Annotated in this window: 47 protein-coding genes and 1 pseudogene (1 of these 48 running past the window's edge); 29 read left to right on the forward strand and 19 right to left on the reverse strand. The window is 72.0% G+C overall.

Going from position 1 to position 57,671, the window contains the following annotated elements; genetic code table 11:
- Positions 1-330 (reverse strand): annotated as a pseudogene (locus ACFWVC_RS06175) (hypothetical protein); the annotation flags it as partial.
- Between the two features lie 496 nt (positions 331-826).
- Between ACFWVC_RS06175 and ACFWVC_RS06180 the strand changes: the two are divergent.
- Positions 827-4,216 carry a S8 family serine peptidase gene (locus ACFWVC_RS06180; protein WP_384278767.1) on the forward strand — a complete coding sequence of 1,130 codons (3,390 nt, stop codon included), beginning with the start codon at positions 827-829 and terminating at the stop codon, positions 4,214-4,216.
- A gap of 57 nt (positions 4,217-4,273) precedes the next feature.
- Here the strand turns inward: ACFWVC_RS06180 and ACFWVC_RS06185 are convergent, their stop codons facing one another.
- Positions 4,274-5,272, reverse strand: a complete 999-nt coding sequence (locus ACFWVC_RS06185; RefSeq protein WP_384278773.1) for a helix-turn-helix domain-containing protein — start codon at positions 5,270-5,272, stop codon at positions 4,274-4,276.
- Between the two features lie 176 nt (positions 5,273-5,448).
- On the opposite strand from ACFWVC_RS06185, the gene ACFWVC_RS06190 reads away from it, so the two are divergent.
- From ACFWVC_RS06190 to ACFWVC_RS06220, 7 genes are all read left to right on the forward strand, one after another.
- Entirely contained in the window at positions 5,449-7,488 is a 2,040-nt protein-coding gene (locus ACFWVC_RS06190) for a thioredoxin domain-containing protein (protein ID WP_384278778.1), read from the forward strand.
- A 1,446-nt stretch (positions 7,489-8,934) separates the two neighbouring features.
- Complete coding sequence (locus tag ACFWVC_RS06195; RefSeq protein ID WP_384278782.1) at positions 8,935-9,831, forward strand: hypothetical protein; 897 nt, start codon at positions 8,935-8,937, stop codon at positions 9,829-9,831.
- A gap of 188 nt (positions 9,832-10,019) precedes the next feature.
- Positions 10,020-11,267, forward strand: a complete 1,248-nt coding sequence (locus ACFWVC_RS06200) for a glycosyltransferase (protein WP_384278788.1) — start codon at positions 10,020-10,022, stop codon at positions 11,265-11,267.
- Positions 11,264-13,066 carry a right-handed parallel beta-helix repeat-containing protein gene (locus tag ACFWVC_RS06205; protein WP_384278794.1) on the forward strand — a complete coding sequence of 601 codons (1,803 nt, stop codon included), beginning with the start codon at positions 11,264-11,266 and terminating at the stop codon, positions 13,064-13,066. Before ACFWVC_RS06200 ends, ACFWVC_RS06205 begins: the two co-directional genes overlap by 4 nt.
- Positions 13,067-13,169: 103 nt before the next feature.
- Entirely contained in the window at positions 13,170-15,227 is a 2,058-nt protein-coding gene (locus ACFWVC_RS06210; protein WP_384278800.1) for a right-handed parallel beta-helix repeat-containing protein, read from the forward strand.
- Between the two features lie 105 nt (positions 15,228-15,332).
- Positions 15,333-16,199: a polysaccharide lyase gene (locus ACFWVC_RS06215; protein ID WP_384278807.1), complete on the forward strand. Its 867-nt coding sequence runs from the start codon at positions 15,333-15,335 to the stop codon at positions 16,197-16,199.
- A 55-nt stretch (positions 16,200-16,254) separates the two neighbouring features.
- Positions 16,255-17,025, forward strand: a complete 771-nt coding sequence (locus ACFWVC_RS06220; protein ID WP_384278812.1) for an NDP-sugar synthase — start codon at positions 16,255-16,257, stop codon at positions 17,023-17,025.
- Between the two features lie 25 nt (positions 17,026-17,050).
- On the opposite strand, the gene ACFWVC_RS06225 is transcribed toward ACFWVC_RS06220, so the two are convergent.
- The 3 genes from ACFWVC_RS06225 to ACFWVC_RS06235 all read right to left on the reverse strand — a co-directional run bounded on the left by ACFWVC_RS06225 (position 17,051) and on the right by ACFWVC_RS06235 (position 20,060).
- Positions 17,051-17,701, reverse strand: coding sequence for a TetR family transcriptional regulator (locus ACFWVC_RS06225; RefSeq protein WP_384278819.1), 651 nt, complete (start codon positions 17,699-17,701; stop codon positions 17,051-17,053).
- Positions 17,688-19,226 carry an MFS transporter gene (locus ACFWVC_RS06230; protein WP_384278824.1) on the reverse strand — a complete coding sequence of 513 codons (1,539 nt, stop codon included), beginning with the start codon at positions 19,224-19,226 and terminating at the stop codon, positions 17,688-17,690. Before ACFWVC_RS06230 ends, ACFWVC_RS06225 begins: the two co-directional genes overlap by 14 nt.
- 132 nt (positions 19,227-19,358) lie before the next feature.
- The gene (locus ACFWVC_RS06235) at positions 19,359-20,060 is read right to left on the reverse strand and encodes a hemolysin III family protein (protein WP_384278830.1); all 702 of its coding nucleotides are present in this window, start codon (positions 20,058-20,060) and stop codon (positions 19,359-19,361) included.
- A gap of 255 nt (positions 20,061-20,315) precedes the next feature.
- Here ACFWVC_RS06235 and ACFWVC_RS06240 point away from each other — a divergent pair, with 255 nt between their 5' ends.
- Positions 20,316-22,166, forward strand: a complete 1,851-nt coding sequence (locus tag ACFWVC_RS06240) for a phosphoenolpyruvate carboxykinase (GTP) (RefSeq protein WP_384278835.1) — start codon at positions 20,316-20,318, stop codon at positions 22,164-22,166.
- Between the two features lie 200 nt (positions 22,167-22,366).
- On the opposite strand, the gene ACFWVC_RS06245 is transcribed toward ACFWVC_RS06240, so the two are convergent.
- From ACFWVC_RS06245 to ACFWVC_RS06260, 4 genes are all read right to left on the reverse strand, one after another.
- Positions 22,367-22,756, reverse strand: a complete 390-nt coding sequence (locus ACFWVC_RS06245) for a hypothetical protein (RefSeq protein ID WP_384278840.1) — start codon at positions 22,754-22,756, stop codon at positions 22,367-22,369.
- An 82-nt stretch (positions 22,757-22,838) separates the two neighbouring features.
- Positions 22,839-24,050, reverse strand: coding sequence for a pyridoxal phosphate-dependent aminotransferase (locus tag ACFWVC_RS06250; protein WP_384278845.1), 1,212 nt, complete (start codon positions 24,048-24,050; stop codon positions 22,839-22,841).
- Positions 24,051-24,122: 72 nt separating this feature from the next.
- Positions 24,123-25,688: an amidohydrolase family protein gene (locus ACFWVC_RS06255; RefSeq protein ID WP_384278849.1), complete on the reverse strand. Its 1,566-nt coding sequence runs from the start codon at positions 25,686-25,688 to the stop codon at positions 24,123-24,125.
- 870 nt (positions 25,689-26,558) lie between these two features.
- Positions 26,559-27,797, reverse strand: a complete 1,239-nt coding sequence (locus ACFWVC_RS06260; protein ID WP_384278855.1) for an alanine racemase — start codon at positions 27,795-27,797, stop codon at positions 26,559-26,561.
- 116 nt (positions 27,798-27,913) lie between these two features.
- On the opposite strand from ACFWVC_RS06260, the gene ACFWVC_RS06265 reads away from it, so the two are divergent.
- The 3 genes from ACFWVC_RS06265 to ACFWVC_RS06275 are packed head-to-tail and all read left to right on the forward strand — an operon-like array spanning position 27,914 to position 29,975.
- Positions 27,914-28,819, forward strand: a complete 906-nt coding sequence (locus ACFWVC_RS06265; RefSeq protein WP_384279567.1) for a sugar kinase — start codon at positions 27,914-27,916, stop codon at positions 28,817-28,819.
- Positions 28,816-29,574, forward strand: a complete 759-nt coding sequence (locus ACFWVC_RS06270; protein ID WP_384278862.1) for an IclR family transcriptional regulator — start codon at positions 28,816-28,818, stop codon at positions 29,572-29,574. Before ACFWVC_RS06265 ends, ACFWVC_RS06270 begins: the two co-directional genes overlap by 4 nt.
- Positions 29,571-29,975 (forward strand): RidA family protein, encoded by a 405-nt coding sequence (locus ACFWVC_RS06275; protein ID WP_384278866.1) that lies wholly within the window; start codon positions 29,571-29,573, stop codon positions 29,973-29,975. Before ACFWVC_RS06270 ends, ACFWVC_RS06275 begins: the two co-directional genes overlap by 4 nt.
- Positions 29,976-30,051: 76 nt before the next feature.
- On the opposite strand, the gene ACFWVC_RS06280 is transcribed toward ACFWVC_RS06275, so the two are convergent.
- Positions 30,052-31,548, reverse strand: a complete 1,497-nt coding sequence (locus ACFWVC_RS06280) for a chitinase (protein ID WP_384278872.1) — start codon at positions 31,546-31,548, stop codon at positions 30,052-30,054.
- A gap of 285 nt (positions 31,549-31,833) precedes the next feature.
- Here ACFWVC_RS06280 and ACFWVC_RS06285 point away from each other — a divergent pair, with 285 nt between their 5' ends.
- The 11 genes from ACFWVC_RS06285 (at position 31,834) to ACFWVC_RS06335 (ending at position 40,893) form a co-directional block, all read left to right on the forward strand.
- Complete coding sequence (locus ACFWVC_RS06285; protein WP_384278877.1) at positions 31,834-32,742, forward strand: hypothetical protein; 909 nt, start codon at positions 31,834-31,836, stop codon at positions 32,740-32,742.
- A 12-nt stretch (positions 32,743-32,754) separates the two neighbouring features.
- Positions 32,755-33,468, forward strand: coding sequence for a Flp pilus assembly protein CpaB (gene cpaB / locus ACFWVC_RS06290; protein WP_384278884.1), 714 nt, complete (start codon positions 32,755-32,757; stop codon positions 33,466-33,468).
- Positions 33,465-35,030, forward strand: coding sequence for a CpaE family protein (locus ACFWVC_RS06295; RefSeq protein WP_384278888.1), 1,566 nt, complete (start codon positions 33,465-33,467; stop codon positions 35,028-35,030). The genes cpaB and ACFWVC_RS06295 overlap by 4 nt, the downstream gene beginning before the upstream one ends.
- Positions 35,027-35,419: a TadE/TadG family type IV pilus assembly protein gene (locus ACFWVC_RS06300; protein WP_384278893.1), complete on the forward strand. Its 393-nt coding sequence runs from the start codon at positions 35,027-35,029 to the stop codon at positions 35,417-35,419. The genes ACFWVC_RS06295 and ACFWVC_RS06300 overlap by 4 nt, the downstream gene beginning before the upstream one ends.
- Positions 35,416-36,753: a CpaF family protein gene (locus ACFWVC_RS06305; protein WP_384278899.1), complete on the forward strand. Its 1,338-nt coding sequence runs from the start codon at positions 35,416-35,418 to the stop codon at positions 36,751-36,753. The genes ACFWVC_RS06300 and ACFWVC_RS06305 overlap by 4 nt, the downstream gene beginning before the upstream one ends.
- Positions 36,754-36,764: 11 nt before the next feature.
- The gene (locus ACFWVC_RS06310; protein ID WP_384279571.1) at positions 36,765-37,688 is read left to right on the forward strand and encodes a type II secretion system F family protein; all 924 of its coding nucleotides are present in this window, start codon (positions 36,765-36,767) and stop codon (positions 37,686-37,688) included.
- Between the two features lie 19 nt (positions 37,689-37,707).
- A complete protein-coding gene (locus ACFWVC_RS06315; protein ID WP_384279574.1) occupies positions 37,708-38,592 on the forward strand; it encodes a DUF5936 domain-containing protein in 885 nt (294 codons plus the stop codon).
- A 266-nt stretch (positions 38,593-38,858) separates the two neighbouring features.
- Complete coding sequence (locus ACFWVC_RS06320; RefSeq protein ID WP_384278904.1) at positions 38,859-39,062, forward strand: hypothetical protein; 204 nt, start codon at positions 38,859-38,861, stop codon at positions 39,060-39,062.
- Positions 39,062-39,649, forward strand: a complete 588-nt coding sequence (locus ACFWVC_RS06325; RefSeq protein ID WP_384279579.1) for a pilus assembly protein TadG-related protein — start codon at positions 39,062-39,064, stop codon at positions 39,647-39,649. Before ACFWVC_RS06320 ends, ACFWVC_RS06325 begins: the two co-directional genes overlap by 1 nt.
- A gap of 50 nt (positions 39,650-39,699) precedes the next feature.
- On the forward strand, positions 39,700-40,257 hold the full coding sequence (locus ACFWVC_RS06330; protein ID WP_384278909.1) for a hypothetical protein: 558 nt from the start codon (positions 39,700-39,702) through the stop codon (positions 40,255-40,257).
- A 3-nt stretch (positions 40,258-40,260) separates the two neighbouring features.
- Entirely contained in the window at positions 40,261-40,893 is a 633-nt protein-coding gene (locus ACFWVC_RS06335; RefSeq protein WP_384278916.1) for an OmpA family protein, read from the forward strand.
- Positions 40,894-41,295: 402 nt separating this feature from the next.
- On the opposite strand, the gene ACFWVC_RS06340 is transcribed toward ACFWVC_RS06335, so the two are convergent.
- Entirely contained in the window at positions 41,296-41,670 is a 375-nt protein-coding gene (locus tag ACFWVC_RS06340; protein ID WP_384279582.1) for a DUF192 domain-containing protein, read from the reverse strand.
- A gap of 45 nt (positions 41,671-41,715) precedes the next feature.
- Between ACFWVC_RS06340 and ACFWVC_RS06345 the strand changes: the two genes are divergently transcribed.
- Entirely contained in the window at positions 41,716-42,426 is a 711-nt protein-coding gene (locus tag ACFWVC_RS06345; RefSeq protein ID WP_384278922.1) for a prepilin peptidase, read from the forward strand.
- Between the two features lie 24 nt (positions 42,427-42,450).
- Here the strand turns inward: ACFWVC_RS06345 and mgrA are convergent, their stop codons facing one another.
- Positions 42,451-43,491 carry an L-glyceraldehyde 3-phosphate reductase gene (gene mgrA / locus ACFWVC_RS06350; RefSeq protein WP_384278927.1) on the reverse strand — a complete coding sequence of 347 codons (1,041 nt, stop codon included), beginning with the start codon at positions 43,489-43,491 and terminating at the stop codon, positions 42,451-42,453.
- A 111-nt stretch (positions 43,492-43,602) separates the two neighbouring features.
- Here mgrA and ACFWVC_RS06355 point away from each other — a divergent pair, with 111 nt between their 5' ends.
- The 4 genes from ACFWVC_RS06355 (at position 43,603) to ACFWVC_RS06370 (ending at position 48,961) form a co-directional block, all read left to right on the forward strand.
- Positions 43,603-44,376, forward strand: coding sequence for an isoprenyl transferase (locus ACFWVC_RS06355; RefSeq protein WP_384278930.1), 774 nt, complete (start codon positions 43,603-43,605; stop codon positions 44,374-44,376).
- A gap of 659 nt (positions 44,377-45,035) precedes the next feature.
- The gene (locus ACFWVC_RS06360) at positions 45,036-46,355 is read left to right on the forward strand and encodes a PhoH family protein (RefSeq protein ID WP_319658749.1); all 1,320 of its coding nucleotides are present in this window, start codon (positions 45,036-45,038) and stop codon (positions 46,353-46,355) included.
- 430 nt (positions 46,356-46,785) lie between these two features.
- On the forward strand, positions 46,786-47,457 hold the full coding sequence (locus tag ACFWVC_RS06365; RefSeq protein ID WP_384278937.1) for a lytic transglycosylase domain-containing protein: 672 nt from the start codon (positions 46,786-46,788) through the stop codon (positions 47,455-47,457).
- Between the two features lie 136 nt (positions 47,458-47,593).
- Complete coding sequence (locus ACFWVC_RS06370) at positions 47,594-48,961, forward strand: AI-2E family transporter (protein WP_384278941.1); 1,368 nt, start codon at positions 47,594-47,596, stop codon at positions 48,959-48,961.
- A gap of 66 nt (positions 48,962-49,027) precedes the next feature.
- Here the strand turns inward: ACFWVC_RS06370 and ACFWVC_RS06375 are convergent, their stop codons facing one another.
- Positions 49,028-49,576 carry a carboxymuconolactone decarboxylase family protein gene (locus ACFWVC_RS06375; protein WP_384278947.1) on the reverse strand — a complete coding sequence of 183 codons (549 nt, stop codon included), beginning with the start codon at positions 49,574-49,576 and terminating at the stop codon, positions 49,028-49,030.
- Between the two features lie 2 nt (positions 49,577-49,578).
- Positions 49,579-50,133, reverse strand: a complete 555-nt coding sequence (locus ACFWVC_RS06380; RefSeq protein WP_384278949.1) for a peroxiredoxin — start codon at positions 50,131-50,133, stop codon at positions 49,579-49,581.
- A gap of 377 nt (positions 50,134-50,510) precedes the next feature.
- On the opposite strand from ACFWVC_RS06380, the gene ACFWVC_RS06385 reads away from it, so the two are divergent.
- Positions 50,511-51,413 carry a LysR substrate-binding domain-containing protein gene (locus ACFWVC_RS06385; RefSeq protein ID WP_384278953.1) on the forward strand — a complete coding sequence of 301 codons (903 nt, stop codon included), beginning with the start codon at positions 50,511-50,513 and terminating at the stop codon, positions 51,411-51,413.
- Positions 51,414-51,433: 20 nt separating this feature from the next.
- Here ACFWVC_RS06385 and ACFWVC_RS06390 read toward each other — a convergent pair whose 3' ends face one another.
- From ACFWVC_RS06390 to ACFWVC_RS06410, 5 genes are all read right to left on the reverse strand, one after another.
- Entirely contained in the window at positions 51,434-53,848 is a 2,415-nt protein-coding gene (locus tag ACFWVC_RS06390; protein ID WP_384278958.1) for an ABC transporter permease, read from the reverse strand.
- Entirely contained in the window at positions 53,845-54,531 is a 687-nt protein-coding gene (locus tag ACFWVC_RS06395; protein ID WP_384278963.1) for an ABC transporter ATP-binding protein, read from the reverse strand. The genes ACFWVC_RS06390 and ACFWVC_RS06395 overlap by 4 nt, the downstream gene beginning before the upstream one ends.
- Positions 54,528-55,052 (reverse strand): PadR family transcriptional regulator, encoded by a 525-nt coding sequence (locus tag ACFWVC_RS06400; protein ID WP_384278969.1) that lies wholly within the window; start codon positions 55,050-55,052, stop codon positions 54,528-54,530. Before ACFWVC_RS06400 ends, ACFWVC_RS06395 begins: the two co-directional genes overlap by 4 nt.
- A gap of 168 nt (positions 55,053-55,220) precedes the next feature.
- A complete protein-coding gene (locus ACFWVC_RS06405; protein ID WP_384278973.1) occupies positions 55,221-56,669 on the reverse strand; it encodes a catalase in 1,449 nt (482 codons plus the stop codon).
- Between the two features lie 162 nt (positions 56,670-56,831).
- Positions 56,832-57,671, reverse strand: the 3' end of a protein-coding gene (locus ACFWVC_RS06410; protein WP_384279586.1) for a SpoIIE family protein phosphatase. 1,155 nt of this gene lie beyond the right edge of the window; only the last 840 of its 1,995 coding nucleotides appear in the window; its start codon lies beyond the right edge, outside the window — the gene reads right to left on this strand; the stop codon is at positions 56,832-56,834.

Consider the following 57,671-nt stretch of genomic DNA (forward strand, 5'->3'; position numbering starts at 1 on the left):
CACCAGGCACTGGCCGCTCGCTGCGAACGACGCCTCGCCCGCGGAGGGCAGTACGCGCCGACTGCGGCCGCCGTCGGCGGTGGACAGGGCCCGGTATCGGCCGTCGACCGGGTCGCCGACCGCGAGGTCGTGCGCGGTGGCGGGCCGGACGGTGCCCCGGGCGCCGCCCCGGTCGGGGGAGTGCAGGACGCGCGCCGCGGAGGGCACGCGCCGACTGCGGCCGCCGTCCGCGGTGGACAGGGCCCGGTGCCGGCCGTCGACCGGGTCGCCGACCGCGAGGCCCCGCCCGTCGCCGGCCGCACATCGCGTGGGCCCGGGCTCACCAGGCACTGGCCGCTCGCTGCGAACGACGCCTCGCCCGCGGAGGGCAGTACGCGCCGACTGCGGCCGCCGTCGGCGGTGGACAGGGCCCGGTACCGGCCGTCGACCGGGTCGCCGACCGCGAGGCCGTGCGCGGTGGCGGGCCGCACGATGCTCCAAAAGCCGCCCCGGTCGGGAGAGTGCAGGACGCGCGCCACGGAGGGCTCGCCGCGAACGACGCCTCGCCCGCGGAGGGCACGCGCCGACTGAGGCCGCCGTCGGCGGTGGACAGGGCCCGGTATCGGCCGTCGACCGGGTCGCCGACCGCGAGGTCGTGCCCGGTGGCGGGCCGCACGATGCCCCAAACGCCGCCCGGGCGCGCGGCGGCCACCGGGCGGGCTGCCGTGACTTCGTCCCCGCTTGGGCCGCTTCGTGCCCCTCGTGCCGTGGCGCAAAGGTGACTTGGCGCCTGCTGGACAGCCAAGGGGTACTGACCCCCGCCATCAGCGACGACATGCTTCCCGCCATGAGACACATGAACAGCAGGTGGCGGCCGAGGGTCAGGAGCCCGCGGCCGCAGTACGTGGCGGCCGCGGCTCTCGCGGCGCTGCTGGCAGGCCTGACCGCGACACCCGGTGCGGCACAGGACACCGGCCAGGACACCGGCCGCGGCGCCGCGCAGGCCGGCTCCGGTGCGCAGGGCGGCGCGGCCGGCGTCACCCGGCACCAGGTCACCCTGATCACCGGTGACCGGGTCACGCTGGAGACGGACCCCTCGGGCAGGCAGAGCGTCACGGCCGAGCCCGCGAAGGGGCGCGAGCACATCACGTTCGTCAAGCGCCGGAACGGCCGGGACTGGATCGTCATACCCGCCGACGCCCTCCCGCTGCTGGCCACCGACCGCCTCGACGCGGCGCTGTTCAACGTCTCGGCCCTGGTCAAGGGGAAGTACGACGAGCGGTCGAGCCTGCCGCTGATCGTCCAGTACGCGGGCGACGCGGGCACCGCCGAGCGCCGGCTCACCACGGCCGGGGCCGTCGGCGCCCGGACCGTCGCCGGAACCCCCTTCGCGACGCTGACCGAACACCGGCAGGACGCCGCGGAGTTCTGGAAGGGCATAGCCCCCGGCCGGGCGGGCGCCACGTCCTTCGGCGCGGGTGTGCGCCGGGTCTGGCTCGACGGGCATTCCAAGGTCCAGGCCGAGAGCACGGTGACCCGCATCGGCGCCCCGCACGCCTGGGAGAAGGGCTTGACCGGCACCGGCGTCAAGGTCGCGGTGCTGGACACCGGTTACGACCCGAACCACCCGGACCTCAAGGGCCTCGTCACCGAGTCGGCGAACTTCACCGGCGAGCCGAACACCGACGACCTGATGGGGCACGGCACCCACGTCACCTCGACCATCGCCGGTTCCGGCGCGCTCTCCGACGGCCGGTACAAGGGCGTGGCACCCGGTGTGCGGATCCTCTCCGGCAAGGTGTGCACCGGGGACGGCAACTGCGACAACTCCGCCATCATCGAGGGCCTGGCCTGGGCGGCCCAGCACGGCGCCAAGGTGATCAACCTCAGCCTGGGCGACACGGACACGCCGGAGACCGACGCCGTCGAGGCGATGGTCGACACCGTCAGCCGTGACTACGGCGTCCTGGTGGTGGCCGCGGCCGGCAACAACGGCTCCGGCAGCAAGGTCTCCTCGCCCGCCTCCGCGGACCGCGCGCTGGCCGTCGGCGCCGCCGAGGCCGACGACGACCGCGCCGTCTTCAGCTCGGTCGGCCCGCGGACCGGCGACTCCGGCCTCAAGCCGGACATCATCGCCCCCGGCGTCGGCGTCGTCGCCGCCAGAGCGGGCGGCACCACCGCCGACGACGGCTACATCGCGATGGACGGCACGTCCATGGCCACGCCGCACGTGGTCGGCGCCGCCGCCGTCCTGTTCCAGCAGCACCCGGACTGGACCGCCGAGCAGGTCAAGCGCCAGCTGATGCAGTCGGCGACCGGTGCCATGGAGCACGGCGCCTACTACCAGGGCTCCGGGCGGGTCGACGTGGCCCGTGCGGTCGACCAGGAGGTCACCGCCGACGTCGCCGGAGTGGACTTCGGACTGGTCCGCTGGACCGACGGCCGGCGGCCGCCGGTGAGCCGGAAGATCACCTACCGCAACCCGGGCGCCGCCCCGGTCACCCTCCGGCTGGCGCAGAACGCGGGCAGCGGCCTGCTGGACAAGCCCGCCCCCGCCGGCCTGTTCCGGCTGAGCGCCGACACGGTCACCGTGCCCGCGCACGGAACGGCGGACGTCACCCTCACCGTGACCCCGGAGGCGACCACGGCCTACGCCGCCTACAGCGGCGTGGTGAGCGCGGCCACCGCGGACGGGCTGGTCTCGGTGCGCGTCCCGTTCGGCATGGACCTGGAGCAGCCGTCCTACGACCTGCGCATCGACATGAGGAGCCGTACGGGCGCGGCCCCCGACACCGCCTACCTGCTCGTCCAGTCGGCCGACCACAAGTCCTACGAGGTGGAGGCGCTCGGCAAGAGCAGCACCGTGGTGCGGCTGCCGAAGGACACCTACTCGGTGAGCGGCTTCTTCTTCGACGCGTCGTTCACCGAGGGCGTCATCGTGGGCGTGCCGAAGGTCGTGATGACCGCCGACCGGCAGGTCGCCATCGACGCGCGGAAGGCCAAGCCCGTGACCGTCTCGGCGCCGAGCCGCTCGGCGCGCATCCTCTCGGCGGAGATCGGCACCATCAGCCTGGGCGACGAACTGCTCTCCGTGACCATGTACAACGCGATCGGCGAGGACCACATCGAGGGCGTGTACGCGACCCCGACGGCGCGCGACAAGGACGCGAAGTTCACCTACCTCGTCAGCACCGTCTGGGGTGACCCCACCGGCGCGGACGGCAATCCCTCCTCGGTCTACTACCTCTCCCGGCCGGTGCACGGCGGCATCCCGGCCGATCCGGGGTACCGCCCCCGGACGTCGGAACTGGCCAAGGTGGACACCACCTTCGCCGCCACCACCCCGGGAACCACCGCTGCCCGCCTCGTCTGGATGTACGTCGACAACGTCCGCTTCAGCGCGCCCTCGATGACGGGGCTGCCGGTTCCGACCCGGCGGGTCGACTACTTCTCGGCGGCCGACGGCCTGCGCTGGCAGACGGCCTTCGACCAGAACAACTTCTTCGACCCGGACACCCGCGGACAGAGCTACCTCGGCGACCTGCACAGCTACAAGGCCGGCGCCAAGGTCGAGGAGCGCTGGAACGGCGGGATCCAGGCCGTGGGCCTCGCAGCCTCGATGGCCGCCTTCCGCGAGGGCGACACCATGTACCGCCCCTTCCAGTCGGCCGCGAACGGAAACCTCGACCTGGTGGCCGACACGACGGCCGGCCTGCCCACGGCGGAGCTGCGGCGCAACGGCGAACTCGTCTCCGAGGACTGGAGCATGAGCGACGTACCCGCCGACACGACCCCCGCCGACTACCGCCTGACGGTCGAGCACGACCGCGATCTCGCCCCCAGCTCGGTCTCCACCCACGTGTCGGCCGAATGGCGCTTCCGGTCGCAGACCACCGCGACCCGTCAGGCGCTGCCGCTGTACGCGGTGCGCATGGCGCCCGAACTGGACGAGTGGAACCGTGCCAGGGCCGGTCGTGAGCTCCGCATCCCGGTCCTGATCCAGCGGACGCCCGGCGCCGTCGAGTCGCCCGTCCGCACCTTCACCGTCGAGGCCTCCTACGACGAGGGCAGGACCTGGAACCCGGTGAAGGTCAAGGGCTCCGGCATGGAGCGCACCGTGACCGTGGACAGCCCGCACCGTTCCGAGGGCGGCTCGGTGAGCCTGCGCACCTATGTGCGCGACGCCGCGGGCAACTCCTTCAAGCAGACCGTGATCAAGGCCTACCTCCTGAAGTGACGGGAGCGCGGCACCACGGGGCCCGCCGGATCCGTCCGGCGGGCCCCGTGCGCCGTCTCAGAGCCAGTTCCGGCGTGCCGCGTGCCAGCCCAGCTGCATGCGGGTCGCGACGCCCGCGAGGCTCATCAGCCCCTGGACGCGGCGCTGGACGGTGCGCTTGCTCACGCGGAGCTGCCCGGCGATCGCCTCGTCGGTCAGGCCGGCGACCATCAGGGACAGCAGGTGCCGGTCCTCCGGAACCAGTGACGCGGCATCCTCGGGGCCGGCGCCGCCGATCCGCCCCTCCTCGGTCACCCGGAGCGGGGCGCCGACCTCCCAGTAGCGCTCGAAGAGGTCGATCAGCCCCTCCAGCAGACTGCTCTCCCGCACCAGCGCCGCCTTGAGCTCCCTGGGGCTGCCGGGCGCACCCGGGGAGGCCAGCGGCAGGACGGCCACCGACCGGTCGGAGACCGCCATCCGCAAGGGCAGCCGCGGCACGGCGCGGGCGGCCTCGCCGGCGCGCACCCCTTCGACGACGTTGTCGACCGAGCCGGGGTCGTCGAAGTACGCCTGCTCGTACAGGACCCGGTAGAGCACGCCCCGGTCGTGCGCGGCGAACTGCTCCTGATTGCTCTCCGGGGGCATGGCCACGTAACCGGCCTTGCAGAACCACAACATCTCGCGGCGGCTGCCGTCCTGGAGCTGCCGCAGCCGCTGCCGCAGGGCGGCCGCGCCGCTGATGATCTCGATCGCCTCGCCCCCGACGCGGGCCCGGGCGCCGCGCTGGTACGTCTGCACCATCTCGAGCACGGCCGCCCGGGTCTGTTCCAGGGCCTCCGACTGGCGCTGGAGCCGCGGCACGAGGGCGACCTCCGGCGGGATGGCCGCGAACCAGCCGGGACTGTCCTCCACCGGGTACGCCAGTCCCTTGGCCTCCAGCGCGAGCAGCAGCCGGCGGGCCGCCGCGGTGTCCAGTTCGCAGCTGCCGGAGATCTCCTCGGCGGACGCCGACTCGGTGACGAGCAGCAGGCGGTACACCTCGCCCTCGGCGACCGTGAGGCCCACGGTGTCCAGCATGTCGCTCCTCCCTTCACCGCCCGGCGTGATCGCCGGTGGCCGCGTCGGAGAACGCGTTCGGTCCGGCGGCCGATTCCATCAGACATCAGCCCGCGGACAACGACTGCTACCGGGGCCGACCGCGTGGCGGTACGGGAGGGGCGCGGCGACGGCACGCGATGTGTGAGGCTGGGACCATGGTCAATCGACTGAGCGGTTCCACGTCGCCGTATCTGCTCCAGCACGCCGACAACCCCGTGCACTGGTGGCCGTGGGGCGAGGAGGCGTTCGCGCGGGCGCGGGAGCGCGGGGTGCCGGTGCTGCTCAGCGTGGGGTACAGCAGCTGCCACTGGTGCCATGTCATGGCGGCGGAGTCCTTCGAGGACGAGGCGACCGCCGCGTACCTCAACGAGCACTTCGTGTCGGTGAAGGTCGACCGCGAGGAGCGGCCCGACGTCGACGCCGTCTACATGGAGGCCGTGCAGGCGGCGACCGGGCAGGGCGGCTGGCCGATGACGGTGTTCCTGACCCCGGAGCGCGAGCCGTTCTACTTCGGCACCTACTTCCCGCCCGCGCCGCGGCACGGCATGCCCTCGTTCCGGCAGGTGCTGCAGGGGGTCGAGGCCGCCTGGCGCGAGCGTCGCGACGAGGTCGGGGAGGTCGCGGCGAGCATCGTCAAGGACCTGGGAGGCCGCTCGATGGACCTCGGCGGAACCGGTGTCCCGGGGGAGCAGGAACTCGCCGCGGCGCTGCTCGGGCTGACCCGGGACTACGACGCCTCGCACGGCGGGTTCGGCGGCGCGCCCAAGTTCCCGCCGTCGATGGCCCTGGAGTTCCTGCTGCGGCACCACGCGCGCACCGGCTCCGAGGGCGCGCTGCAGATGGCGGCGGACACCTGCGAGGCGATGGCCCGCGGCGGCATCTACGACCAGCTCGGGGGCGGCTTCGCGCGCTACTCCGTGGACCGGGGGTGGGTGGTGCCGCACTTCGAGAAGATGCTCTACGACAACGCCCTGCTGTGCCGGGTCTACGCCCACCTGTGGCGCGCCACCGGTTCCGACGCGGCCCGCCGGGTCGCCCTGGAGACCGCCGGCTTCCTCGTCCGTGAACTGCGCACCCACGAGGGCGGCTTCGCCTCCGCGCTCGACGCCGACAGCGACAAGCCGGGCGGCGGCCACGGCGAGGGGGCGTTCTACGTCTGGACGCCGGCGGAACTGGAGGACGTCCTCGGCCCGGCGGACGCGGCGCTGGCCGCCGCGCACTTCGGGGTGACGCAGGAGGGCACCTTCGAAGAGGGCGCGTCCGTGCTCCAACTCCCCGCCGACGCGGGGCCGGCCGACGCGGAGCGCATCGCCTCCGTGCGGGAACGGCTCTTCACGGCGCGCGAGGCCCGCCCGCGCCCCGGCCGGGACGACAAGGTCGTCGCCGCGTGGAACGGGCTGGCGATCGCCGCGCTGGCCGAGACGGGCGCGTACTTCGGCCGGCCGGACCTCGTCGCGGCCGCCGTGGAGGCCGCGGACCTGCTGGTGCGGGTCCACATGGACGAGCACGGCCGGCTGGCCCGGACCTCGCGGGACGGCGTCGTGGGCGTCAACGCCGGTGTGCTGGAGGACTACGCGGACGTCGCGGAGGGCTTCCTGGCGCTCACGGCGGTGACCGGCGAGGGTGTGTGGCTGGACTTCGCGGGGCTGCTGCTCGACTCCGTGCTGGGGCACTTCACCGGGGAGGCGGGGGCGCTCTACGACACCGCGGACGACGCGGAGGCGCTGATCCGACGGCCCCAGGACCCGACCGACAACGCGGCCCCCTCGGGCTGGACGGCCGCCGCCGGGGCCCTGCTGTCGTACGCCGCGTACACCGGCTCGACGCGGCACCGCGAGGCCGCCGAGCAGGCGCTCGGGGTCGTGGGCGCCCTCGCCGCCCGGGTGCCGCGGTTCATCGGCTGGGGGCTGGCGGTCGCCGAGGCGGCACTCGACGGCCCCCGCGAGGTCGCCGTGGTCGGCCCGGCAGGCGACGCCGGGACGGCGGCGCTGCACCGGGTCGCGCTGCTGGGCACCGCCCCGGGCGCGGTGGTCGCGGTGGGCGCGCCCGGCTCCGACGAGTACGCCCTGCTGGCCGACCGCCCGCTGCTCGGCGACCTCGGCGACCGTCCGGCCGCCTACGTCTGCCGGCACTTCGTCTGCGCGGCCCCGACCGCCGACCCCGAAACCCTGGGGGAGCAGCTCGGCGCTCGCTGAACCAGGGCCGCGCCCCGGCGGGGTTCATTCCGGTGCGCCCTGATCGACAAGTGCGGTCGGAGGGACCGCTGGTGACGATGCGCCAGAGCGGTTTGCCATGAAATGGCCCGTTTTGGGACGGCCTTACGGGAGGCCGAACGGAAAGTGTCCGGTTCCGGACATGACCGGTACTGCCGGGTGATCATGGGCCGTGAGACGGTCTCGGTGACCCCGGGAGCGCTGCGCACCGCTCACTGTCGGTGACGCGCTGTGGCGTTCGGCTCGCCCGCCCCGGCCGGCCCGCCGGGAATTGGGCGCGGGCTTTCGTCCGCCGAACTGGTGCCCGGTGTACCGAACGGAGTGCCGTGTCCCGGATCTGGTGGACTGTCTGATTCCCGTTGGTATTTGATGCCGTGTCATGGTGCGTGGACGTCCGTATTCGGAACGATGTCCGCCGCCCCTGCCGCGTCGTGGCGGCGCGCCGCATCGCGGGAGCGTGGCGCAGGTGGAACGGTGTCGGGTCCGGCCCCCGGCGGTGCGGTGCGGGGTGCGGCACCGAGTCGGTGCATGCCGCACAGAATTGTGAAGGCACCCCAGATGTGATGTGCGCATCCTGTAAAGGGCCTGTAATCACGCGAAATTAGGGGCCTTTCAAATTCCGGATACCGGCCCGCCGTATTCCGGTGGGCGCCCTCGATTCCGGGGGAGTGCCGAATGGGCCGGGGCCGTGATCTTGATTCGCTTACGCAGGCGTACTTCTGGCGGCTCGTCAGCCGGCGGGCGGCGCCCGGCGCGTCATCTGGACAACATGTGCCCGTAACAAACTCTTTTACACACGAGCTCCCACCGCCCCTGTATAACTTTCTTACTCCGACTCGGAGGGGGGGTGAGTGCAGCATGGCACTCACGATTCAGGGGTGCGGGGCCGCTTGGGGTGCGGCACCGCGTCGTCGGGAATGCACGGCGCCGAAGGCGGCGAACCGCTGCCGGCTCCGGAAGCGCGGCCGCACCGGCCGCCATCAGTGGCCCCCGCCGGGCCGGGGGGCGATGCCGGCCCAGTGAGCCGGCCGGGCTCGCCCGGTGACCCCGTGGGTCCCGACGTCGCCGTTCGGTGCGGATCGGTGGAAAACCGCAGGTAGGCGTGGTGGCCATGGTGTGCCACCGGGCGTCCCGGTGGTGTTCCCGGCTGCCCGTGCGGGGACGGCTCGACCTGCCGTGGCCTACCGGATCCAATCGGGCCCATCCGGCCGTCGGCTCACACGACGTCGGTCAGTCTCCCGCGCAGCGGCCGGCGCAGCGTCCGGGCGGCTCCCGCCTCGTCGTGCCCTGCCCGCCGTGACCGGCGGGCGCGGGGCCGCCGGATCTCCCTATTCATCCCGGCCGTCCGTTCACCCGTGCTTCACATGAATTCCACGCTGATGTCGGCGCCATACGTATCCCGTCAAGGTCCCATCAGGAGGCAGTCCCATGGCCAGAATATTCATCGTTGGTTCCGGTGTCGTCGGCACCGCCACCGGCAAGGGTTTTATCCATGCCGGCCACGAGGTGACATTCATCGATGTCCTGCCCCAGCGCATAGACCAGCTGCGCTCGGAAGGGCTCGACGCACGCGACACCCTCGATCTGCGCGCCGAACCGGGCGCATTCATCTTCCTCACCCTCCCGACGCCCAACGTCGGGCACCGCTACGACCTGTCCGCGTTCGAGGCGGGTTCCACCTCGGTGGGCGAGGCGCTGGCGGACGCCGCGGAGAAGCACATCGTGGTGGTCCGCTCCACCGTGCCGCCGGGCACCGCCGAGGGTCTCGTCCAGCCGCTGCTGGAGAAGCACTCGGGCGGCCGCCTGGGCGAGGACTTCATGCTCGCCAGCAACCCGGAGTTCCTGCGGGCGGCGTCCGCCGTCGAGGACTTCCGCTACCCGTGGATGACGGTGGTCGCCTCGCGCAGCGCGCGGACCAGGGAGCGGCTGGCCGAACTGCTGCTGCCGTTCGGCGGGGAGATGCGCTTCTTCGCCGACCCGGCGGAGGCCGAGTTCGTCAAGTGCGCGCACAACATCTACAACGCGACGAAGATCAGCTTCTGGAACGAGATGTGGCTGGTCAGCCAGACGCTCGGCCTGGACCTCGATCCCATCGCCCAGACCGTGGCCCGCTCCGCCGAGGGCTCCTACAACCCGCTGTACGGCATTCGCGGCGGCGCCCCCTACGGCGGGGTGTGCCTGCCCAAGGACACGCAGGGCTTCCTCGGCCTCGCGGACACGATCGGCCTGGACATGCCGCTGCTGCGCGCCGTCGTCGCCGTCAACGACACCCTCGCCGAGAAGGTCGACCAGGAGGCGGACGCCCTCACGGCCGAGGTCGCGTAGTCCGGCCGGCCACGCCCCACGGCGTGGCCCGCGCCCCGGCAGGCGCCCGGCCCCGGAAGCCGCCGGGGCCCGGGCGTCCCGGTCCCTGCCCGACCCCCGGGGACCGTGGACACTCCCCTCCCGGGCCCCGGCCCCGCCCGCGTCACCACACAGCCCGCTGTCGCACCGCACACCACGAGAACAGGGCCATGAGCGGACTCTTCGACACCACCGTCCTCGACTTCCGGTACTACCTCGTCTACCTCCCGCTGGGCATCCTGGGCCTGGTGCGCTGGACGTTCTGGCTGGTCCGCCGGGCGCCGGCGTCTCTCTACCGGCCCGTGGCCGACGACTTCAGGCTGCCCATGAGCATCGTGGTCCCCGTGTACCAGGAGGACCCCGAGATCTTCGCGCTCGCGATCGAGTCCTGGCTGGCGAACGACGTCGAGGAGGTGGTCCTGGTCATCGACGTCACCGACCAGGCCTGCCAGGACATCGCCGCCCGGTACCCGGTCACCGTCGTCATCACCGACGTCCCGGGCAAACGGGACGCGCTGGTGCGCGGGTGGGAGGCGTGCAGCACCGAACTCGTGGCGCTCGTCGACTCCGACACCATCTGGGCCGACGACGTGGCCGCCGAGGCGTGCAGGCCCTTCGCCGACCCGAAGGTGGGCGGAGTGGGCACCCGGCAGAACGTCTACAACCCCAAGGGCTTCCTCCAGCGCGTGAACGACATGTTCCTGGACTACCGGTACTTCGACGAGAACGCCGCCCAGTCCCGGATGGGCCGGGCGGTCTCCTGCCTCTCCGGCCGCACCGCGGTCTACCGGCGGGAACTGCTGCTGGAGATATCCGAAGACTTCATGGCCGAGACGTTCATGGGCGTGCCCTGCATGTCGGGGGACGACAAGCGGCTGACCACGCTCATCCTGGAGCGCGGCCACCTGGCCTTCATGCAGCGCTCCGCACGGGTGTGGTCCACCTTCCCGGGGACGGTACGGATCTTCCTCAAGCAGCGGCTGCGCTGGGCCCGCAACACCTGGCGCTCCGACCTGCGGGCGCTGTCGCGGCGTTGGGTCTGGCGGCACCCCTTCCTGGCCTTCACCATGATCGACAAGGGGGTCAGCAGCTTCACGCTGCTCTTCTCCCCGATCTTCATGACGCTCGCGATCGTCCGTGAGGACTGGTTCTTCGTCGCCTGCCTGGCCGGCTGGTGGTGGATCAGCCGGTCCATGAAGATCCTGCCGCACCTGGTCCGCAAGCCGTCGTCGTTCTTCCTGGTGCCGGGCTTCGTGGTGGTCTCGTTCGTCATGGCCGTGGTCAAGCTGTGCGCTCTGGCCACGATCCGCAAGCAGCGCTGGCTCACCCGCCAGGTCTCGGTGGAGAACGGCGTCGTGGTCCGTACGGCCTCGGTTCCCGCGCAGGCCCAGCCCGCCCAGTCGGAGGTGGTCGCGTGAGCCCCGCGCTGCGCACCCTTGCCATCACCGTGGCCGCGGCACTGTCCACCGCAGTGCTGTCCGCCGCGATACCGTCCGTCGCTGTCGCCGCCGGCGACCCGGACACCGCGGCCTGGGAGCGGACCGGCCGCCCCGAGCGGCTGATGGTGATCCGGCCGGGCACCGTCGCCCTGGTCAGCCGGGGCACCGTGGTCCGCCGGCTGTACCCGCAGGCGGGCGCCCTTCCCCTGAGCTGGCTCGTGGCCAACGCGGGGCACGACTGGGTCGCCCGTTCCTCCGGGGGCGGGACCGCCGCGGTGCAGATGAAGACCGCCGTGCTGCTCACTCCCGGCACCACCCTGCGGATCGGGCCGGACACCGCGAAGGTGCTCTTCACGGCGGGGCGTACGGCCGCCTCGGGGACATGGATCCGCGGCAGCCGGGCCGGCCTCGAAGTGCGGGACGCCACCCTCGGGTCGGTCGGCGAGGACGGCAACGAGCCCGCCGCCGGGGACGCCGCCGGCCGCCCCTACATCCTCATGGGCGCGGGCGGACGGCTGGACCTCGACCACAGCACGGTCACCGGGTTCGGTCTCCCCGGCACCGGACCGGGCCTGAGCAGATTCTCCGGCGTCACCTGGGGCAAGGGCAGCACCGGCTCCGCCGTCGGCTCCTCCTTCGTGGGCAATCGCACCGGCCTGCGGCTGGCCGGGTCCACCGGCGTCAAGCTCTCCGATGTGACGGTCAAGGGCTCCCTTGAGGACGGCGTGGTGCTGAACAAGGACGCCGGCACCGTCATCGAGGGCCTGGCCTCGCAGGACAACGGCCGCAACGGCCTGACCGCCGGAGGCACCGACGACCGCGCCCTGACCGGCGTCGGCACGTCGGGCAACCGGGGCAGCGGCATCAAGGCCACGGCCCAAAGCGGCCTGCGGCTGACCGGCGTCACCTCGCAGGGCGACCAGGGCGGCGGCATCCGGCTGGTGTCCTGCGCCGCGTGCACTGTCGACACCGCCACCGTGCACGGCGCGCCGGTCGCCCTGGCCGTCTCCGGGGCGGGCAGTCAAGTGGCCGTCGTCGACCCCCGGTTCAGCTCGGGGACCACCGGCATCACCCTCGCGGCGGGCATCGGCGGCGCCACCGTCTCGGGCGGCACGGTCCAGGGCTTCGAGCGCGGCATCGCCGTCTCCGGCTCCGCCGTGAGCGTGCGGCAGACCGCCGTCAGCGACTCCCTCACCGGCGTCTCGGTCTACGGGCAGGCCCACGAGGTGTCGCTGCGCGGCGTCACCGTGCGCGGCGGACGGGTCGGGGTCACCGCCTCCGACACCACCTCCGCCGTGACGCTCACCGATGTGCGGGTCAGCGGCACCACCAGGAAGGGCCTGTCCTCCGCGTCGCCGGGACTGCGGGTGACCGGCGGCTCCGTCTCCGGTGCGACCACCGCCGTCGACCTGGGCGCCTCGGCCCGGCTGGACACCCTGACGATCAGCGGCGCCCGCCGCGGCCTGCACCTCGCGGCCGGCGTGCACGCGACCGGCACCGCACTGGACGTACTCGCCGAACGCAAGGGGATCGAGGTCGGCCGCGGTGCCCGCATGGACCTCACCGACTCCCGGGTCCGCGCCCCCATCGCGCTCTTCGGGCCCGGCGACGTCCACCGCATCGGCCACACCCGGGTCACCCTGCCGCCCTTCCCCTGGCTCGGATTCGCCGCCCTGCTGGCCCTGACCCTGGCAGCCGGACTGCAGACCGTCCACCAGGTCAGGCACCGCAGGACCCCGACCCCGCAAGTCGCCTCCCACGTACGCAACACCGCCTGATCCGCCGGCCCGCCGGACGGCCGCCCCGCGCTGCCGACGCGTCCCACCACCCGCCACCACCCGCCGCCGCTCCTATCCCGGCGGTGACCACAGGAGCCGCACCATGAGAGATCGCCGTCGTCCCACGAGGCCCGCCTGCTGCGAGCCCTCGACCACCGCCTCGACCACCGCCTCGACCACCGCCTCCGCCACCGCCTCCGTCACCGCCGACTCCCGCACCGCACCCGGCCCGCGCCGGCTGCGGACGCTCACCGCCACGCTGACCACGACCGCGCTGGTCGGCGGGGCCCTCACGCTGTCCGCCGGGACGACGTCGGCGGCGACCTGCTCGGGGCAGGTCCGGTACGCGTCGAGCACGAACACGATCTACCTCCAGTCCGGTACCGCGAGCCTGTCGGCCATCGCGTCGCTGTGCGCGTCGGCGCCGCTGCGACTGGTCGACGCGGCCAGCCGCACCTGGGAGCTGAGCGCGGACCTGGTCGTGCAGAACGGCGCGACGCTCCTCCTGCACGGCACGTCGGCCGACGACGGCGGCGACGTGGACACCCTGCGGCTGCGCAGCCTGGCCGACAACGTGGCGACCAACGTCAACTCGATCACGTCCCAGTACGGCACGATCGACATCGACTCGGTCGCCATCACCTCCTGGGACGACGCGGCGGGCGGCCCGGACACCGACCCGGGCGTCCCCGCCGGCGCGCCTGCCGGTTCGCGCGGGCGGTCCTTCATACGGGCGCTGTCGTTCCTCGACGCCGACGGGGTCCCCCGGGAGTCCCGGATGGACATCGTGGACAGCGACCTCGGCTACCTCGGCTACTACGCGGCCGAGAGCTACGGGGTGGCGTACAAGGGCCGCGGCTGCGACGCCACCCACCTGGACGCCTGCGCGGCGCTCGACGTCCACGGCTCCCAGATCCGCAGCCGCTTCCACCACAACTACATGGGCACCTACACCTTCAACGCCCAGGGCATGGTCTTCGACGGCAACGAGTACGACCACAACAAGTCGTACGGACTGGACCCGCACGACGACTCCGACAACCTCACGATCACCGACAACCACTCGCACCACAACGGCAACCACGGGATCATCTGCTCACAGCGCTGCGACCACCTGCTGATCGCCCGCAACGAGGTGGACCACAACGGCATCCCGCCGTACCTGCCCCCGGGCGACACCGACGCCTCGGACAACCAGGTGCACGGCATCATGATCCACCGCGGGGTCACCGACACGGTGATCGAGGACAACGACATCCACGACCAGCCCAATGGCGCCGGCATCGCCGTCTTCGACAGCAGCGACGACATCATCCGGAACAACACCGTGAGCGGCGCCGAGTACGGACTGCGCTACAGCGTCGGCGCGAAGGACATCAGCACGTACGGAAACACCGTCACCGACAGCGTGCAGTACGCGGTCTTCACCTACCAGGGCTCGGACCTCCCGGCGTACACCAACGCCACCGGCCGGCCGACGGACCTGACCTTCACCGGGAACGTCTTCGACACCACCGGCAGCAACGCGGTCAAGCTCAACCAGGCCGACGGCACGATCTTCACCGGCAACACCTTCACCGGGCCCTTCGACTCCGGTGTGCTCACGCAGTACACCACCGGCACCGTCTTCGACGGCAACACCGTGCCCGGTTCGCTCGGCTACACCGTCAAGGGCGACTCGGCCACGCCCGGCAGCATGGTCTTCAAGAACGCCGCCCAGACGACCAAGGTCCAGGTGGACTCGGCCAGTTCTGCGGTCTTCACCAGCGGCTCGGGCACGGTCTACAAGGCCGCGGGCTTTCCGGGGGTGAGCACGGTGATCACCCCGGCCGGCGGCACCGCGACCCTGACCCCGGCGGTCGCCGGCACCTCGTCGGTGAACGTGACCCCGCTGCCGCTGTCGGTGCTGCCCGGCGCCGGCACCGCCGCCGCCCGTGTGCCCAACGGGGCGGCGCCGTACCAGGCCCTGGTGGCGGTGGGCACGGCCGGGACGGACCTGGCCTTCCGGGCCACCGGACTCACCCCCGGTGCCCGGTACGCCCTGACGGCCGGCGGCACCACCGTCGCCACCGGCAGCGCGGCCGCCGACGGCACGCTGACGCTGCACACGGCGCCGTCCGGCACCGCGGAGGTGGACTACCGGGTCGTCAGCAGCTCTTGACGATCGCCTCAATCCATCGGCATCCGACCGGCAGTTCAGGGATCACACGTCACGACGTCACACCGGGGACACCGGGCGGACCGGGCCCAGGACAGGAGCGGCACCATGCGCAGACGGCTGTTCATCGCGGGGGGCGGCGCGTCGGCCGCGGCCGCCCTCGTGTCGTGCTCCGCGTACGGCAGCGACCGCTCCGCCCGCTCCACCGGTCCCGACTCCGGCCAGGGCGCCACGCTGGACATGGCCTCCGCGGCCCGGGTGTTCGGGCCGCGGCTGGAGCCCCGCGCGGCCGGTTCGTTCGGGCTGTCCCGCGTCAGGCTGCCGGCCGCGCCGCACCCGGTGCTGGGCCGGCTGCTCCAGGTGCGGTATCCGGCGGGCTCGGCCAGCCCGACCGTCGCCAGGGACTTCGGCAGCCCCGAGGGCGGGGCGCAGCTGTATCTCGCGCTGCGCTCGGGGCCCGTCGACGCGCTGAGCCTGCGGTACTACGTGCGCTTCCCCGCGGACTTCGACTTCGTCAAAGGGGGCAAGCTGCCCGGTCTGTACGGCGGATCCGTCACCAGCGGCAAGCACATCCCGGACGGCTCGGACGGCCTGTCCACCCGCTACATGTGGCGCCGCGGGGGCGCCGCCGAGGTGTACGCCTACCTCCCGACCTCGGTCGAGCACGGCACCTCGCTGGGCAGCGGCGACTGGCGCTGGCCGGCCGGCCGGTGGACCTGCGTGGAGCAGGCGGTGCGTCTCAACACCCCGGGACACAAGGACGGATCGGTCACCGTGTTCCTGAACGGCGCCCAGGTCCTGCTCAGCCGGGGCCTGGAGTTCCGGACGACCGGCCGGCTCGGCATCGGGGGAGTGTTCTTCTCGACCTTCTTCGGCGGCGGGGACCCGAGCTGGGCGACACCGCGCACCCAGCACGCCGAGTTCGCCGCCTTCGCCGTGTCCGACCGCTACATCGGGCCGCTGCCCGGGGCCTGACCGTTCTCCCGCACCGCCGCCACCCCTTCACTTCCTCGTCGATCCAGGAGGCATCATGACCACCACCCACGACGCAGCCCCGACCGCCGTCACCGCATGGGGCGGCCCGATCGTCCGCCAGGCCGTCGTCCTCGCGGGCGGGCAGGCCAGCCGCCTGCGGCCGTACACGGACAGGATCCCCAAGGCCCTGGTGGAGGTGGCCGGCCGACCCATCTTCGAGCACCAGGCCCACTGGCTGGCCGCCGAGGGCATCGAGGAGGTGGTCATCTCCTGCGGCTACCGTGCCGACGCGCTGCAGGACTACGTCGACAGCCATCCGCTCCCGCTGCGGGTACGCATCGTCGTCGAGGACGAACCGCTCGGCCGCGGCGGCGGTCTGAAGCACGCCGCCCGCAGCCTCCCGTACCCCGGCGAGCGCTGGGCCGGCCTCAACGGCGACATCCTCACCCGCTTCTCGCTGCGCGACCTGGCCCGCGCCCACGTCGAGCGGTCCGCGCTGGCCACGCTGGCGGTCACCCCGCTGAAGTCCCCGTACGGCATCGTGGAGCTGACCGGCGGCGACCGCGTCAGCAGCTTCGTCGAGGCCCCCGTGCTCCCGCACTGGATCAACGCCGGCGTCTATCTCTTCGAGCCCGAGGTCACCGCACTCCTGCCCGACCTCGGCGACCACGAGGACACCACCTTCCCCGCGCTGTGCGAGCAGGACCGCCTGTCCGCCTACCGCATCAACGGCTACTGGCGCGGCGTCGACAACGCGAAGGACCTCAAGGAGGCCACCAAGGAGGTGGCCGCCTTCGGCTGGGTCCGCGCCCTCGAATCGGTGTAGCGAACAGGCGCTTCCTGGCGCTGTGTCAGCGGCCGTTCAGGTTCGCCGCGAGCAGGGTCAGCGCGCGGTCGAGGATCGCGGCGAGGTCGTCGCCGCCGCCCGCGTCGATCCAGTGGAAGATGGCCTCGGTCCAGGCGCCGACCAGCGCCCCGACGACGACCCGGATCTCGAAGTCGTCCTCGGGGCGCCCCAGGCGCTCGGCGGTGATGGCGGCCAGCAGCCTGCTGGACTCCTGGATGTTCTCGCCCATGCGCGCGCGGATGGCCGGGACCGTGCGCACCAGCCGCAGCCGCTGCCGCATCTCGTCCAGCTCGGCCGGGTCGGTGAACATCTCCCGCAGCGGTCCCAGCAGCGCGTGCCGCACCGATTCGGCGATGGACTCCGTCACCGGGCGGTCGCGCAGCGCGGCCACCATGACGGGGTCGTACTCGTCGGTGAGGACGATGTCCTCCTTGGTCGGGAAGTACCGGAAGACCGTGCTGGCGGAGACCTCGGCCGCGTCCGCGATCTGCTCGACGGTGGTGCCGTCGTACCCCTGCGCCTCGAAGAGCCGGTAGGCCGCGCGCCGGATGGCCCGGCGGGTCTGGATCTTCTTGCGCTCGCGCAGGCTCGGCCTGCTCGGGCTCGCCGGTCCGGTCGGTCTGGTCGGTGCGGTCACGTGGTCATTGTCGGGCATCGACCGCCGGCACGACCACGCCCGCGGGCTCCTCCGGCCGCCGCTTCCCGCCGGTGCCGGGCAGGAACAGGGCGGTGAGGACCGCGGCCGCCATCGAGGCGCCGCCGCAGACGAGCAGCGCGAGGTCCATGCCGTGCACATAGGCGGCGTCCGCGGAGGCGGCCAGCGCCCGGTCGCCCAGGGCGGCGGCCACCGCGTGCGCGGCGCCGACGGAATCCGCGGCGGTGCCGGCGGCCGCGGCGGGCAGGCCGGTGGTGTCGAGACGATCGGTGTACGCGCCCGCGAGCAGGCTGCCCAGGACGGCCACGCCGATCGCGCCGCCGGTCTGGCGCAAGGTCATCAGCAGCCCGGACCCGGCGCCGGCCCGCTCCTTCGGCAGTGCGCCGAGCGCGGCGTCCATGGCCGGGATCATCGCGAAGCCGAAGGCGAATCCGGTGACCGACAGCCACAGCGCCGTGAACCCGTAGCCGTCGTGCACCTGCGTACGGCTGCCGAGCACGGCGGCGCCGGCGAGCACCACCAGCCCGGCGGTCACCACCGGCCGTGCCCCGAACCGAGCGACCAGCGGCGCGCTGCCCCGGGCCGCCACCATCAGCCCGCCCATCATGGGCAGCAGTCGCAGGCCGGTGCCCAGGGCGTCGTGGCCGAGCACGGCCTGCAGGTACTGGGGGAGCACGAAGAGCAGCCCGGTGAGGATGAAGGTCACCAGCGTGGCGGCGACCGCGTTCCACAGGAAGCCGCGCTGCCGCAGCAGGCCGATGTCGAGCATCGGCCGTTCCTGACGGCGTTCGCGCAGCACCAGTCCGGCGAGCAGGGCCACGGCGCCGAGGAGCGCGAGCAGCACCAGCGGATCGGCCCAGCCCCGCCGCGGGGCCTCGATGATGCCGAGGACCAGCGCGCCGAGCCCGGTCATCGTCAGCGCGGTGCTCGGCAGGTCGATCCGCGGGGTGGCCGGGTCGCGGGTCTCGGGGAGCAGCAGGAGGCAGGCGGTGATGCCGATGGCGACCAGGGGGACGTTGATCAGGAAGATCGAGCCCCACCAGAAGTGGTCGAGCAGGACGCCGCCGATGATCGGCCCGAGCGGCAGGCCCAGCGCCATGGCGGCGGTGACCGCGCCGACGGCCTTGGAGCGCTCCTCGGGCCCGAACAGCGAGGGCAGGACGGACAGCGCGAGCGGCATCACCAGCGCGGCCCCCAGGCCCATCACCGTCCGGGCGGCGATCACCGGCCCGGCGCTGTCCGCGAGGACGCCGAGCACGGAGCCGGCCAGGAAGACCGCCAGGCCCGCGATCAGCATCCGGCGCCGCCCCCAGCGGTCGCCCAGCAGGCCCGCCGGGAGCATCGCTGCGGCGAAGACCACGGTGTAGGCGTCCACGATCCACTGCTGGTCGCCGGTGTCGGCGCCGAGCTCCGCGGCCATGGTCGGCAGGGCGACGTTCAGGATCGTCATGTCGAAACCGAGGACGAGCATGCTCGCCACCAGCGCCCCGAGGGCCCACCAGCGGCGGGGGTCGTTCGTCGTCATGGCACGGCTCTTTCCGGTAGTCGATATCAAATGACAGTGACTCTCAAAAAAGAGTAGCTATCAATGCGGGCATGCGAAAGCCCCGCGGACCGCCGGTGCGGTGCGCGGGGCTCTCGGGCCGCTGCGGGTGGGCTACGCGTGGTTGTAGGCCACCAGCGAGATGCCGACGTAGTGGGCGATGAACGCCGCGAGCGTGAACGAGTGGAAGACCTCGTGGAAGCCGAAGAAGCGCGGCGAGGGGTTGGGGCGCTTGGTGCCGTAGACGATCGCGCCGATGCTGTAGAGCAGGCCGCCGACGACGATCAGCACCAGCACGGCGACGCCGCCGCGCCGCATGAAGTCGGGCAGGAAGAAGACCGCCGCCCAGCCGAGCGCGATGTAGCAGGGCGTGTAGAGCCAGCGCGGGGCGCCGACCCAGAAGACCCTGAAGGCGATGCCGGCCAGGGCCCCGGCCCATACCAGCCAGAGCAGTATCTCCTGCTTGCCCGCGGGCAGCAGGAGCAGCGTGAGCGGTGTGTAGGTGCCCGCGATGATCAGGAAGATGTTCGCGTGGTCGAGGCGGCGCAGCACGGCCTCGCCGCGCGGGCCCCAGTTCCCGCGGTGGTACAGCGCGCTCACGCCGAACAGCGCGCAGGCGGTCACGGTGAAGACGGCGCAGGCGATCCGCCCGCGGGTGCTCTCGGCGAAGGCGGTCAGGGTCACGCCGGCGACCAGGACGGCCGGGAACATCCCGGCGTGCAACCACCCCCTGAGCTTGGGCTTCAGCGGGGCGGCGACGGCGGCGAGTTCTTCAAGGGCGGGAGGCACAACGGGAGTCTCGTCCACGGAGCTCATGAGGTCAATGCTACCTACGCTCGCGTAGGTTACCGTGCAGTAATTTGTCATGTCGCCGGACGTTGGGAGTGGCGATGCTCACCCCACGCGCCCTGGACAGATCGTGTTTCCTGTCCTGATACTCATATGAGTGCGGTCGGCACCGGATGAGCAACCCACGAAGCAGCATCCGGGTCGCAGCCCCCAAGGGGTCCCAACAAAACACCCTCGAAAACTGACGCCAGGTGAGTGCACACCGGGCGGAACGGAGCGATCGTGGCGCGCGTCAATGCGGCTCCCACCCATCATCAGGACCTGATCGCCTGGGTCGGCGAGATCGCCGAACTGACCCAGCCCGACGAGATCGTGTGGTGCGACGGCTCGGAGGAGGAGTACCAGCGCCTGGCCGACGAGCTCGTGAAGCAGGGCACCTTCAAGAAGCTCGACCCGATCAAGCGCCCCAACTCGTACTACGCCGCCTCCGACCCGACCGACGTCGCTCGTGTCGAGGACCGCACCTTCATCTGCTCGGAGAAGGAAGAGGACGCGGGTCCGACCAACCACTGGAAGGCCCCCGCCGAGATGCGGGAGATCTTCACCGGTGAGCGCGGGAGTACCTCCCAGGCCGAAGGCTCTGGGGGACTCTTCCGCGGCGCCATGCGCGGCCGGACCATGTACGTGGTCCCGTTCTGCATGGGCCCGCTCGGCTCCGAGCTGTCCGCGCTCGGCGTGGAGATCACCGACTCCGCGTACGTCGCCACCGCCATGCGCACCATGACGCGCATGGGCCAGGACGTGCTGGACGAACTCGGCGAGGACGGCTTCTTCGTGAAGGCCGTGCACACCGTGGGCGCCCCGCTGGAGCCCGGCCAGGAGGACGTTCCGTGGCCGTGCAACTCCACCAAGTACATCTCGCACTTCCCCGAGGCGCGTGAGATCTGGTCCTTCGGCTCGGGCTACGGCGGCAACGCGCTGCTCGGCAAGAAGTGCTACGCGCTGCGCATAGCCTCGGTCATGGCGCGTGACGAGGGCTGGCTGGCCGAGCACATGCTCGTCCTGAAGCTCACCCCGCCGCGCGGCGGGACCGAGGCCGTCAAGTACGTGGCCGCCGCCTTCCCCAGCGCCTGCGGCAAGACCAACCTCGCGATGCTGGAACCGACCATCCCCGGCTGGACCGTGGAGACGATCGGCGACGACATCGCCTGGATGCGCTTCGGCGAGGACGGCCGCCTCTACGCGATCAACCCCGAGGCCGGCTTCTTCGGCGTCGCGCCGGGCACCGGCGAGCACACCAACGCCAACGCGATGAAGACCCTGTGGGGCAACTCGGTCTTCACCAACGTCGCCCTCACCGACGACAACGACGTCTGGTGGGAGGGCATGACGGAGGAGCTTCCGGCCCACCTCACGGACTGGAAGGGCAACTCCTGGACGCCGGAGTCCGGGACCCCCGCAGCCCATCCCAACGCCCGCTTCACCGTCCCCGCCGCCCAGTGCCCGACGATCGCCCCCGAGTGGGAGGACCCGAAGGGCGTGCCGATCTCGGCCATCCTCTTCGGCGGCCGCCGCGCCTCGGCGGTCCCGCTGGTCACCGAGTCCTTCGACTGGCAGCACGGTGTCTTCCTCGGCGCCAACGTCGCCTCCGAGAAGACCGCCGCCGCCGAGGGCAAGGTGGGCGAGCTGCGCCGCGACCCGTTCGCGATGCTGCCGTTCTGCGGGTACAACATGGGCGACTACTTCGGCCACTGGGTCAAGCTCGGCCAGCGGCACGACGCCGACAAGCTCCCGAAGATCTACTACGTGAACTGGTTCCGCAAGGACGCGGACGGCCGGTTCGTGTGGCCGGGCTTCGGCGAGAACAGCCGCGTGCTCAAGTGGATCGTCGAGCGCCTCAACGGCGAGGCCGAGGGCGTCGAGACCCCGATCGGCGTGCTGCCGGCCGAGGGCTCGCTCGACATCACCGGGCTGGACATCGAGCAGAAGGACCTCGACCTGCTGCTCTCGGTCGACGTCGACACCTGGCGCGAGGAGGCCTCGCTCATCCCGTCCCACCTGGAGACCTTCGGCGACCACACGCCCAAGGAGCTGTGGGACGAGTACCGCGCCCTGGTGAAGCGCCTGGGCTGACGCCCACCGGAATCCGGGGCGCCCGGCCCTCCTCGCGTGTGCGGCGCGGGCGGGCGGTCCCGGCGGTAGGCACGGCCTCGGCGGCGGGGGATCCCTGACCCTGACCACCCCCGCCGGACGGGTCCGGCCGACCCTCACAAAGCCCGGGGCCCGGGCATGACGCGTGCGACGTCATGCCCGGGCCCCGGGTCGTCCATGGTTCAGACGGTTGCGGCGTGGACCGCGAGACGGCGCTCTGCGAGCGCCGCGGCCTCCGTGTTCTGCCGTGACTCGGCGACGACCAGTGCCCGGCCGGCGAGCGCGTGCGCCCGCCGGTGGAGGGCCGCGGTGCGGGCGGGGTCCCCGGCCTTGCGGCCGACGGGGAGCCGCAGCGGCCGACGCCCGTGGTGCAGGGCCGCCACCGCCTCCGCGAGCTGTTCCGCCGCCCGGTCGAGCTCGGGGCACGGTGCCAGCCCCCGCAGCTCGTCGGTGACGGTCAGCAGGGCGGCGAGGTGTCCGGCGAGCTGGAGGTCCAGCTCCTCGTCACGGCTGCGCAGCGGAAGGCCCGGCGCCGCCGTATGGACCGATTTGGTGCGGATCGGCTCGTACATGGGTGCACTCCTCCTGCGTTCAGGAGTACATCCTAGCTTGGACTCAGTCTAAGGAGCGAGTGATTCAAGACATTGGTCCGGACTATGGCTGGCCGTAACCGTCCAGGAACCGTCCGATGCGGCCGACCGCGTCCGTCAGATCTTCCTTCGACGGCAGCGTGACCAGCCGGAAGTGGTCCGGCTCCGGCCAGTTGAAGCCGGTGCCCTGCACCACCAGGATCCGCTCCGCGCGCAGCAGGTCCAGCACCATCTGCTGGTCGTCCTTGACCTTGTAGACCTTGGGGTCCAGCCGCGGGAACGCGTACAGCGCCCCCTTGGGGCGGACGCAGCTGACCCCCGGGATCCGGGTGAGCAGGTCGTACGCGACGTCGCGCTGCTCGGCCAGCCGGCCGCCCGGCAGCACCAGGTCCTTGATCGACTGGCGGCCGCCCAGCGCGGTGGCCACCGCGTGCTGCGCCGGCACATTGGCACACAGCCGCATGTTGGCCAGGATCGTCAGGCCCTCCAGGTAGCTGGTCGCGTGCTCCTTGGGGCCGCAGACCGCGAGCCAGCCGCTGCGGTAGCCCGCCACCCGGTAGGCCTTCGACAGCCCGTTGAAGGTGAGGGTCAGCAGATCGGGGGCGATGGCCGCGGTGGGGGTGTGCGTGACGCCGTCGTACAGGATCTTGTCGTAGATCTCGTCCGAGCAGACGATCAGGTTGTGCCGGCGGGCGATGTCGGTCAGCTGCCGCAGCAGCTCGTCGTCGTACACCGCGCCCGTCGGGTTGTTCGGGTTGATGACCACCAGTGCCTTGGTGCGGTCGGTGATCTTCCGCTCGATGTCGGCGAGATCCGGGAACCAGTCCGCCTGCTCGTCGCAGCGGTAGTGCACCGGGGTGCCGCCGGACAGCGAGACCGCCGCCGTCCACAGCGGGTAGTCCGGCGCCGGGATCAGCACCTCGTCGCCGTCGTCCAGCAGCGCCTGCATCGCCATCTGGATCAGCTCGGACACCCCGTTGCCGAGGTAGATGTCCTCGACGTCCAGGTCGATGCCCTTGGTCTGGTAGTGCTGCATGACCGCCCGCCGCGCGGGGAGGATGCCCTTGGAGTCGCCGTAGCCGTGCGCGCCGCTGAGGCTGCGCAGCATGTCCTCCAGGATCTCCGGGGGACACTCGAAACCGAAGGCCGCCGGATTGCCGGTGTTCAGCTTCAGGATGCGGTGACCTGCCGCCTCCAGCCGCATGGCCTCCTCCAACACCGGGCCACGGATGTCGTAGCAGACGTTGGCGAGCTTCGTGGACTGGATCACCTGCATGTCCGCGAGCTTACGGCCACGCCATGCCGGTCGCCCCGTGTTCTTGGCCACGTGTGAGCCGTACGGGTGACGTCACGGGCGCGCCGAGCGCGCCGACCGGACCGAGCGTCCCGCCAGCACGTCGGTGCGGCGGCCGTCCTCGATGACGAAACGCCCGTCGATCAGCACGTACGGAATGCCCGTGGGCAGCGCGCGCGGCCGCTCGAACGTCGCGCCCGCGGCCACCGTCCCCGGGTCGAACAGCACCAGGTCGGCGCGGTGGCCCTCGCGGATCAGCCCGCGGTCGGCCAGCCCCAGCCGGGCGGCGGGCCGTCCGGTCAGATGCGCGACGCACTCCTCCAGCGAGAGCACCCCCAGTTCCCGCACGTAGCGGCCGAGATAGTGCGGGAACGTGCCGTACGCGCGCGGATGCGGCTTGTCCCCGACGAGCAGCCCGTCGCTGCCGCCGGTGTGCACGCGGTGCCGCATGATCGCCCGGACGTTCTCCTCGTGGCCCACGTGCTGGAGGATCGTCGTCCCCAGCCGGTCCTCCAGCAGCAGTCGGCGCGCCGTGACGAAGTCCGGTACCCGGCGGCCCACATGGGCCGCGAGCGCCGGCGCGCGCACCCCGGACACCTCGATCGTCGACCAGTCCACCGGCACCCCGTGGCAGCCGTCCGACCCCTCCACCTCCATCGCGTGCCGGATGCGCTCCGCCTGCGCGTCGTCCCGGAGCCGGGCGAGGGCCGCCTCCGGGCCGCCCTCCGTCGCCCAGCTCGGCAGGGTCGCCGCGAGCGTCGTGCTGCCCGGCAGGTAGGGATACGTGTCGAGTGTGATGTCCGCGCCCGCGGCGAGCGCCTCGTCCAGCAGCGCGAGCAGCTCCGGGGCGCGGCCCCGGTTCACCCCGAAGTTCATCGTCGCGTGCGCCAGGTGCAGGGCGCAGCCGGCCTCGCGGGTCAGCGCGATCATCTCCGCGTAGGCCTCCAGCGCGCCCGCGCCGTAACTGCGGTGGTGCGGGCAGTAGTAGCCGCCGTGGGCCGCCACGACCCGGCACAGCTCGGTCAGTTCGGCGTCCGAGGCGTACATCCCCGGGGTGTACGTCAGCCCGGACGACATCCCCACGGCCCCCTGCGCCAGCCCCTCGGCGACCAGTTCCCTCATCCGGTCCAGCTCCGCCGGGGTCGCCGGGCGGGCCTGCCACCCCACGGCCAGCATCCGCACGGTGCCCTGCGGGACCAGGTACGCGGCGTTCACGGCGATGCCCCGGTCGAGGCGGTCCAGGTACCCGCCGACGCTGCGCCAGTCGTACTCCAGGCCCTCGGGGTCGCCGTTCCACCCCGCGAGCTGGCCGCGCAGCGTGTCCAGGGTGCGGTCGTCCACGGGGGCGTACGACAGGCCGTCCTGGCCCAGCACCTCCAGGGTCACGCCCTGTGCCGCCTTCGCCTCGTGCGCGGGGTCGGTCAGCAGGGCGAGGTCGCTGTGCGCGTGCATGTCGATGAAGCCGGGCGCGAGGGCGAGGCCGGTGGCGTCGAGGGTGCGGCTTGCGGTGCGGGCGCAGCCGATTTCTGTGATGCGGCCGTGTGTGATGCCGACGTCGGCGGTGTAGGGGGGGTTTCCCGTGCCGTCCACGATGGTCGCGTTGCGGATGGCCAAGTCCATGTGCGGGGCCGTCTCTCTTCCGTTGGTTTTTCCCCGCCCTCCCTCCCGGGTGCCCTGTGAAGTCTGGCCGGCCCGGCGCGCGTGTGTTCCTGGGCCGGGTTCGGGGCCTCCGGGGCCGGCCATTCTGGACAGCACATTTTGGTGCCTCGGGCACTTTGCGTTGGGCACTCCGGGCTGTGCACCCAAATATGCTCCACAGTCCAGAACGCCCACCCCTACGACCCCGCCCCCTCCGTTTCGTCATGCGCCTGATCCTCAGTGGGGGGTATGGAGGCGGACCGGGGTGACCCCGGTTGCCTCGATCCACCCCACCGGCCCGCCAGGCCCTGCCCCAACATTCGGTCGGGGGACCCGCTGTGGGCACGACGTGGCGGCCGCTGCGGTCTGCGTTGGCGGTGACGGCTGCTGGCGGCCGATGCCGTTGCGCGCAGCACCAACGGGGCCTGTGCCATTGACCGCGAGCCCTATCGAGGTCCCCAGGGGAGCGGAATGCGACGGCCACTGGGGTTTGTGTGTGAGCGGTGGCGGCTGGGCGGCTGATGTGCCGCTGCACCGACCGTGGGCGCGCGCCATGGCTGCTTTCTACCCCCCACTGGGGATCAGGCGCGAACACTACGGAGGGGGCGGGGGTGGTGGGGGCACCCCCGGCCGAAGGCTGGGGGAGGGTGGGTGTTCTGGACTGTGGAGCATATTTGTGTGCGGTATCCGGGGCGGGATGGGATAGGCAGGTGCTGGAAACGCACGTAAATGTGCTGTCCAGAATGGCCAGCCCCGGAGGCCCCGCACCCGGCATCCACTGAAACGCGCGCCGGGGCGCGTGACTTCACAGGGCACCCGGGCGGGAGGGCGGGGAAAAAACCTACCCGGACCTCAGAAGAACGTGCGGATGAAGTCCGTGACGCGGCCCGCCTTGTCCACGACGGGAAGACAAGGCCACTTGTCGAACGCCGTGCAGGGATGCGACACCCCCAGCCCCACCCAGTCGCCGACCGCCAGGTCACCCCCATCGGGCGTCACGGACACGAACGCGTGCTGGTCGGCGAGCTTCGTGACCGTCAGCCCGGCCGCCGGGACGGCGGAGCCGTCGGCGCGGCGCACGACCTGGGGTACGGGGAGGCCGAGGTCGTACGGCGCGTCGCGCTTGCCCGCGTTGAGGAGGGCGAGCCCCGGTTCGGGCCGGGAGAGGACCTGGGCCCACAGCCGGAACGCGGGCTCGAGCGACCCCTCCGCGGCGATGCGGTCGTGGAAGGGGGTGACGTCCGCGTAGTGGACGTCGTCGTGGGTGACGTAGGCCCCGGAGCGCAGAAGCTTCAGCACGGGCCGCGACAACGGCTCCAGGGAGCCGAAGGCTTCCGCCACCGCGTCGAACCACTCGCTGCCGCCCGCGCTCACCACGATCTCCTCGGCCGCGGCGAAACGCCCCGCCGCATCGAAGTCCCGTGCCAGCTCGACGAGTTCGGCGATCCACGCCCGAGGGTCCGCCGCAGGCGCCTCGTAGCCCGCGACGCCGACCAGCCGCAGGTGCCGCGCCGTGGTCACCGCGTCCGCGACGCGTGCCGCCTCGGCCGCCCCGCGCACTCCCGTGCGGCCACCGGCGGCGCCGAGTTCGACCACGACGTCGACGACGTGGGTGAGGGCCGCGTCCATGAGCTCGACGCCCCGTACGGAGTCGACGTAGCAGACGAAGCGGAAGTCCGGGTCGCCGGCGAGTTCGCGGGCCAGCCAGCGCAGTGCCGCCGCGTCGACGAGTTCGTTGGCGAGGAAGACCCGCCGCACGCCGAACGCCCGGTAGACCCGCACCTGGTGCGGGGTGGCGGCGGTGATGCCCCAGGCGCCGTACTCGAGCTGGCGGGCGAACAGCTGCGGGGCCATGGAGGTCTTGCCGTGCGGCGCGAAGGCGAGCCCGTGCTTGGCCGCGTACGCGGCGAGCTGGGCGAGGTTGTGCTCCAGGGCGGGCGCGGAGAGCGTGAGCAGCGGGGTGGTGAAGCCGCCGTCGAACAGGGAGCGGCGCTCGGCGGCGAGTTCGCCGAGGGTGCGTCCGTCCGCGTCGGGCGGAAGGCCCTTGAAGCGGTGGTCCACGCGTTCCTCGCGCAGCTCGTCGATCCGCATCGCGCCTCCCTGGCGTGTTGCAATATGTGCAACGGTCATTGCGTACTGTGTTGCGCCGTGTCTAACATCCCTGCCGGTGCCGGGTCAACGGTGCCCGGAAGGGAGCCCAAGTGACCGTGGACGTCGTGTGCGTGGGCGAGTCCATGGTGACCTTCGTGCCTTCCGTACCCGGGCAGCGCCTCGCCGAGGCCGGCTCGTTCGCGCGCGGCACCGGCGGCGCCGAGTCCAATGTCGCCTGTGCGCTCGCCCGGCTCGGTCACACCGTCCGCTGGATCAGCCGGGTCGGCGCGGACCCGTTCGGGGACCACCTGCTCGCGGAGATCGCCGCGGCCGGCGTCGACGTCTCCGCCGTGCATCGCGATCCCGGCCGCCCCACCGGTGTCTACTTCCGCACCGGGGACGGGGAGCTGGCCTACTACCGGGCCGGCTCGGCCGCCACCGCGATGGACCCGGCGAACGTCGGACGCCGGGACGCCTGGGCGGGCCGGGTGCTGCACCTGTCCGGCATCACGGCCGCGCTCTCGGCGGGCTGCGCCGACCTCGTGCGCGAGCTGACCGCGCCAGGTCCCGGGCGCCCGCTGGTCTCCTTCGACATCAACTACCGCCCCGCGCTGTGGCGTTCGCGCGACCCCGCACAGCTCGCCGCGCTGGCGCGCCGCTGCGACCTGGTCCTGGTCGGCGAGGACGAGGCGCAGGCCGCCTGGGGCCTGCCGCACGCCGACGCCGTGCGCGAGGCGCTGCCCGAACCCGCCGTCCTCGTCGTCAAACAGGGCGCGCTGGGGGCCACCGCGTACGAGGGCGGCGCCGGGGGCGTCTTCGTCCCCGCGGCCGCCGCACCCGTGGTCGACCTCATCGGCGCGGGCGACGCCTTCGCCGCCGGATTCCTGTCCGCGACGCTGCGCGCGCTGCCCCTGCCGGACCGCCTCGCCCGCGGCCACGCGTTGGCCGCCGCGGCGATCGGGGTACGCGGCGATTCGCTTGCCGCCCTCGGCGAGCAGGCATGGGGGAGACTGCGCGCATGAGCCAGACCGTGGACCGCGCGCTGCGCATCCTGCCCCTGCTCGCCGAAGGGCCCGCCAACCTCGAACAGGTCGCCACGCGCCTGGACGTGCACAAGTCCACCGCGCTGCGGCTGCTGCGCACACTGCACGAGCACGGCATGGTCTACCGCCAGGACGACCAGCGCTACCGCCTGGGCACCCGGCTGTTCGCCCTCGCCCAGGAGGCGATGGAGAACCTGGACGTCCGCGGCATCGCCCATCCCCACCTCGTCGCCCTGAACGAGCTGACCGGGCACACCGTGCACCTCGCCGTCTACGAGGAGGGCGAGGTCGTCTACATCGACAAGGTGGACAGCCGTTATCCGGTGCGCATGTACTCGCGGATCGGCAGGCCCGTCGCCATCACCGTCGCGGCCGTCGCCAAACTGCTGCTGGCCGACCTGCCCGAAGCCGAGCGGCGCGCGGTCGCCCGGGGGCTGGAGTACCCGCGCTACACCTCCCGTTCGACTCCGGACGCCGCCGCCCACCTGGCCGAACTCGCCCGCGTCCGCGAGCAGGGCTGGGCGAGCGACCTCGGCGGGCACGAGGAGTCGATCAACTGCGTCGCCGCGCCGGTCCGCGGCGCCGACGGGCGCGTCGCGGCCGCCTGTTCGCTGTCCGCCCCCAATGTGGTCGTCAGCGCCGAGGACCTGCTCAGGCTCCGGCCGCAGGTCCAGCGCACCGCGGAGGCGATCAGCCGCGAGTACTCCGGAAAACCCAGCCAAGGAGCCCGATGAGCGAGAAGACCGCGATCACCCCGGCGAGCCACGCCACCCCGCCGGCCAAGTTCTCCCACGGTGTCCGCAAGGGCAACATCCTGCAGGTCGCCGGCCAGGTCGGCTTCGGGCCCGCCGTGCCGGGCCAGGCCCCCGCGCCGGTCGGCCCCGGGCTGCGGGAGCAGACCCTGCAGACCCTCGCCAACGTGCTCGCGGTCCTGGAGGCGGGTGGCGCCTCCTGGGAGGACGTCGTCATGATCCGCGTCTACCTCACCGACACGGCCCACTTCCCCGAGTTCAACGCCCTCTTCGACGAGTACTTCGCGGACCTGAAGGGCGCCCCCGCCGCCCGTACGACGGTCTACGTCGGTCTGCCCGCCGGGCTGCTGATCGAGATCGACGCCCTGGCCGTTCTCGGCTGACGTGGGACACCGCGCCCCCGGGGGACGGGACCTCTCCCGGGGGCGCGGTGCGGCGGTGGGCGGTGGATCCGGCGTACTACGGCAGCGCGTGCACGTGCGGGCCGACCGTGCCCGAGAATCCGTTGCCGTTCGTCGCGTCCCAGTTGGTGGACCAGGTCATCGCGCCGCGCAGCCCCGGCCAGGTGGTGGAGGGCTTGAACGAGCCGCAGTTGGTGCCCTTGGTCAGGCAGTCCAGGGCGTTGTTCACGACGGCCGGCGAGACGTAGCCGCTGCCCGCCGCCCGGGTGGACGCCGGCAGGCCGAGACCCACCTGTGAGGGGGCCAGACCGCTCTGCAGCTGGATGCAGGCCAGGGCGGTGATGAAGTCGACCGTGCCCTGCGAGTACACCTTGCCGTCGCAGCCGTTCATGGAACCGCTGTTGTAATACTGGGTGTTGACGACGGTCAGGATGTCCTTGATGTTGAGCGCGGTCTGGAAGTAGCCGAAGGACGTCGACTGCATGTCGATGGTCTGCGGGGCCATGGTGATGACCAGCCCGGAGCCCGCCTTGGCCGACAGGGAGCGCAGCGCCTGCGTCATGTAGGTCGCGTTGATCCCGTTCTCCAGGTCGATGTCGACGCCGTCGAACCCGTACGTCTGCATCAGCGAGAAGACACTGTTGGCGAAGTTGTTCGCCGAGGCGGAGTCGGTGACGCTGATCGTGCCGTTCTGGCCGCCGACGGAGACGATGACCTTCTTGCCGGCCGCCTTCTTCGCCGCGATGTCGGCCTTGAACTGGCTGACGGAGTAGTTCAGCGCGGGGTCCAGGGTGAAGGAGACCGCGCCGGGCGTGGTGGTGGCGTCGGCGAAGCTGACCGCGATGATGTCGTACTGGCTCGGGACCTGGGCGATGGTCTGCACCGTCGCGCCGTTGTTGAAGTTCTGCCAGTAGCCGGTGAGCACGTGCTTGGGCAGCGAGCCGCCACCGGTGGGCGTCGGGGTCGGCGTGGGGGTGGGGGTCGGCGTGGGAGTCGGCGTCGGGGTCGGCGTGGGGGTCGGGGTGGGCGTCCCCGAGCCGGGCGCGCCGAGCAGGCTCACGTCGTCCGCGAGGTACGCGGGCTGCGCGTACCAGCCGTGCAGGTAGACGGTGACCGAGGTGGTGCTCGCGCCCGTGGTGAAACTCGTGGACAGCGGCTGGTACGAGGTCGCGGACGGGGTCCAGACCGAGGCCTCCGCCATGCCGGTGCCGGTGGCGCCGAGGTAGACGTAACTGCCCTGGACGAACGCGCTCAGGGTGTACGTCGAGTTGGGCCGGACGCTGATGGTCTGCGAGCAGCGGGAGTTGTCCGAGGAGGACGGCGTGCCCTGGAGGGCCTTGGTGCCGCCGTGCACGGGGGAGCCGACGACCGCGCCGCTGGAGGCGGTGCAGGACCATCCGGACAGGCCGCTCTCGAATCCGCCGTTGGTCACGAGGTTGGTGTCGGCGGCGTTGGCGCTGCCGGAGTTGGCGACGAGTCCCGCCACCGCGAGGGCGGCGGCACCGACGGCCGCCGCGGCTCTGAGGGCGGTGCTCCGAGGGCGTGCGAGTTCCACTACTGCCTCCTGGGGGCGAGGAGTTGGGCAACGGGTACGCGAGTGGCCACTCTTGTGAGGTCGAAGTTTGGTCCAGACCAATCCTTCGGTCAATACCCCCCACCCACCTCACCGCCCCACCGCCGCGCCCGCGCATATGCGCCGAGCATCTGCACCCGCACGCGTATTCGCCCCGTCACTTGGGTACCGACTTCATCAAGTGTTCGGCGACTTAGCGCACTGCTCCCACTACACACCGATAGGCTCACCGCGATGGGACTGGGCGGGAGTTCCGGGAGGCAACGGGTGTCGAGTGTCATAGCGGTCACGGCGGACGACCTCGCGCTCCCCCTGGAGGAGCACGTGAGCCGCACCGTCGCCGCCCTGGAGACCCACGGCCACCTCGTCGTCCTCGTGCCGCCCGACCCCGCCGATCCGGTGCGCCGCCGCATGCACACCGTGCGGGCCGCCCTGGAGGCGGACCGGGTGGCGATCGTGCCCGTCGACCTGCCGCCGCTGGCCGCCGTGCTGCTCGCCGAGCAGTTGCGGCAGCTCGCCGCGACCGACCTCGGGCCGGGCGTGCTCGCGGGGGCCGCCCGTCTGCTGTCGCACTACCTCCACTCCGGGGCCCTGGTCGGTTCCGTCGCCAAGCTCGACCGCGTGGAGGTCCCCGTCGCCGCGCACCTGAAGTCGCTCATGCCGGGACGCCACTTCGCCGTCCTGGCCCACCCCGAGCCGCACCTGGTCGAGGCCGACCCCTCCGCCGTGCCGGCCGGCCCCGCCTTCCTCACCCAGCTCGCCGTCGCCCAGGGCCACGGCGTGGACCCCGGCTGGGTCACCGGCCCGCTCGCCCGCGCCTGGCGCGCCCAGCACGTGCGCGAGGTGCCGCTGCCCGCGGACTCCGCGCGCTGGTGGGGGACCGGAAAGCTGGTGGAGTTCACCGCCTACATCGCCGACGTGGGCGTGCTCTACCAACTGGTCACCTCGGTGCGCCGGGACAGCTGCGGCTGGTGCGGTCTGGCGGTCATCGGCGACCGCTGCCTGTTCTGCTCGGCCGCGGTGGACGGACTGCAGCGCATCCGGCCGCCCGAGCGGCCGCGTCAGGTCGTGCACGCGCAGCGGCCCCCGCACACCCTCGCGTCCCGCACCGCGCCCTCCCTCCCGTCTCCTCCTCCCGAAGGTTCCCCCCACCAGCACTCGGCACTTGAGCGATAGGGCCCCACCTCTATGAACTCACGTCAGCGTCGCGGCGTCGTCCTTCTCGTGGTCTCCGCGCTCTGCGCGCTCGCCGCGTTCGCGGGAGTCGTCAGCGTCATCGGCGACGCGCGCTCCCAGGTCGGACCCAAGGTGACCGCGTACCGGCTGGCCAAGGACGTTCCCGCGTACGAGTCCATCGGCCGCGGCCAGCTGGAGGCGGTCCGCATACCCGAGCGCTGGCTGCCGGCCACGGCCGTCCGCGAGATCGGGCAGCTCAACGGCAAGATAGCCGCCGTCCCGCTGGAACGCGGATCGCTGCTCCAGACCGACATGGTCGCCGAACGGCCCGCCCTCCAGGCCGGGCAGATGGAGATCGCGATCATGATCGACGCGGAGACCGGTGTGGCCGGCAAGATCACACCGGGGGCCAGGGTCAACATCTTCGCGACCTTCGCGCCCCGCAAGGACACCGACCCCGAGGTCTCGAAGATCATCGTGGCCAACGCCCGGGTCATCGACGTCGGCGAGATCAAGGCGTTCGACACCGGCGGCGACAGCCAGCGCGCCAGCAGCAAGGGCGTCCCCATCACCTTCGCCCTCGGCGCGGAGGACGCCCAGCGCGTGGCCTTCGCCGAGTCCTTCGCCCGGCATGTGCGCCTCGCCCTGGTCGCTCCCGGCGACGACACCGCGCCCTCCGAACGGGACCGCACCTACACCCTCGCCCGTGACGGAGCCGCCTCGTGAACGGCGTCCGCATCCTGTCCGGCACCCCGGACCCCGACACGGCCCGCGCGCTGACCGGGCTGCTCCACCAGCTGCCCGGCGCCGAACCCGGCCCCGCGCTGCCCGACTCGACCACCCTGCTCGACGTCCTCGCGCGGGCCGCCGACACCGGGATCGACGAACTGCCCGAGGCCGTCGTCGTCCACGACCGGATCAGCCCGATGCCCGCCCTTGAGGTCATCCGGGAGATCGCGCTGCGCTTCCCGGCCGTCGGCGTCGTCCTGCTCACCGCCGACCCCAGCCCGGCCGTCCTGTCCGGAGCCATGGACGCCGGGGCGCGCGGCGTCGTCGCACTGCCCCTGTCCTACGACGAGCTCGGGGCCCGCATCGAGGCGGCCGCCGGCTGGGCGGTGGGCGTGCGCCGCCATCTCAGCCCGCAGCAGGCCGCGTTGCCGGCCGTCCCCGGCGGGACCATGGTCGCCGTCGCGGGCGCGAAGGGCGGAGTCGGCACCACGGTGATCGCCGTGCAGCTCGCCCTCGCCGCGCAGGCCGCCGGCAAGTCCACCGCCCTGGTCGACCTCGACCTCCAGGGCGGCGACATCGCCTCCTACCTCGACGTCCAGTTCCGCCGCTCGGTCGCCGACCTCGCGGACATCCCCGACGTGACCACCCGCGTGCTCCAGGACGCCATGTACGTCCACGAGGCCGGGCCCGCGCTGCTGCTCGCCCCCGGCGACGGCGAACGCGGCGAGGAGGTCACCGACCGCTCGGCGCGGCATGTGCTGCACGCGCTGCGGCAGCGGTACGAGGTCGTCGTCGTGGACTGCGGCACCCAGATGACCGCGGCCAACGCGGTCGCCGTCGAGACGGCCGAGACCGCGGTGCTCGTCACCACCCCGGACGTCGTCGCGGTGCGCGCCGCCAAGCGCATGGTGCGCATGTGGGACCGGCTGCAGATCCGCAAGCCGCAGGACGTGCTGGTCACGGTCAACCGGCACACCCGCGGCAGCGAGATCCAGCCCTCGCTGGTCGCCCGCATCACCGGGACGAAGGTCTCCGCGGCCGTCGTGCCCGCGGCGTTCAGGGAACTGCAGGCCGTCGTCGACGCCGGGCGGCTCCAGGACCTCGACAACCGCTCCACCGTCAAGCAGGGCGTGTGGGCCCTCGCCGCCGAGGTGGGCCTGTCCGGGGCGGGGAGCGCCCTCGTCCCCCGGCGGGGCCGGCGCACGCGGGGCGACCAGGGCCAGGTCGCGCTGGAGACGCTCGGCATGACGCCGCTGATCCTGCTGGTGCTGATCCTGGTCTGGCAGGCCGTGCTCGCCGGCTACACCTTCACCCTCGCCGGACACGCCGCCGACCAGGCCGCCCGCGCCGCCGCCGTCGGCAAGGACGCCCGCGCGGCGGCGGTCGACGACCTGCCGGGCGCGTGGGACCAGGTCACCGTGGACTCCGGCAAGGCCGACGGCATGGTGGACGTGACGGTGGGACTGAAGGTGCCCGTGCTCTTCCCCGGCGCCGTCGACTTCCCGCTGTGGGTCCACGGCCACGCATCGGCGGTCGACGAGGAGGTGGACGCCCCGTGACCGGCCGCTCCCGGCGGCGGGACCGGGGCAGCGCCTCGCTGGAGTTCCTGGGGATGCTGCCGATCCTGCTGCTCATCGCCCTGGCCGGCGTCCAGTTGGGTCTCGCGGCCTACACCGCGGCCCAGGCCGGCACCGCCGCCCGCGCCGCCGCCCGCATGGAGGCCCGCCACGACCACCCCGTCAGCGGCTCGGCGGCCGGCACGCAGGCCGTCAGCTCCTGGCTGCGGGACGGCACGAACGTGACGACCGGCGAAGGCGGCGACGCCACGCGCGCCACGGCCACGATCGAGATCCCCTCGGTGATCCCGGGCCTGAGCCCCGGCTCCGTCACCCGCACCGCCACCATGCCCAGGGAGGACCAGGACAACGGGGAAGGAGCGGACGGATGAGCCTGCGCGACCGCATCGCCGCCGGCGACGACACCGCCCCGCAGACGCAAGAGGGCCATCTCGTCGCCGTCTACCGCGCCAAGCTGCTCCAGGAGATCGACCTCGCCGAGATGTCGGCCCTCGCCGCCGCCGAGCGCCGCGTGCGTCTGGAGCGCGTCCTCGGGCACATCATCAGCCGCGAGGGCCCCGTGCTGTCCACGAAGGAACGCACGGGCGTCATCCGCCGGGTCGTGGACGAGGCCCTCGGCCTCGGCATCCTCGAACCGCTGCTGGAGGACGCCTCGATCACCGAGATCATGGTCAACGGCCCGGACAAGATCTACATCGAGCGCGGCGGCCGGGTCGAGCCCGTGGCCGCCCGCTTCAGCAGCGCCGAGCAGTTGCTGCAGACCATCGAGCGGATCGTCTCCACGGTCAACCGCCGCGTGGACGAGTCGAACCCGATGGTCGACGCGCGCCTGCCGTCCGGCGAGCGCGTCAACGTCATCATCCCGCCGCTGTCCCTGACCGGCCCGATCCTGACGATCCGCCGCTTCCCCCGCGCGTACACCCTGCACGAACTGATCGGCCTCGGCACGCTCGACGAGCACATGCTGATGCTGCTCTCCGGGTTCGTCCGGGCGAAGTTCAACATCATCGTCAGCGGCGGCACCGGCTCCGGCAAGACCACCCTGCTCAACTCCCTGTCGGGGCTGATCCCGGACGGCGAGCGCATCATCACCGTCGAGGACGCCGCCGAACTCCAGCTCCAGCAGGAGCACGTCGTCCGCCTGGAGAGCCGGCCGCCCAACGTCGAGGGCCACGGCCGGATCACCATCCGCGACCTGGTGCGCAACTCGCTGCGCATGCGGCCCGACCGGGTCATCGTCGGTGAGGTGCGCGGCGGCGAGACCCTGGACATGCTCCAGGCGATGTCGACCGGCCACGACGGCTCGCTGGCCACCGTGCACGCCAACTCGGCCGAGGACGCGGTGCTGCGGCTGCAGACCCTGGCGTCGATGTCCGAGGTGAAGATCCCCTTCGAGGCCCTGCGGGACCAGATCAACAGCGCGGTGGACGTGATCGTCCAGCTCCGCCGCGACGTGGACGGCACCCGCCGGATCGCCGAGATCGCGATGCTCTCCTCCCGCGGCCGGGACGTCTTCCGGCTCACCACCGCCACCCGCTTCCGCGCCGAGCCGATGGGGGCCGACCGGATCGTGCGGGGCTGGTTCCAGCACCAGCCGGTGCCCCGGGAGATGGCGGAACGCCTCTACCTGGCGGGGGAGTCGGTGCCCGCGGCCTTCGGGGTCGGCGAGACCGAGCTGGAGCTGTCGACCAGGGAGGCGAAGTGAGTTCCGCGACGATGGCACTGTCCGTGCTGGGGGTGACCGGCCTCGCCCTCCTGCTGGGCGTGTGGGGGCTGCACGCCTGGGCCGGGGGCCGCGCCGACCGGGCCGCCCTGGTCGACCGGCTGGCCGAAGTCCCGGCCGGCCGGCGCAGCGCGGTCGCCTTCTCCGGGCTGGACCGCCGGGTGCGGACCACCCGGTGGGGCCGGCGGCTCGCGGGCCGGCTCGCCGCGACCGGCACCGATCTGACCCCGGGCCAGTTCACCGCCGCCGCGGTGGGCGTGGTCGGCGGGGCGTGGCTGGTGGCCGATGTCGTGCTGGCGCCCTTCTTCGGGCCGATCGCCGCACTGCTCGCGGCGTGGGCGGTCAGCTCCTTCCTCGGCTGGCGGCGGCGGGTGCGCACCGAGCGCTTCATCGCCCAGCTGCCCGATCTCGCCCGCGTACTGGCCAACGCCACCCAGGCCGGACTCGCCCTGCGCACGGCCGTCTCCATGGCCGCCGACGAACTCGACGCGCCGGCCGGTGAGGAACTGCGCAAGGTCGCCGACGCGATGGCGCTCGGCCACTCCATTGAGGACGCCCTGGAGGAACTGCGCGAACGCCTCCCGAGCCGGGAACTGGTGGTACTGGTGTCGACCCTCGTCCTGTCCTCGCGGGCCGGCGGCTCGGTCGTGGAGTCGCTGCGGAACCTCACGGTGACCCTGGAGGAGCGCAAGGAGACCCGGCGCGAGATCCGCACCCAGATGTCGCAGGTCACGGTCACCGCCTACGCGGTGCCGTTCATCGGCATCGGATCCCTGCTGCTCCTGGACCGGATCATGCCGGGCTCGCTCGGCGCGATGACCGGCTCGGGTGCCGGGCGGATCGCCGTCGTCGTCGCCCTCGGCCTCTACGTCGTCGGCTTCGCCCTCATCCGCCGCATGTCGCGGATCGACGTCTGAGGGGGGTGGGGCACCGGTGATCTCCCTCGCTCTGGCCGCCGTCGCCGCGCTGGCCGTCCTCGGCCTCTGCTACGGCATCGGCCTGTACCGCTCCGAGGTCAAGCTGCCGAGCGACCTCCAACTCGCCCTGGAGGTCGGCCGGACCCGCACCACCCGGGTCGGCAACGCCGTCGACCGCCTCGGCATGCGCTGGGCACCGCTCGTGCTGCGTCTGATGGGCCCCGCCCGCGTCAGCCGCGTCCGCGCCCGCATCGACCACGCGGGCCACCCCTACGGCCTGACCGTGGACCGCTACGCCGCCCGCCGTGCCGTCTACGGCGCCCTGGGCGCGCTGGCCGCCCTCGTCCTCCTCCGGTCCGGCCACTGGTTCGCCGCGCTGCTGATGGTCGCGTACGGCCTCGGCTGGACCGACCTCGGCATCTGGCTCGCCGTCCGCAAGCGCCGCGACGAGATCGAGCGCACCCTCCCGGACTTCCTCGACGTCCTCGCGGTCGTGGTCAGCGCCGGACTCGGCTTCCGGCAGGCCCTCGAACGCGTCGCCTCCGTCTACAAGGGGCCCTGGAGCGACGAGATCCGCATCGCCCTGCGCCAGATGGACGTCGGCGTCAGCCGCCGCGACGCCTTCGACCAGTTGCGCAGGCGCAACAGCAGCGAGCAGGTGGGGCAGTTCGTCTCCGCCCTCCAGCAGGGCGAGGAACTGGGCGCCCCCATCGCCCGCACGCTGCTCCAGATCGCGACGGACATGCGGCGCACCGAGGCCCAGAACGCCCGCCGCCGCGCGGCCCGCACCGTGCCGCGCGCGACGGGCGTCATCACGACGCTGCTCGTCCCCGCGACGATGATCCTCCTCATGACCGGGACGATCCTCGGCTCCCGGATCAACTTCGGCGATCTGCTGGGGTGACGGGGACGTGGGTGAATGGCCGGGGAGCGTGGTGGGTAGTGACCGAAGCCCGCCATCGGGTGCGGAGCTCACGGCTGCGGTGTACATTTGCAGTCGCAACCATCTTTGCACCTGCAATCAAGCACGGATCGCAGCGGGTTGGCCCGAGGGGAGGCGGTGCACCGTGAACCTCGCCGCCGCCCTGTCCCGCCGCGACAGCCAGAGCCCGGCCGACGCAAGGTGCGCGGCCGGCGTACGTCACGTGACTACCGTTTGGGGCACGGAAGATGAGCAGGTGGGTTGTGAAACGGCTGACGGCGCTGCGCATGCGCATCCGCGCTGGTGGCGACTCGGGACAGACGTCGTTCGAGTACCTGGGGATCGCGGTCGTGATCGCGGTGATCATCGGGGTGTTGGCGACCACGGACATCGGCCAGGCCGTCAAGGACGGCATCATGACGGCCATTTCCAACATCGTCGGCAGCGGCTGATCCGGCGAGGGCACGGGGATGCGGGTCAGACACTAGGCCTGTACATCGTCGCTGTCGGGGCCCTGTTCTTCCTTGCCTTCGCATTCTTCGCGGTGGGCCAGGCGTCCTCTGTGCGCAACGGTGCGCAGACCGCAGCCGACGCGGCGGCCCTGGCTGCTGCCCGGGAGACCCGCGACGGCATCCGCGACGACTTCCTGGACGCACTCGAGGCCGGAGACCTCGACAAACTGACGGACCTGCTCACCGGGAACGGCATGGACGGTGTGGGTGCGTGTGGCGCGGCGGGCACCTTCGCCGCCGAGAACGCCGCGGTCATCGACACCTGTGACCTCGTCAGCGGACCGAGTGGCGCAAAGGTGTCCCTCCACACGGAGGGGACCGTGGGCAAGTCGGTCGTGGACGGTACCGAGAGCATCCACGCGCACGCCACCGCTACCGGGGTGGTCGAGCCACGCTGCGCGGTGGACGAGAAGGATGGCGACACCGTGAAGTTCACGTGCGACAACGGGACCCTGAGCGTGGACCCGACGGCCGACGACTTCGATCTCAACCTGGCGGAGTTCTACTCCGTCCATCTCAGCGAGTGAGGAACGGGGGACCGATGCGATTCCGGCAGCGAGTGAAGGGCCGCAGGGGCATGACCGTGCTGGTCGTCACGGCGGGCCTGGCCCTTGCCCTGACGAGTTGCGGAGGCGGTGGCGGCGACGACAAGCCCGAGGGGAAGGCGCCCTCGAAGTCCGGTGCCACACCCAGCAGTCCGGGCGCGGACGACACGTCGCCTTCTGCGGAGCCCACGCAGATCCTGGCCCAGATGAAGGGTGAGAAGGACGTCACCGTCACGCTGAACGAGGCCAAGCGGGACTCCGGCGGATTTGTCACCGTCAAGGGGACGCTCACCAACAACGGCACGTCGATCTTCAATGCCACCTCGTGGGTGGGGCAGGAGATCGCCGTTCAGAAGTCGGGTGCCTCCGTCGCGGGAGCCGTGCTCGTCGACGAGGCGGGCAAGAAGCGCTACTACGTCCTCCGGGACACCGAGGGCAAGTGCCTCTGCACCATGGGGCTCAACCTGATCAAGCCGGGCGAGACCCGGCCGATCTTCGCCCAGTTCCCGGCGCCGCCGGCCGCCACCACCGAGGTGGAGTTCCAGTTGCCGACGATGCCTCCGGCCAAGATCACGATCTCGGAGGGGTGAGCCATGCCCCGTCCCCGACCCGTGGCCGCGGCCGCGCTGGGTCTCGCGCTGGCGCTCGTCACGCCGGCGGCGCACGCGGACGACGTTCCGACGGCGCAGCCGACCCCCTCCGCGCCGACCGCGGTCGACGCGAACGACCCGGATCTGGAGCTCCCGGAGGGGGCGAAGCTGGCGCCGCCGAAGGTGCTGGACATCGTGTCGGTGACGGACGGGTCCTCGTCCGAGGACGCCTCCGCCGAGGACGGGGAGGAGCGGCACGAGGAGTCCAACTCCTCCGTGACGTACGCCCTCCAGGCCGACGTGCTGTTCCCGAGGGACAGCGCGAGACTCAACCCCGCGGCGGCAGCGCGGATCAGGGCGATCGCGTCCGACATCGACGCCAAGAACGTGACGCAGCCGATCCGGGTCTTCGGCTTCACGGACAACCTCGGCTCCTACGAGCACGGCGAGGTGCTCTCCAAGAAGCGCGCCGACGCCGTCTACAAGATTCTCTCCGGCCGGTTGGCCTCGCTCGGCAACGACAGCCATGCCTTCCAGGTCCGCGGCTACAGCGAGGACTACCCGATCGCCGACAACTCCACCGAGGCGGGCCGCAAGCAGAACCGCCGGGTGGAGATCACGTTCCGGCCCTCCTAGCGGGGGCGGCCGACGAGGCCGGGTCAACGGCGCGACTCACCCGGGCGAGGTATCCGGGACCCGTGATTTGTTAAATTCCTCGTCTGCCCGCGTGGTCACGTGGAGTGACGAAATGGGCACGCCATCGGTATGTTTTGGGGAGAAGGACACCGCTTATGGGGCTAAAGGGGTGAATCGGATTCCGGGTGGGGTCCTTTCTGAAGGGAACCTTCACATCTCCCTCATGACCTTGGTCCTGCACTGCGGCGGATTCGCGGTACCTTGGAAACCCCCCCCTCGGGCCGGTCCGCTCTCCCCCCCTGCGGACCGGCCCGTCTCCTTTTGCCCGACGGGGCCGGGAACCCGAACACGCACCGTGATCGCAAGGTGTCCCGTGGGTACCGCCGGGCGCCGGGTTTCCGGTCAGCGCTCCCGCGGCTCCACGGCCACCGGCTCCACGCCCACCGTCACCCCGCGCACCAGCCCCCAGCCCGACATGGCGCCCGCCTCGGCCTCCAGCACATGCCGGGCCCGCAGCCGGGGCCGGCCGATCCGGCCCGGGGCCATGGTGCGTACGGCCAGCACGCGCAGCCGCCGGTCGAGGTAGGCGACGTCGATGGCGAAACGCATGCCGAGGGTGTGGACGCTCCCCGCGGGCGTCAGCAGCAGGGCCCCGGTGACACCGTCACGCCCCAGCAGACCGCGGGTGCGGGCCCGGTAGGAGGCCGCGATCTCCAACGGCACCGTGCCATCGGGCAGGCGCAGTCGCGCGGTGCCGTCGCGCAGGCGGGTGCGCATTGCGGTCACGTCCCTTCGGGTCCCGGGCCCGTGTACGGTCGCCCGGTGCATGTCTATCCGATCGCCGTGGCCGCCGTGTGGGGAACGGGCGCGGGCCTGGTCCTGCCGCGTGCGGTCCACCGCCTGGCGGTCGGTGAGGAGCAGCCGTGGCGGACCGAGAGCCCCGAGGGGCTGATGTATCCGGCGGGAGTGGCGGGCTGGCTGGGGCCGGTGCGGAGCGCGGAATGGGCGGCCGGCCGGTGGTACGCCCTGTTCACGGCGGCGGTGTGCGCGGCGCTGGCCGGCCGCCTGGGGGCGCGGCCCGAGGTCGCGGTCTGGCTGCTGCTGGTGCCGGCCGCGGTACTGCTCGCCCGCGTCGATCTGACGGTGCTGCGGCTGCCGGACGTGCTGACGCTGCCCGCCGCCGTGGGGACGGCCGTGCTGCTCGGGGTCGCCGCGCTGGCCCCCGGGCGTGCCGGGTCGTGGCCGCGCGCCCTGCTCGGGGGGCTGGCGCTCGGGCTGCTCTATCTCGTCCTGCACCTGGTCAACCCGGGCGGCATGGGCTTCGGGGACGTCAAGCTCGCCCCCACCGCGGGGCTCGTGCTGGGCTGGTACGGCTGGGACACGCTGGTGGCCGGGACCTTCACGGCCTTCGTGCTGGGCGCCGTCACCGGGCTGGCGCTGCTGACGGCCCGTCGCGCGGACCGCGGGACGCCGCTGCCCTTCGGGCCGTTCATGCTGGCCGGCGCCCTGGCCGGGGTGCTGCTGCTCCCCTGACCAGGACGCCGGCAGGAGCGCGGGTTACGCCTCGCTGCTGCGCGACCAGAGGTTGACGCCCGACTCCAGGGCGAAGGTGTCGATCTCCGCGAGCTCCGCGGCGGTGACCGCCGGGGCGCCCACCGCGGCCACGTTGGCCTCCAGCTGGGCGACGCTGCTCGCGCCGATCAGCGCCGAGGTGATCCGCGGGTCGCGCAGCACCCAGCTCAGCGCGAGCTGCGCCAGCGACTGGCCGCGGCGCGCGGCGATGTCGTTCAGGCCGCGCAGCCGCCGGACCACCTCGTCGGTGATCAGCGTCGGGTCCAGCGACTTGCCCTGGGCGGCGCGCGAACCCTCCGGGATGCCGTTCAGGTACTTGTCCGTCAGCAGGCCCTGGGCCAGGGGGACGAAGGGGATGCAGCCCATGCCCTCCTCCTCCAGGACGTCGAGCAGGCCCTCGTCCTCGACCCAGCGGTTGATCATCGAGTAGGAGGGCTGGTGGATCAGCGCCGGGACGCCCATCTCGCGCAGCAGCCCGGCCGCCTCGCGGGTGCGCTGCGGGCCGTAGGAGGAGATGCCCACGTACAGCGCCTTGCCCTGCCGGACGGCGGACGCGAGGGCGCCCATCGTCTCCTCCAGCGGGGTCTCGGGGTCGTAGCGGTGCGAGTAGAAGATGTCGACGTAGTCCAGGCCCATGCGGTCCAGGGACTGGTCGAGGGAGGCCAGCAGGTACTTGCGGCTGCCCCACTCGCCGTACGGGCCGGGCCACATGTCGTACCCGGCCTTGGTCGAGATCACGAGCTCGTCGCGGTAGGGACGGAAGTCCTGGGCGAAGATCGTGCCGAAGTTGGACTCGGCGGAACCGTAGGGCGGGCCGTAGTTGTTGGCCAGGTCGAAGTGCGTGACACCGAGGTCGAACGCACGGCGCAGGATGGCGCGCTGCGAGTCGAGGGTGCGGTCGTCGCCGAAGTTGTGCCAGAGGCCGAGCGAGATCGCCGGGAGCTTGAGGCCGCTGCGGCCCGACCGGCGGTACTCCATGGCGTCGTAGCGCTCGTCGGCGGCGCGGTAGAGGGTGCGAATATCCACGGAACTCGTCCTATCACGACGGCCCCCGGCGGCCCTCGCACCCGGTTCGGCGCCCCGCGGGAAGGCGCGTTAGGGTGGCCGCGGGGGGACGACCGCAGGAGGGGCCCGGCAATGAATCTGCGCGACCTGGTACGCCTCAGGTTGACCGACCTGTACGCCCACCGGGTGGAGCGGCGCCTGGACCCGTCCCAGAGCCCCAAGCACATCGGCGTCATCCTCGACGGCAACCGCCGCTGGGCCAAGGCCGCGGCGCGCACGACCGAACAGGGCCACCGGGCCGGCGCGGACAAGATCACCGAGATGCTGGGCTGGTCCGAGGAGACCGGCGTCGAGGTCGTGACGCTCTGGATGCTGTCGACCGACAATCTCGACCGCCCGGCGGAGGAACTCGTCCCGCTGCTCGGCATCATCGAGGACGCGGTCCGCGGCCTCGCGGCGACCGGCCGCTGGCGCGTCCACCACGTCGGGGCGAAGGACCTGCTGCCCGCCCGTACGCAGTCCGTCCTCAAGGAGGCCGAGCAGGCCACCGAAGGCGTCGAGGGCATACTCGTGAACGTCGCCGTGGGCTACGGCGGCCGACAGGAGATCGCCGACGCCGTCCGCTCCCTCCTCCACGAGCACGCCGGACGCGGCACCTCCATCGAGGACCTCGCGGAGATCCTCGACATCGACCACATCGCGGAGCACCTCTACACCCGCGGCCAGCCCGACCCCGACCTCGTCATCCGCACGTCCGGCGAGCAGCGGCTGTCGGGCTTCATGCTGTGGCAGAGCGCTCACTCGGAGTACTACTTCTGCGAGGTCTTCTGGCCCGCGTTCCGCAAGGTCGACTTCCTGCGGGCCCTGCGCGACTACACGGCACGGCACCGCCGCTACGGCACCTGACGGCACCTGACGGCGGGGGCGGCGGGTGGCCCCGAAGGGCCGGTTTTCCCGCGGTGAAACGACACGCCGAGGTGGAGCACCCGTTCGGAGTATTGCCGTAGTGCCTCGCAGGGCCTCCGCGAGGTCTTCCGGTGCGTCTTCCGTACGCCGGGGCCTCCCGCGCGCGCCGCTCGGCGGGGCGTTCCGTCGGCGCCACCGTGGCATCCGTCCCACGACGGCGAGCACCCCTCCGGCCGCAGGTCGGGGGTCCGCGGAGCCGCCGGCGGTGAGAGATGCGCCACACCCGGACACGGCCGGATGCCGTGGCGGACGTGGCCGGATTGCGCTCCGGGGGCGGGTGGGAGAACGGCCGGAGAAGCGCCGGGGACGTGCGGGCTTGGGCCAACGGCTGTCATATGCAGTCGCATAGGGCTCCACTTTCGAGGGAATAGATCCGTCAGACCGACATCCGGCCCATGGATGTCGGACAGCAGCGGATGGCACCTGGCCGTCCGCCCGGGAGGCCCTTTGCTCACGGACGTGCCGTTGTCAGCACTTGACTCAGACGGCACTGACCGCGTCGACTCGAAGGGCCGTGGTTCGGCCCTGGTGGTCGTTCCCGGCCCTGTCCCGCGCGACGCCGTCGCACCCCGACCTCTTCCGAGGGGGTTCGTCCACACGTGGTGACCAGCAAGAATCGCCGTGAGCACGACCGGCGCACATATGTACTCGACACCAGCGTGCTGCTTGCCGACCCGCATGCCCTCCTCCGCTTCGATGAGCATGAGGTGGTACTTCCGGTCGTGGTGGTGACCGAGTTGGAGGCCAAGCGCCACCACCCGGAGCTCGGCTACTTCGCCCGCCAGGCGTTGCGGCTGCTCGACGAGTACCGGGTCCGGTACGGGCGGCTGGACGCGCCCATCCCCATCGGCGAGCTGGGCGGCACCCTGCGCGTCGAGCTGAACCATTCGGACCCGGGGGTGCTGCCGGCCGGATTCAGGCTCGGCGACAACGACTCGCGCATCCTCGCGGTGGCCCGCAACCTGCAGGCCGAGGGCTACGACGTGACCGTCGTGTCCAAGGATCTGCCGCTGCGGGTCAAGGCGTCCTCCGTCGGCCTGCTGGCCGAGGAGTACCGGGCCGAGCTGGCGATCACCTCGGGCTGGACCGGTATGGAGGAGGTGGTGGTCCCGGCCGAGCAGGTGGACGAGCTCTTCCAGAGCGAGGTCGTCGATCTGCCCGAGGCGGACGGGCTGCCGGTGCACACGGGTCTGGTCCTGCAGTCCGAGCGCGGCAAGGCACTCGGCCGGGTCACGGCGGACGGACGGGTACGGCTGGTGCGCGGCGACCGGGAGGCGTTCGGCATCCACGGCCGCAGCGCCGAGCAGCGGATCGCGCTCGACCTGCTGCTCGACCCGGACGTCGGCATCGTGTCGATGGGCGGCCGGGCCGGCACCGGCAAGTCGGCGCTCGCGCTGTGCGCGGGGCTCGAGGCGGTGCTGGAGCGTCAGCAGCACCAGAAGGTCATGGTCTTCCGGCCGCTGTACGCCGTGGGCGGGCAGGAGCTCGGCTACCTGCCGGGCAGCGAGGCCGAGAAGATGAGCCCCTGGGCCCAGGCGGTCTTCGACACCCTGGGCGCGGTGACGTCCAAGGACGTCATCGAGGAGGTCGTGGCCCGCGGCATGCTGGAGGTCCTGCCCCTCACCCACATCCGCGGGCGGTCGCTGCACGACGCCTTCGTGATCGTGGACGAGGCGCAGTCCCTCGAGCGCAATGTGCTGCTGACCGTTCTGTCGCGCATCGGGCAGAATTCCCGGGTCGTGCTCACCCATGACGTCGCCCAGCGCGACAACTTGAGGGTGGGCCGGTACGACGGCGTGGTGGCCGTCGTGGAGAAGCTCAAGGGGCACCCCCTCTTCGCGCACATCACGCTGACCCGCTCCGAGCGTTCGCCGATCGCCGCGCTCGTCACGGAGATGCTGGAGGACGGGCGGACGTGACCGACCTGACCTGACCTGCCTGACCCTGTTGTCAGGGGAGTTGAGCGGTACCGCTAGGCTGCTGCGCCACAAGGGCGCAGCAGCCTAGCGGCGTCTGTGGGTGCTACCGGGTGGTACGAGAAAATTCCGTGACCCACGTGCCGTGTGAGGTTTGACACCCGACAGGGAATTGCGTTGACGCATGCGGCTAGGGCAGGCTGTCGGTTCTGTCAGGCCCTGCCCATGGCACACCCGTACCTACAGGCGTACGGAACCCCAGAATTGAACAGCGTTAGCCGTGGGCCGCCCGAGCTGAATCTGCGGACTCCCGCCACCGTGGGGGAGTCCCGCCGGGCCAGTAGCTTCTGTGACCGGTGCAGGAAGAAGCCAGTGCGAAGGGCACGATCGCGTCCGTGAGGTCACCCAACGGGCGACGCTGGAAGGAAACCGTGTGAGCCGGATCTCGGTCCGGGGATTCGCGGTGGCTTCGGCCACTGCGGTCACCACCGTGGGCGCTGTCGTCGGTGTCGCTTCCGGTAGCGAGCAGCCGGGCCTGCAGCCCGTCGCCGCCACCGACGCGACCACCGTTCTCGCGGACATACCCGCGGGACAGCAGGTTCAGCAGGCCTCGCTGACGCAGCAGGTGCAGGCGCAGACGGACGCCGCCGACGCGAGCGCGAGGAAGGCCGCCGAGGAGTCCGCGCGCAAGCAGGCGGCCAAGGACGCCGCCGCTCGCAAGGAGGCCGAGAAGCAGGCCGAGGAGGATCGGAAGCAGGAAGCCGCCTCCCGTGCCGCGGAGCGCGCCGCCCTGGTCGTGAAGGCCTCCTACTCCACCGCCGAGGTCCAGGCGATGGCGCAGGGGATCATAGGCGACTCCTCCCAGTACCAGTGCTTCTCCAACATCGTCACCCGTGAGAGCGGCTGGAACTACACCGCGACGAACGCCTCTTCCGGCGCGTACGGGCTCGTCCAGGCCCTGCCCGGCTCCAAGATGGCCTCCGCGGGCGCCGACTGGCAGACCAACCCGGGTACCCAGATCAAGTGGGGCCTCAACTACATGAACAGCCGCTACGGCAGCCCGTGCGGCGCCTGGTCGTTCTGGCAGGCGAACCACTGGTACTAGGCAATTCGCCCGGTATCTCCTCGCACCGCCACAAAGCGACGCCGAGCCCCTGACCCCTGTGCGGGGTCGGGGGCTTCGTGCGCGTACGGTGGTGCGGTCGGAAAGGCCGCGGGGGGCGGGGGACAGGGGTACATCGATGTCGGAGAAGCGCCAGTGGGGCGCAGGTCTCGCCGCGGAACTGGCCAGACTGGCCGGGCGGCTGGAGGAACAGCGCCGAGCCGCGGCCGAGAAGGCACGCGCGGAAGCGCGGGCCGAGGCCCGCCGCCAGGAGGAGGAACGGGCCGCCGCCGCCCGCCGGTACGTGCCCCGCGGCGCGGGCCCCGGCGATCCGGTCGCCCAGATCCCGTGGAGCATGCGGGTCGCCGCCGAGGTCGGCTGGCGGCTGCTGGTGCTGGCCGGCACCGTCTGGGTGCTGATGCGGGTGATCGGGACCATCCAGCTGGTGGTGCTGGCCTTCGTGGCCGCGCTGCTGATCACCGCCCTGCTCCAGCCCTTCGTGGGCCGGCTGAAGCGGCTGGGGGTGCCGCGCGGAGTGGCCACCGCCATCGTCTTCATCGGCGGCTTCGTGGTGATGGGCCTGGTCGGCTGGTTCGTGGTCTGGCAGGTCATGGAGAACATCGACAATCTCTCCAACAGCCTCCAGGACGGCATCAACGAGCTGAAGCGCTGGCTGCTGAACAGCCCGTTCCATGTCACCGATGACCAGATCAACCAGATCGCCGCGAACCTCCAGGACGCGATCGGCACCAACTCCAAGGCGCTCACCGACGCCGGACTGCAGGGCGTCACCGTCGTCGTGGAACTGCTCACCGGCATCCTGCTGGCGATGTTCAGCACGCTCTTCCTGCTCTACGACGGCGGCAACATCTGGAACTGGTGCCTCAAGCTCTTTCCCGTGGCCGCCCGCGACGGACTGGGCGGAGCGGGCCCGCGTGCCTGGCGCACCCTCACCCTCTATGTGCGCGGCACGGTGATCGTGGCGCTGATCGACGCCATATTCATCGGTATCGGCATCTACTTCCTCCGGGTGCCGATGGCGGTGCCGCTCGCCGTCATCATCTTCCTGGCGGCGTTCGTGCCGCTGGTGGGGGCGGTGGCCTCGGGCACGATCGCGATGGTCGTCGCGCTGGTGACGCAGGGGCCGTTCACCGCGCTGATGGTGCTGGTCGTCGTGCTGGCGGTGCAGCAGATCGAGGGCCACATCCTGCAGCCGTTCATCCTCGGCCGGGCCGTGCGGGTGCACCCGCTGGGCGTGATCCTCTCCGTCGCCGCCGGATCGCTCATCGCGGGGATCGGCGGCGCGGTCGTCGCCGTGCCCCTGGTCGCGGTCACCAACACCGTCGTGGTCTACCTGCGCGCCAACTCCCGGGAGGCGCTGCTGCGATCCGCCGAGGCGGAGGCCGAGGCCGGGTCCGGGTCCGGCCCGCAGGGTGCCACCGCCGTGGCGACCGTCCCCGTGGCGGCGCCCGGACGTCCCGACGCCGCCCCGGAACAGGGCGTCTGAGCCGCCTTCTGCGGACAGCCGACGGGCCCGGCCCCCGTGAGGGTGGCCGGGCCCGTGGAGCGTGCGTCAGGCGCCGGCGAGGACCGCTTCGGCGTCCAGCGTCGTGGCGACCGCCTGCACGACCGCGGCGATCTTGAACGCCTCCTGGACCGTCTCGCGCTCGACACCCGCCGCGCGGAGCACCTGCTCGTGGGAGTCCAGGCACATCCCGCAGCCGTTGATCGCCGAGACCGCCAGCGACCACAGCTCGAAGTCGGTCTTCTCGACGCCCGGGTTGCCGATGACGTTCATCCGCAGGCCGGCCCGCAGGTTGCCGTACTCCGGATCGGACAGCAGGTGCCGGGTCCGGTAGTAGACGTTGTTCATCGCCATGACGGCCGCGGCGGCCTTGGCCGCCTGGTACGCCTCGGGCGCGAGGTTCTCGCGGGCCTCCGGCTCCAGCGCGCGCAGCACGATGGCGGAGCGCGAGGCGATGGCGGTGGCCAGCACCGTGCCCCACACCTGCCGGCGCGTCAGCAGGCCCGTGTCCTCGGCGTTGCCGATCACGGAGCCCAGGTTGAGCTTGAGGTCCTTGGCGTAGTCCGGCAGCGCGGACTTGAGCTCATCGAGCGCCATGGTCACTCACCGGCCAGCAGCTTGACGACGTCGAGGGTCTCGTCGCCCTTCTTCCAGTTGCAGGGGCACAGCTCGTCGGTCTGCAGCGCGTCGAGGACCCGCAGGACCTCCTTGGGGTTACGGCCCACGGAACCGGCGGTCACCATGACGAACTGGATCTCGTTGTCCGGGTCCACGATGAAGGTGGCGCGCTGGGCGACGCCGTCCTCGCCGAGGATGCCGAGGTCGGTGCAGAGCTCGCGCTTGATGTCCGACAGCATCGGGAACGGCAGGTCGCGCAGGTCGTCGTGGTCCTTGCGCCAGGCGTGGTGCACGAACTCGGAGTCGACGGAGAAGCCGAGGATCTGCGCGTCGCGGTCGGCGAACTCCTCGTTCAGCTTGCCGAACGCCGCGATCTCCGTCGGGCAGACGAAGGTGAAGTCCTTCGGCCACGCGAAGTAGACCTTCCACTTGCCCTCGTACGACTTGTGGTCGATCTGGGCGAAGGCCTTCTCGGGGTCGAGGTCGACACAAGCGGTCAGTTCGAACGCGGGGAACTTGTCACCGACGGTGAGCACGCGCACTCCTTGTGAGGGGTCGGGAGCCGTTCACGGGGTGGCCGCACGGTCCCACGGGTTGGTCGCGCCCACCCTGTCACGTGCGCATTGATCAGTGAAATCGCTCCGACGGGACACTTTGATCGGATATGGTTATCGCCGGTTGAGGTCCCCGATGTGGCTGCGCAGAGTGACAGCCGGCAGCGGGGCGCCGACGCCCGGAATTCGTTCCGCCTCGGCCGCGAGGCGGCCCGCCGGTGCCGGGCGAACCCCGGTGATTCCGGCGGGCTCCGGCCGGAACAACCTCGTCCGCTTGCGCGGCTAAACTGTGCGGCCGTTGATCGGAGGCGGTTATCAGCAGTCAGCGCGCGACCCGGCGCCAGCCCAGTCTGTCCCAGTTGCGGGCCTTCGCGGCCGTCGCGGAGCACCTGCACTTCCGGGACGCGGCCGCCGCGATCGGCACGAGCCAGCCCGCCCTGTCGGGCGCGCTGGCCGCGCTGGAGGAGGCGCTCGGCGTGGTGCTGGTCGAGCGCACCACCCGCAAGGTGCTGCTGACCTCGGCGGGGGAGCGGGTCGCGGTGCGGGCGCGGGCGGTGCTGGAGGCGGTCGGCGACCTGCAGGACGAGGCGGAGGCGGCGCGGGCGCCGTTCACGGGCGTGCTGCGGCTCGGGGTGATCCCGACCGTCGCCCCCTACCTCCTGCCGACCGTGCTCCGGCTGGTGCACGGCACGTACCCCGACCTGGATCCGCAGGTGCACGAGGAGCAGACCGCGTCGCTGCTGGAGGGCCTGGCGGCCGGGCGGCTGGACCTGCTGCTGCTCGCGGTGCCCCTGGCCGCGCCCGGCGTGGTCGAACTGCCGCTCTTCGACGAGGACTTCGTCCTGGTGACACCCGGCGACCACTGGCTGGCCGGACGCGCGGACCTGCCGCGCGAGGCGCTGCGCGAGCTGGATCTGCTGCTGCTGGACGAGGGGCACTGCCTGCGCGACCAGGCGCTCGACGTGTGCCGCGAGGCCGGCCGCACGCAGGGCGCGATCGCCACGACCAGCGCGGCCGGACTGTCCACGCTGGTGCAGCTGGTGGCCGGCGGACTCGGGGTGACGCTGCTGCCGCGCACGGCGGTGACGGTGGAGACCGGGCGCAGCGCGGACCTCGCGACGTGCTATTTCGCGCACCCGGCGCCGTCGCGGCGGATCGCCCTGGCCATGCGCGCGGGCACCGCGCGCGCGGAGGAGTTCGAGGCGTTCGCCTCCGCGCTGCGCGGTGCCCTGGGACCGCTGCCGGTGCGGTTCGCCCGCTGAACCGCACCGGCCTGGCGTCACTACTCCGTGCGCAGGCCGTCGGGACGCATCATGCGCCACAGCGGCGGCAGGCTGAGCAGGGTCACCAGCAGGACGACCCCCGCGGCGATGCCGCTCATCGTGGCGACGCTGCCCCAGGCGAAGTGCAGTGGCGCGCCGACCATCTTCAGCAGGGCCGCGCCGAGGCCGGCACCGCCGATGACGGCCAGGACGAGGCCGAGCGCGACCGGGAGCGCGGTCTGCCAGAGCACGGACAGTCCGAGCACCGAGCGCCGGGTGCCGAAGGCGACCAGGACCGCCAGCAGCTTCCTGCGCTCGCGCAGTTGCTCCAGCATCGAGACGAGCAGGCTCGCGCCGATCAGGGCCAGGGTGGCGGCGGCGCCGACGAGCAGGCCGCGCCGGATCGTGGCGAACTTCCGGTCCTCGTTGGTGCCCTGGAGCTGGTAGATGTCACCGAACGGATCGAGGCGCACCGCGGTGTTGCGGGCCTGCTCGACGGCGTCGGGCGCGTGCGGGTCGGTCCGCAGCAGGACCTTGACGTCCGGGCTGTGCAGCAGTGCCACGTCCAGGGCTCGCGGGGTGGCGAGCACGCCCCACTCCTGGTTGCCGTCCGGGGAGATGCGCGAGGCCACCCGGTGGGCGCCGGCCGGCACGGTCCACAGGTGCGGCGTGCCGGTGTAGTGGTCCTCCATCGGCATGTTGAGGTCGATCGCGTGCCCCGGCCGCACGACCGCGTCGACGTCGCCGTAGCCGTACGGGTCGTCCGCGAAGAACACGTCGCCGTCCGCGCAGCCGCGGCCGGTGTCCGCCAGTTCGCCCAGCGTGGCGCAGTCGGCCACCAGGACGGGCACCGACGGCAGGTCGGCCGTGGACTTCTTGGTGGAGGCGTTCGCCGGCACGGCGTAGGAGGAGACGACGCCGAGGGCGGCGCGCACTCCCGGGGTGGCGGCGAAGGCCTGCTCGGCCCGGTGGGCCTCGGCTCCCGTGCTGACCTGCGTGGTGGCGACCAGCTGGGCCCGGCGCGGGTCCTTGCCGCTGTCGGTGACGAAGTCGCTCTGCACTCCGGTGAACAGGGTCTGCAGGGCGATCGCCCCGGCCACCGCGGCCGTCACGCCGCTGACCATGCGGGCCGAGGCACTGCTGTTGAGCTGGATCCGGCGGGTGGCCAGCTGCCAGGGCACCGGGCCGCCGCGCAGCCGGCCGACGACCGACTCGACCACCCAGGGCAGCAGGGCGGTCAGCCCCACGAGGAGCAGGACCGTGCCGGCGGCCACCTGGTACGCGTTGACGTTGCTGTCGTTGTCGATCGCACCGAACAGCGGGGCCAGCAGCCCGACGCCGGCCAGCGGGATCAGCAGCCGCCACCACAGCCGGCGGCGGCGCGCGGTGGCGTTGCGGACGACACCGAGCGGCTCGACCGCGATGCCGCGCATGGCCAGCAGCGTCACGGCGACCGCGGCGGCCGGCACGGCGAGGGCGATGAGCAGGGCGAGCCCGGCGCCGGGGGTGATGTCGGAGGGGTAGACGCTGATGTCGTACAGCGTCACGTCGTCCGCGAACTGCCGGGTGACCAGGAACAGCACGGCGCCGACGGCCAGTCCGAGCAGTGAGCCGAACATGGCCTCGCCCGCCGCGACCCGGCGGGTCATCCTGCTGTCCGCGCCCACCAGCCGCAGCGCGGCCAGCCGGCGGTCGCGGCGCTCGCCGCCGAAGCGGACGGCGCTGCCGATGAAGACCGCCACGGGCAGCAGCAGCACCACGAAGATGATGATCACCAGCAGCGAGAGGACCCCGCCGAGCGGCTCCGACTTGATGGTGCCGTGTCCGAAGTGCGGGATGCGGGTGGCGTTGCCGGTGCCCGCGTTCTCGCCGGTGCCCCGGGCGACGAGCTTGTCGCTGCCCGCGTAGTAGGCGAGTTCGGCCGGGCCGACCAGGCCCTTGTCGCCGATGGTGCCGGTGATCCGGTAGTCCAGGCGGTCACGCAGCAGCTTGCTGCCGGGCTTGTCGAGCAGCCGCTTGAGGGCGGGGGAGACCACCATCTCGCCGTTGGCGGGCATCGCCTTGACGCCCGGCGGCAGGACCGGCCGGTCGCCGTCGGCCTTCAGGAGCAGGCCCCGGATGTCGTCGTCGTGGAAGGTGGTGTTCGCCTCGGCGTACAGCACGGTGCTCGCGGTGACCTTGGGCGGGTCGTTGAACCAGGAGTAGTCCCGGTCGTAGCCGCGGTCGTTGCGGGCGCCCAGCATGGCCGGGACGGAGGCGGCCACCAGCAGCAGTGCCACCCCGAGGCCGACGCCGACCGCGGTGAGCAGTGTGCGGGTCCAGCCCTCGCGGCCGCCGGTGGTGGCGAAGCGGAATCCCAGGCCCACGTCGCGGACCCAGCCGGACAGGAGGCCGCCCCGGGGGGTGCCGCCTCGCGCGGTTGACTCGGCGCTCATGCCACCCGCTCCATGTCGCGCGACTTGCCGTCCCGTACGACGACCTCGCGGTCGGAGTAGGCGGCGACGCGCGCCTCGTGGGTGACCAGGACGACGGCGGCGTTGGTGTCCCGGGCCGCGTCGGTCAGCAGGCGCATCACCCGCTCGCCGTTGAGCGAGTCCAGGGCGCCGGTCGGCTCGTCGGCGAAGACCACCCGCGGGCCGGTGACCAGCGCGCGGGCCACCGCGACCCGCTGGCCCTGGCCGCCGGAGACCTCGCCGGGCCGCTTGCCGCCCAGGTCGTCGACCTCCAGCCGGGCCATCCACTCCGTGGCGCGAGCCTCGGCCTCCTTGCGCTTGACGCCGTTCAGCCGCAGCGGCAGCGCCACGTTCTCCACGCAGGTCAGCTCGGGCACGAGCTGACCGAACTGGAAGACGAAGCCGAACTCGCCGCGCCGCAGGGCGCTGCGCTCGGCATCGCTCATCGCGGTCAGGTCCTGTCCCCGGTAGAGCACCTGGCCGGAGTCCGGTCGCACGATGCCCGCCAGGCAGTGCAGCAGCGTCGACTTGCCGGAGCCCGACGGCCCCATCACGGCGACGACCTCGCCGGCGCGTATGGCGAAGTCGGCGCCGTCCAGGGCCGGGGTGGGTCCGTACGCCTTGTGCAGGTCGACGGCCTCCAGCAAACGGTCCGTGGTGGTCATGCCGTTACCTCCGCCGCGAGTCGGTCCAGTCGTGCCGTGGTGAGTTCCAGCCACCGGAGGTCCGCCTCGAGGTGGAACAGGGCGTGGTCGCAGACCAGCTGGTCCGCGAAGTCGCCGTCGCGCTTGCGCACGGTCAGCTCCCGCATCAGGCGCAGGTGCTCAGAGCGCTGCGTGTCGAGCAGGTCGGCGGCGCTGCGACCGGTCAGCAGCGCGAGGACGACCTTGGTGTACAGGGTGCTCTGCAGGTAGGGCTCGGGCTTCTCCGGCGCGGTGAGCCACTTGTCGACGTCGGTGATCCCGGCGTCGGTGATCGCGTACCGCTTGCGCTCCGGGCCGCCGCCGGGCTCGATGCCGTCGACCTCGACGAGCCCGTTCTTCAGCAGCCGCGCCATGGTCGAGTAGACCTGGCCGTAGTGCAGCGGGCGGTCGTGACCGAACTTGTCGTCGAATTCCCGCTTCAGGTCGTAGCCGTGTCGGGGGCCGGACTCCAGGAGCCCGAGCAGGGTGTGGCCGATGCTCATGCGGAGGACTCTACATGACGCGTATACCTACAGTGTATAGATCTTGTGCATAGTGACGAGGGTGTGACAGAACCCCTCCTGACCTGGGATTTCCGGTGCACGCAGACACGATGCAGCCCCGGGGCACGGACGGACATCACGTGCGCCGGGGCTGCGATCAGGAGGAGGTCACAAGCCGTTGACGTTGGCGGCGATGCGGTCGCCGACCTCCTTGTCGATGTTGCGCCAGTACTGCACGGCGCGCTCCAGGACGGGGGCGCTGACCCCGTTCTTCAGATGCCCGGAGACATTGGAGACCAGCCGGTCGCGGGCGGCGTCGTCCAGGACCTGCCGGACCATCGTCCCGGCCTGCCCGAAGTCGTCGTCCTCGCGGTGCAGCTTGTAGGGCTCGTGCACCATGTTGCCCGCGACCTCCCAGCCGGCCGGCTCGCCGAAGCGCTGGATGTCGGCCTCGGGACCGCCGAAGGAGTTCGGCGCGTACGGCGCGGCCGTGCGCGACGGCTCGTAGCGCATCGGGCCGTCCTTGGCGTACGAGCGCACCTCGGTGTGCGGGCGGTTCGGCGGCAGCTGCGCGTAGTTCGGGCCGATCCGGTAGCGGTGGGTGTCCGCGTACGAGAACAGCCGGCCGAGGAGCATCTTGTCCGGTGAGGGGCCGATGCCGGGCACCATGTTGCTGGGCTCGAACGCGGCCTGCTCGATGTGGATGAAGTAGTCCTCGGGGTTCTTGTTCAGGGTCATCCGGCCGACCTCGATCAGCGGGTAGTCGCCGTGCGGCCACACCTTGGTGAGGTCGAAGGGGTTGAACCGGTAGTCCGCCGCGTCGTCGAACGGCATGATCTGCATGTACAGCGTCCACGAGGGGTGATCGCCGCGCTCGATGGCCTGGTGCAGGTCACGGCGGTGCAGATCGCCGTCGGCGCCCGCGTAGTGGTCGGCCTCCTCCTGGGTGAGGAAGTCGATCCCCTGGTCGGTCTTGAAGTGGTACTTGACCCAGAACCGCTCACCGCCGGCGTTGACCCACATGTAGGTGTGGGAGCTGTAGCCGTTCATGTGGCGGTACGACTTCGGCACGCCGCGGTCGCCCATCAGCCATGTGACCTGGTGCGCCGACTCGGGGGACAGCGTCCAGAAGTCCCACTGCATGTTGTTGTCGCGCAGTGAACTGTCCCGGCGGCGCTTCTGGCTGCGGATGAAGTCCTGGAACTTCATCGAGTCGCGCACGAAGAAGACCGGCGTGTTGTTGCCGACCATGTCGTAGTTGCCGTACTCGGTGTAGAACTTCAGCGCGAAGCCGCGCGGGTCGCGCCAGGTGTCGGGGCTGCCCATCTCGCCGGCCACCGTCGAGAAGCGGGCCAGCATCTCCGTCCGCCGTCCCGGCTGGAAGAGGTCGGCCTTGGTGAACTGACTGACGTCGTTCGTCACCTCGAAGACGCCGTACGCGCCCGAACCCTTGGCGTGCACCACGCGCTCGGGAACCCGCTCGCGGTTGAACTGCGCCATCTTCTCGATCAGGTAGTGGTCCTGGAGGAGGATGGGGCCGTCCGAGCCCACCGTGAGCGAATGCGCATCGCTCTCCACCGGAATCCCGGCGTTGTTGGTGGTGTAGGGGGTGCTCATGTGAATGTGTCCTCCCGTCGATCTTCGGAAGAGTCCGTCGGGGGCTCCTGGTCGCTAACGACCACACAAACACTGAATCACCGGCTCGGCACGCCGGGCAATGGCTTCCGGCGATCGTTCTGGACAAAGTCCAAAGATGAATCCTGTACGGACACGGAGCGTCTAGGGGTGGGAACCGCCCGGAATGCCCATTTCGAACCAGACCACCTTCCCGGCGCTCAGCCGGGTCGCTCCCCACCGCTGGGCCATCCGGTTGACCAGGTACAGCCCGCGGCCGCCCTCGTCCTGCGGCTGGGCATGGCGCATCCGCGGCAGCGTCGGGGCGTCGTCGCCCACCTCGCAGCGCAGCACGTCGGTGCGGAGCAGCCGCAGCGTGATGGGCCGTTCGGCGTACCGCACCGCGTTGGTGACCACCTCGCTGACCAGCAGCTCGGTCGCCTCCGTCAGCGGCTCCAGGTCCCAGCGGCTGAGCGCCTGGCGCACCAGCCGCCGGGCTCGGCCCGCGGTCTGGGCGCGCGGCTCGAGGAACCAGTACGCCACGTCGCGCGGCGCGATGCCGTCGAACCGGGCGGCGAGCAGCGCGATGTCGTCGTCCCGGTCGCCCGGACCGACGATCTCCAGCACCTCGTCGCACAACGGCTCCAGCGGCGGCGGGCACATCACCGCCGAGGCCGTGTGCAGCCGCTCGCGCAGCATCTCGATGCCGCCCCACACGTCGCGCGCGCGGGACTCCACCAGGCCGTCGGTGTACAGCAGCAGCGTCGCCCCGGCCGGGGCCGGCAGCTCGACCGCCTCGAAGGGCACCCCGCCCACGCCGATCGGCGCGCCCGGCGGTACACGCAGCACCTCGGCCAGCCCGTCGGCGTGCAGCAGCACCGGCGGCGGATGGCCGGCGTTGGCGATGGTCACCCGGTGCGCGATCGGGTCGTAGACCGCGTAGATACAGGTGGCCATGCGGTCCTGGCCGAGCCGCTGGGCCTGCTCGTCCAGGTGGTAGAGGAC

The organism is Streptomyces sp. NPDC058691, assembly GCF_042714775.1.
GTDB lineage: Bacteria > Actinomycetota > Actinomycetes > Streptomycetales > Streptomycetaceae > Actinacidiphila.

What these genes read in the sequence shown, in the direction of transcription:
- ACFWVC_RS06180 (WP_384278767.1), top strand. Translation starts at nt 827, where the DNA reads ATGAGACACATGAACAGCAGGTGGCGGCCGAGGGTCAGGAGCCCGCGG.
- ACFWVC_RS06185 (WP_384278773.1), bottom strand. Translation starts at nt 5,272, where the DNA reads ATGCTGGACACCGTGGGCCTCACGGTCGCCGAGGGCGAGGTGTACCGC.
- ACFWVC_RS06190 (WP_384278778.1), top strand. Translation starts at nt 5,449, where the DNA reads ATGGTCAATCGACTGAGCGGTTCCACGTCGCCGTATCTGCTCCAGCAC.
- ACFWVC_RS06195 (WP_384278782.1), top strand. Translation starts at nt 8,935, where the DNA reads ATGGCCAGAATATTCATCGTTGGTTCCGGTGTCGTCGGCACCGCCACC.
- ACFWVC_RS06200 (WP_384278788.1), top strand. Translation starts at nt 10,020, where the DNA reads ATGAGCGGACTCTTCGACACCACCGTCCTCGACTTCCGGTACTACCTC.
- ACFWVC_RS06210 (WP_384278800.1), top strand. Translation starts at nt 13,170, where the DNA reads ATGAGAGATCGCCGTCGTCCCACGAGGCCCGCCTGCTGCGAGCCCTCG.
- ACFWVC_RS06215 (WP_384278807.1), top strand. Translation starts at nt 15,333, where the DNA reads ATGCGCAGACGGCTGTTCATCGCGGGGGGCGGCGCGTCGGCCGCGGCC.
- ACFWVC_RS06220 (WP_384278812.1), top strand. Translation starts at nt 16,255, where the DNA reads ATGACCACCACCCACGACGCAGCCCCGACCGCCGTCACCGCATGGGGC.
- ACFWVC_RS06225 (WP_384278819.1), bottom strand. Translation starts at nt 17,701, where the DNA reads ATGCCCGACAATGACCACGTGACCGCACCGACCAGACCGACCGGACCG.
- ACFWVC_RS06230 (WP_384278824.1), bottom strand. Translation starts at nt 19,226, where the DNA reads ATGACGACGAACGACCCCCGCCGCTGGTGGGCCCTCGGGGCGCTGGTG.
- ACFWVC_RS06235 (WP_384278830.1), bottom strand. Translation starts at nt 20,060, where the DNA reads ATGAGCTCCGTGGACGAGACTCCCGTTGTGCCTCCCGCCCTTGAAGAA.
- ACFWVC_RS06245 (WP_384278840.1), bottom strand. Translation starts at nt 22,756, where the DNA reads ATGTACGAGCCGATCCGCACCAAATCGGTCCATACGGCGGCGCCGGGC.
- ACFWVC_RS06250 (WP_384278845.1), bottom strand. Translation starts at nt 24,050, where the DNA reads ATGCAGGTGATCCAGTCCACGAAGCTCGCCAACGTCTGCTACGACATC.
- ACFWVC_RS06255 (WP_384278849.1), bottom strand. Translation starts at nt 25,688, where the DNA reads ATGGACTTGGCCATCCGCAACGCGACCATCGTGGACGGCACGGGAAAC.
- ACFWVC_RS06260 (WP_384278855.1), bottom strand. Translation starts at nt 27,797, where the DNA reads ATGCGGATCGACGAGCTGCGCGAGGAACGCGTGGACCACCGCTTCAAG.
- ACFWVC_RS06270 (WP_384278862.1), top strand. Translation starts at nt 28,816, where the DNA reads ATGAGCCAGACCGTGGACCGCGCGCTGCGCATCCTGCCCCTGCTCGCC.
- ACFWVC_RS06275 (WP_384278866.1), top strand. Translation starts at nt 29,571, where the DNA reads ATGAGCGAGAAGACCGCGATCACCCCGGCGAGCCACGCCACCCCGCCG.
- cpaB (WP_384278884.1), top strand. Translation starts at nt 32,755, where the DNA reads ATGAACTCACGTCAGCGTCGCGGCGTCGTCCTTCTCGTGGTCTCCGCG.
- ACFWVC_RS06305 (WP_384278899.1), top strand. Translation starts at nt 35,416, where the DNA reads ATGAGCCTGCGCGACCGCATCGCCGCCGGCGACGACACCGCCCCGCAG.
- ACFWVC_RS06310 (WP_384279571.1), top strand. Translation starts at nt 36,765, where the DNA reads ATGGCACTGTCCGTGCTGGGGGTGACCGGCCTCGCCCTCCTGCTGGGC.
- ACFWVC_RS06320 (WP_384278904.1), top strand. Translation starts at nt 38,859, where the DNA reads ATGAGCAGGTGGGTTGTGAAACGGCTGACGGCGCTGCGCATGCGCATC.
- ACFWVC_RS06330 (WP_384278909.1), top strand. Translation starts at nt 39,700, where the DNA reads ATGACCGTGCTGGTCGTCACGGCGGGCCTGGCCCTTGCCCTGACGAGT.
- ACFWVC_RS06335 (WP_384278916.1), top strand. Translation starts at nt 40,261, where the DNA reads ATGCCCCGTCCCCGACCCGTGGCCGCGGCCGCGCTGGGTCTCGCGCTG.
- ACFWVC_RS06340 (WP_384279582.1), bottom strand. Translation starts at nt 41,670, where the DNA reads ATGCGCACCCGCCTGCGCGACGGCACCGCGCGACTGCGCCTGCCCGAT.
- ACFWVC_RS06355 (WP_384278930.1), top strand. Translation starts at nt 43,603, where the DNA reads ATGAATCTGCGCGACCTGGTACGCCTCAGGTTGACCGACCTGTACGCC.
- ACFWVC_RS06370 (WP_384278941.1), top strand. Translation starts at nt 47,594, where the DNA reads ATGTCGGAGAAGCGCCAGTGGGGCGCAGGTCTCGCCGCGGAACTGGCC.
- ACFWVC_RS06375 (WP_384278947.1), bottom strand. Translation starts at nt 49,576, where the DNA reads ATGGCGCTCGATGAGCTCAAGTCCGCGCTGCCGGACTACGCCAAGGAC.
- ACFWVC_RS06390 (WP_384278958.1), bottom strand. Translation starts at nt 53,848, where the DNA reads ATGAGCGCCGAGTCAACCGCGCGAGGCGGCACCCCCCGGGGCGGCCTC.
- ACFWVC_RS06395 (WP_384278963.1), bottom strand. Translation starts at nt 54,531, where the DNA reads ATGACCACCACGGACCGTTTGCTGGAGGCCGTCGACCTGCACAAGGCG.
- ACFWVC_RS06400 (WP_384278969.1), bottom strand. Translation starts at nt 55,052, where the DNA reads ATGAGCATCGGCCACACCCTGCTCGGGCTCCTGGAGTCCGGCCCCCGA.
- ACFWVC_RS06405 (WP_384278973.1), bottom strand. Translation starts at nt 56,669, where the DNA reads ATGAGCACCCCCTACACCACCAACAACGCCGGGATTCCGGTGGAGAGC.